Genomic DNA, 56,428 nt, shown 5'->3' with positions numbered 1-56,428 from the left:
GGGAAACCCGACAGACCATCACGCCCCTCACTCACCATCTGCCACAGGTCTTCCGGACCCGCCACACCACCCGGCAGGCGGCACGCCATACCGACAATGACGATCGGGTCGTCCGGGTCCGTGGCCATCGGTTCGGCGGCGTCCGATTCCGGCGGCGATGCGAGGCCGAGGATCTCGGCGCGCAGGTGCGCCGCCAGGGCCCGCGGGGTCGGGTGGTCGAAGGTGATCGTGGTGGGCAGCCGAAGCCCGGTGTGCTGGACCAGCCGGTTGCGCAGTTCGACCACGGCCAGCGAGGTGAAGCCGAGGTCGCGCAGGGCGCGGTCGGCCGCGATGTCCTCGGGTCCGGAGAGACGGAGCACCTCCGCGGCCTGGGTGCGGACAAGCCCTTCCAGTACGCGCAGTTGTGCGCCCTCTGCCAGTCCGGACAAGCTCGCCCGGCGGGTGACGAGGACCGCGGGATCGGGTTCGGTGAGCCGGAACGACGTCGCGGTCGGCTCCGCCGCGATCCTCAGGCGCGAGGGCAGGCCCGCGAGCCGGTGCCGGACGACCTTCCCGGACGCGGTGCGGGGGATGGAGTCGATCTCGTGGATCTCTTCCGGGACCTTGTACGCGGACAGGTGCTCGCGGCAGTGCGTCAGCAGCGCCTCGGCGTCGAAGCCGGACGGGCCGGGGACCACGTACGCGACCGGGACCTCGCCCAGTGCCTCGTGCGGCTTCGCCGCGACCGCCACGTCGGCCACGCCGTCGAAGGAGCGCAGTGCCGACTCCACCTCGACCGGGTGGATGTTCTCGCCGCCGCGAATGACGAGTTCCTTGATGCGGCCGCAGATGGTGAGGTGGCCTGCCTCGTCCCGGCGGGCCACGTCACCGGTGCGGAACCAGCCGTCGCGCATCGCCTCGGCGGTCGCTTCCGGGTTGTTGTGGTAGCCGACCATGACGTTCGGCCCCTGCACCCACACTTCGCCCTCGTGCCCGGCCGGTACGTCCTCGCAGGTGCGGGGGTCGACGACCCGGACTCCGACGCCCGGTACCGGAAGACCGCAGGAGCCGTCGACGCGGTCTCCGTACGGTGCGTTGATGGCGATCGCCCCGCACGTCTCGGTGCTGCCGTAGGCATCGACCAGCGGTACGGAGAAGGCCTCCTCGAACGACCGGCGCAGACCGGCGGAGGTCACGCCGCCGCCGACGAGTCCGATGCGCAGCTCGGGCAGGGTGAAGCCGCTCTCCCGTACCGCCTCGACCAGGTAGTGGTACGTCGTCGGGACGCCGGCCAGGAACGTCGAGCGGTCCTCGCGGAGTGCGTCGAGCACGTCCTGCGGGGAGTGACCGTCGATGATGCGGGCGGTGGCGCCTGCCACGGTGACCGACAGCACGCAGGCGATGTGGGAAAGGCTGTGGAACAGCGGCAGGGGCCACAACACCCGGTCGTCCGCCGCGAGTTCCGGGACGGGGATGTAGCAGGAGGCGACGGACCACAGACAGTTGCGCTGGGTGGACAGGACGCCCTTCGGGAGGCCCGTCGTGCCCGAGGTGTAGAACAGCCACGCCACGTCGTCCAGCGCCAGGTCGTCCCTGGCCGGGGCGGCCGCCGGGACGGTGGCGAGCTCGTCGTAGGAGTGGCAGCCGGACGGCACCGGCCCGTCTCCGGTCACGAGCAGGGTGGGGCCGGACGTCCCGTCGGCCGACCGGTGCAGCTCGGCCGCGTTCTCGGGGTCGGTGATGACGAACCGGGCGCCGCTGTCACGGAGCATGTGGGCGAGCTCGGCGGGCGTGACCCGCGGGTTGACCGGGACACCGACACCGGCGGCCCGGACGATCGCCAGGTAGCTCTCGACGGTGGAGACGGTGTTGCCGAGCAGGATGGCGACGCGATCGCCGCGCCGGAGGCCGAGATCGGCCAGGTGGCCGGCCAGCCGGGCCGTCCTCGCCTCCAGCTCCCGGTAGCCGACGGCACGGCCGCGGTCCACGAAGGCGGTCTTCTCACCGAACTGTTCTGCGTGCTCGACGAGAACTTCCGGAAGGGGCTTGATGATTTCGCCCTGCACCATGACGCCACACCTTCCGGAATATCCAGAATCGTTTACGAGAGAAGTCCCAAAACTGGGCTTGCCGCCAGGCTAGTTCGAGGCACGGCGGCACAACATCCCTCACCCTGGTAGGGGTCGTTTTCGGGGTCGATCACTACCAGACCTGGGGATGTCCGGCCGGAGGTGCCGGATTACCCTGTGGAAAACCCAGCCACGATGCCGTCCGTGTCATCACCCATGTCGGTCCACGGCAATTCGTTGGCGATATCCAGCACGGTGACGGTGTTTCGGGATGATGCACCCATCAGCGGCATGACTGTCCCGGGCGCCGTCGGATCACATTCCCGCTCAGCCGGGAGACTTAGGAGATTCATGAATTCCCGACAGGCACCGGAATTCCCCGCTTGGCCGCAGTTCGGCGACGACGAGCGGACCGGCCTGATCCGTGCGCTGGAGCAGGGTCAGTGGTGGCGCATGGGCGGCAGTGAAGTGGATTCCTTCGAGCGGGAGTTCGCCGAGTTCCACGGCGCCCCCTACGCGCTGGCCGTCACCAACGGCACCCACGCACTGGAACTCGCCCTCCAGGTGATGGGGATCGGTCCGGGCGACGAGGTCATCGTCCCCGCGTTCACCTTCATCTCGTCGTCGCAGGCGGTGCAGCGCCTGGGCGCGGTCGCGGTTCCCGTGGACGTCGCCCCGGACACGTACTGCATCGACCCGGTGGCGACCGCCGCCGCGATCACCCCCCGGACGCGGGCGATCATGCCCGTGCACATGGCCGGTCAGATCTCGGACATGGATGCCCTGGGGCAGCTCTCCGCCGACACCGGCGTCCCGCTGCTACAGGATGCCGCGCACGCGCACGGCGCGCGGTGGCAGGGCAAGCGGGTCGGCGAGCTGAGCCCGGTGTCCGCTTTCAGCTTCCAGAACGGCAAGCTGATGACCGCGGGCGAGGGCGGCGCCGTGCTGTTCTCGGACGCGGAGATGTACGAGAAGGCCTTCGTCCGCCACAGCTGCGGCCGTCCCCGTACCGACCGCCGGTACTTCCACGAGACGAGCGGCTCCAACTTCCGGCTCAACGAGTTCTCCGCGGCCGTCCTGCGTGCGCAGTTGCGACGCCTGGACTCGCAGATCGAGACCCGCCAGCAGCGCTGGCCCGTCCTCGCGGAGCTGCTCCGCGAGATTCCGGGTGTGGTCCCGCAGTCCGTGGACCCGCGGGCCGACCACAACGCGCACTACATGGCGATGTTCCGGATCCCCGGCATCAGCGAGGAAGGCCGCAACGCGCTGGTCGAGTCGCTCGTCGCCCGGGGGCTGCCGGCCTTCGTCGCCTTCCGTGCGGTCTACCGTACCGACGCCTTCTGGGAGATCGGCGCACCGGAGATGACGGTGGACGAGCTCGCCGCGCTCTGCCCCCACACCGAGGCCATCACGCGGGACTGCGTCTGGCTGCAGCACCGCGTGCTGCTCGGCACCGAGGAGGACATGCACACCACCGCGGCCATCGTGGCCGAGGTGGTGGCCGAAGCCCTGGCCGCCCGATGAGTGTCCGGGTCGCTGTCGTCGGACTCGGCTGGGCGGGCCGCGAGCTGTGGCTCCCCCGGCTGCGGGAGCATCCGGCGTTCGACCTCGTGGCCGTCGTCGACCCCAGTCCCGCCTCGCGGGCCGCCTGCGAACAGGACCTGGGCCCCGGCACGGACACGGCGGTCCACAGCCGGGTGGACGCGCTCGACCGCGGGTCGGTCGACCTCGCCGTGGTCGCGGTGCCCAACCATCTGCATGCCGCGGTGGCGGCCGACCTGCTCGCACGGGGCATTCCGGTCTTCGTGGAGAAGCCGGTCTGCCTGAACTCGGCCGAGGCGGAGCAGCTGGCCCGGGCGGAGTCCGAAGGTGGCGCCGTACTGCTCGCCGGCAGCGCCTCGCGCTACCGCGGCGACGTCGGCGCCCTGCTGGGCCTGGTGCCCTCGCTGGGCCGGATCCGCCATGTGGAGCTGGCCTGGACCCGGGCGCGCGGCGTCCCGAAGGCGGGCGGCTGGTTCACCAGCCGCAGCCAGGCCGGCGGTGGCGTACTGCTTGACCTCGGCTGGCATCTGCTGGACGTGCTCGACGGAGTCCTCGGGCCTGTCCCGATGGCCCAGGTGACGGGTACGACCTCCGACGACTTCGTCAACGACCCCTCGTGGGGCGCCGCATGGCGGCAGGACAGCCCACAGGCTGCTCTCCGCGGTGACGTGGAGGACACGGCCCGTGGATTCCTGGTGTCGGAACGCGGTACCTCGGTCGCACTGCGCGCCAGTTGGGCCTCGCACGCGGCACGGGATCTCACGCTGATCCAGGTCGAGGGCAGCGCGGGCACCGCCACGCTGCGGTGCGTCTTCGGTTTCAGCCCCAACCGGGAGCCCGTGCCGACGCTCACGCTGACGCGTGCGGGCCACACCGAGGACATCGTGCTGCCGGTCGAGCCGATCGGCGTCGAGTACGGCCGCCAGCTCGACGATCTGCCACGGCTGCTCGGCGATCCCGCGCACCGCGGCAGGGCCGTCGCGGACATCCGCAGGAACATCCGGATCACCGAGCGCTTCTACGAGTCCGCCCGTCCGACGGACGCCCCTTCCCCCCTCCTCCCCCTAGGAATGTCATGACAACCAACCCGGTCGAACCGTCCGACACGACCACGGCAACGCTGTCGCCGGTCAGGCACGCCGTGATCTTCGATCTGGACGGCGTCATCGTCGACAGCCTTGCCGTCATGAACGAGGCCTTCACGCTCGCCTACGCCGAGGTGGTCGGTGACGGGCCCGCCCCGTTCGAGGAGTATCAGCGGCACCAGGGCCGCTATTTCACCGACATCATGCAGATCATGGGGCTCCCGCTGGAGATGGAGGAGCCCTTCGTCCGTGAGAGCTACCGGCTCGCGCCGCAGGTGCAGGTCTTCGACGGTATGGCGGATCTGCTGACGACCCTGCGCGCCCGTGGCCTGCGGCTCGCCGTGGCGACGGGCAAGGCAGGGGCACGGGCCCGTTCGCTGCTCGACGTACTCGGTCTGCTGCCGCACTTCGACCATGTGATCGGGTCGGACGAGATCCCCCACCCGAAGCCCGCGCCGGACATCGTGCTCCACGCGCTGCGACTGCTGGACGTACCGGCCGAGCACGCGATCATGGTGGGCGACGCTCCGACCGACATGGCCAGCGCGCGGGGCGCCGGCGTCGCCACGGCCGCCGCCGTCTGGGCGACCATCGACGAGGAGGAGCTGCTCGCCTGTGGTCCCGACGTGATCCTGCGCGGACCGGCCGACCTGCTGGCGGTCTGTCCGGCCGTGCCCGCCCTCTGAGAGAGCCGGGAGATCCGAGAGAACCTCAGAGAGAACCGAGGAGACGGGCAGTGCATCGCACGGTGGGGACGGTGAGCCATCTCGGTATCGACATCGGGGGCACGAAGGTCGCCCTCCGCGTCGAGACCGAGGGCGAGGACGCCTACGAGGTGTCCTTCCCCTGGAACGAACGCCACAGCGCCGCGGGAGATCTCGCGCAGCTCGCCGACGCGGTCGGCGGGCTGCGCGCCCGTACGGGCGCCCGCACCGGCCAGGGGTTCCGGGCGGTGGGTGTCGCCATGCCGGCCACCGTCGCCTCTTCCGGCCGGGTCGTGGCGTGGCCGAACAGGCCGGAGTGGGCCGGGGTCGATCTGGGCGCGTCGCTGCGGGAGCTGTTTCCCGAGGCGCTGGTCGGCTGGGCCGACGACGGTGACCTCGGTGCGCTCGCCGAGGCGGGCGAGGCGGGCTGTGACCACCTGCTCTACCTGGGGGTGGGCACCGGTGTCGGGGGCGGTTTCGTCGACCGCGGCGCGAGCCACCCCGGGCCCGGTCGCGGGTCCTTCGAGATCGGGCACCTGATCGTCGACCGGGACGGCGCCCCGTGTGTGTGCGGGCGCCTGGGTTGCCTTCAGGCCGTCGCGTCGGGCCCGGCCACACTGCGACGGGCGGCACGGCTGCGGGGCTCGGAGGTCACCTTCGAGGCGTTGCGGGAGGGGATGCTCCGAGGTGCGCCGTGGGCCGCTGCCGCCGTGGACGAGTCGAGCCGGGCGCTGGCCGCCGCGGTGGTCGGCGTACACGAGCTGCTGCATCCGCAGCTCACCCTGATCGGCGGCGGCTTCGCCGACGGGCTTCCCGGGTTCGTCGATTCGGTCGCCGGCCAGGTGGTCCGGCTGGCCCGCCCGGGCGGGCCGACGTCACCGGTCGGGCCGGCCGTCCTGGGCGGCCTGTCGTCGCTGCGGGGCGCGTGCTCGCTGGCCCGTTCGCTCTGACGGACGGGCGGACGGCGGACACGGAAAGGCCCGGTCGGGTGGGACGGCGGTGAAGCCGTCCCACCCGACCGGGCCTTCTGCCTGCCACCGGTCAGGCCACGTCGGGTCAGAGCTCCTTCATCCGGGCGAACAGCTCGTCGAGCCGGCCGAACACCCGGGAGCCCTCAAGGTGGTTGGTGTAGTTGCGGGACTCGATGATCTGTCCGTCCCGGACGCGCAGGACGTAGACGCACGGGAGGGCCAGCGCCTTGTCCCCGATCGTGCCGCGGTACGTGAACTCGGCGACGACCACCTCCGCGTCGGTCGACTCGTGGATGACGACGTCCTCCGCCCGGTAGTCCCGCAGACCGGCGGCGGCGGACTTTCCGGGGCCCTCGGCGAAGTGCTTGCGCAGCTCGGCGCGGGTCAGCAGGGGGGTGTCACCGAGCGGCGCCATCGGGTGCTCCACGCGCGTGTGCTCGGCGTAGAGCGAGGCGAGTTCCTCCGCCTGGGAGGCGTCGCCCGCGACAAGCTTGGTGACACCGTCGATGACACGGTTGAACACCTCGCGCGGGGTGAGCGTTTGGGACATGGAGACCTCCAAGGGTCGGTGCAGGGGTACATGGGTGAACGGACGAGTCGATGACGACTGAGGACTGCGGCTTGCTGGTCCGCGGGGTGCGGGGTGCGGGGCGGAGGGTCAGATCCCGAGCCGGGATCTGGGGGCCACGGCCGCACCCGTGAGCCGGGCCCGCAGGTCGTCGACGAGCGTCGCCGCCTCCGCGGCTCCGTTCGCCGCTCCGAAGACGTGGTAGTCGGGGCGTACCAGCAGGGACGTCCCGTCACAGCGCTCCAGGTACGGGAGGTACACACCGTCGAGGTCGGCCACGGTCGCCGCCCCGCCCCCGTCAAACGGCCCGCCGTCGGCGTCCCCCGGCACCAGCCGGACCACCTGGGCGCCCAGGCCGGCCAGGAAGGCGAGCCGGTCGGCGCCGAGCGCCGTTTCCGGGTTCTCGGTGGTGAGCAGTGCGAAACCGCCTCCGACCACGTCGTCGAAGAGCCCGGTACGGCCTCGGTGCCGGACCCGGCCCTGCGGTACGACCTCACCGGCCGGCGGCGCGGTCACTCCGGTGAACCGCTGGTAGAGCAGCCCGCCGGAGAGCGGCGGCGCGGGCTCGGGCCGCGTGCTCGTACGGGTCTGGGCGTTGGCGAGCATCGCGGCGTCCCGGTCGGCGGCCGCGGCCGGATCGGACACGCAGATGACCTTGCCGAGCTTGACCGAGGAGCGGATCGACTCCTCCACCTGCTTGCGGCGCTCCGTGGTGTAGCTGTCGAGCACCGAGGTGTCGGCCAGGCCGCGCAGTACGAGGTCGAGCTTCCACGCCAGGTTGGCGACGTCCCGGATCCCGGAACACATGCCCTGCCCCGCGAAGGGCGGCATCAGGTGCGCGGCGTCACCGGCCAGCAGCACCCGGCCCACCCGCCACCGGTCCGCCCAGCGGGCCTGGAAGGTGTAGGTGGCGGTGCGCAGCAGCTTCGCGTTGGCCGGTGTCACGTCGAAGGGCGCGAGCAGCCGCCACGCCGTCTCGGGCCGCTCCAGTTCGGTGTTGCTCTCGCCCGGCAGGCGCATGAACTCCCAGCGTCGGTGCCCGGGACCGCTGGCGACCAGGGTCGTCGGGCGCGCCGGGTCGCAGATCTGCACGTTGCTGGGGGTGAAGGTGCGCGGCTCGGCGAGTTCGACGTCGCAGAGCAGCCAGTCGTAGGAGAAGCCGAGATCGGTGACGGGGACGCCGAGCCGTTCGCGTACGAAGCTTCGGGCGCCGTCGCAGCCGACGACCCACCGTGCGCCGAGGGTGCGTGTCGCGCCGTTCCGCGCGGTGGCGGTCACCTCGACGCGGTCCCCGCTGTCGACGATGTCGACGACGCGCTCCCCGCGCCGTATCTCCACGCCGGGGAGCGAGGACAGCCGGGTGGCCAGGCGGGCTTCGAGGGCCGGCTGGTGCATCGTGTTCGCGTCGGGCCAGCCGTACGGGCCGACGGGCGCGAAGTCGATGTCCAGCAGGGCCTGGCCGGCCGCGTTCTGCCACCGGTAGCCGTTGGCCGGTTCGGTGAACTCGCCCACCTGGGGGCCGATGCCGGTGGCCGCGATGAGCCGGGCGGTCTCGCCGTCGAAGCTGGTGGCGCGCGGGAGAAGGTACGGCTCGGCGCGCTGTTCGAGCACCGTCACCCGCCACCCGTGCTGGGCGAGCAGGATGGCCAGCACGCCGCCGACCGGCCCGTATCCGACGACCACGATGTCCGTGTCGGTGTCCTTGTCCGGGCCTGTGCCCGTGCCGGTCGCCGCGTCGGCGGGCGTGGCTGCGTCCGGGCGGAGGCCGCCCGACGGTCCGGTGAGCATGCTGGCTGGCCTCCGCTTGGATGGTGTCGTCGTGTCGCGCGACACCGTTGGGTTGAGGGGACTCGGGCGCGCCCCCGTTGACATCCGGAACACCGGGTCAGTGGCTGTGCCGCGGCATCGCCCGGAGGCAGTCCAGGACAGTCGACTCATCGACATTCCTGACCAGTTCCGCCCCGTTCGGTCCGTCCAGGACGAAGGACAGCCCGGAGGTCGCCTTCTTGTCCCGCCGCATCAGGTCGACGAGTCGCTCCGTGTCCACCCCGTCCGGCAGGCGCGTCGGCAGACCGTAGTGCTCCACCACGTCCAGATGCTCCGCCACCCGGTCCTGGCCGATGCGCCCCAGCGCTCCGGCGAGACGTCCGGCGAACACCGTTCCGATGGCGACCGCCTCGCCGTGGCGCAGCACGAAGTCGGTCCCCCGCTCAAGCGCGTGGCCCAGCGTGTGGCCGTAGTTGAGGATGTGGCGCAGGCCGGTGTCGCGCTCGTCGGCGGCGACGATCTCGGCCTTGCGGGCCACGCTGGCGGCGATCTGTTCACGCAGCGGCAGGTCCCGCAGGTCTCCGGCGCCGATGAAGTGGCAGCGGGCGATCTCGCCGAAGCCGTTCAGCCGTTCGCGAGGGGGCAGGGTGTCGAGGTAGTCGGTGTCGCAGAGCACCGCCTTCGGCTGCCAGTACGCGCCGATGAGGTTCTTGCCGGTGGGGAGGTTGACGCCGGTCTTCCCGCCGATGCTCGCGTCCACCTGCGCGAGCAGGGACGTCGGAAGGTGGATGACGGGCGTGCCCCGGTGGTAGAGGGAGGCGGCGAGGCCGACCAGGTCGGTGGTGGTGCCGCCGCCGCAGGAGATGACGATGTCGTCCCTGGTCAGCCCGGACTCCGCGAACGACCGGCAGAGTGCCTCGACAGCGGCCAGGTTCTTGTTCGCCTCGCCGTCGGCGACCTCCACCAGATGTACGGGGACGCCGGGGTCGGGTACCGACCCGGGCCCGCGCGCGGTCACGACCACTGCCCGGCGTGCCCCCGCCCCTGCCACGGTGTCGGCCAGCAGCATGCGTACGCCCGGCCCGATGTGGACGGCGTACGAGCGCTCACCGAGCTCGACGTCGATCCGCACGGCGTTCAACGGGCCGTGGCGGTCGTGGCCGTGGCGGTGCCCTCCGCCAGCTGCCGCGCGATCAGGGCGATGACCTCCGCGCCGCGGTCGCTGAGGAAGAAGTGCCCGCCGGGGAAGACATGGACATCCGTCGCGCCCGTGGTGTGCTCGCGCCACTCCGCGGCCTCACCGGGTGTGACCCGCGGGTCGCTGTCCCCCGTCAGTACGGTGACCGGGCAGCCGAGCATCGCCTCGGTGTCGTACCGGTAGCTCTCGACGGCGCGGTAGTCGCTGCGGATCGCCGGCATGATCATGTCGAGGACGTCCGGATCGGCGAGCATGCCCTCGTCCGTGCCGTGCAGGGCCTTCAGTTCGTTCAGGATCCCGGTGTCCGACCACAGACGGACGTCCTCGTCGCGGCGGCAGGAGGGGGCCCGCCGACCGGACACGAAGAGCCGTTCCGGCCCTTCCAGACCCGCGCGTTCCATCCGCAGGGCCAGCTCGTGAGCGAGTACCGCGCCCATGCTGTGGCCGAACAGGGCCAACGGCCGGTCCATGTACTCCTGGAGCGCGGCGAAGATCTGGTCCGCCAGCTCCGGAATGGATTCGATACCCGGCTCGGCGAGCCGGTCCTGACGGCCGGGGTACTGGATCGCGAGCACCTCGACCGCGGGCGAAAGCGCCTTGGACACCGGGAAGTAGAAGGTCGACGACCCGCCCGCGTGCGGCAGGCACACCAGACGCAGCGGGCTGTCCGGTGCCGGGTGATAGCGGCGAACCCACAGGTCCTTGCGCGCCGATGATTGCGGCATGGCCGGCGACTCTCCTTTTTCAACGGGCTGCGCAGGGAATTTTCGACAGCGTTCCCCTTCAGCCCTGGGACGTTCCCGTGGCTATAGGCCGAGGTTAGGGAACACGGAGTCCGTACGGCATCCCTCAGCCTGACAGTTCACCGCCGTGCCCGATTCCACGACTGTCAACATGGGCGATGCCGTTCGCGCGGCGGAACGCGCACGATTGCGCGTACGTGCGAATGCGGCGCAGGCAGCCTGACGCACCTCGCCGCAATGCGCTTCCGATACAAGAGGTGGCCCTTGAGCGCAATTCTTCTTCTGAACGGTCCCAATCTCGGGATTCTCGGTGAACGCGAACCCGATGTGTACGGCACGGACACGTTGGCGGACATCGCGGCCTCGGTCGGCGACGAGCTGGCCGGGCGGGGGTGGAAGGTCCACTCGGTGCAGCACGAGTCCGAGGGCGATCTCGTCCGGGCCGTGCACGAGCACCGGGCGAACACCGTGGGCGCCATCGTCAATCCGGGTGCCCTGATGATCGCCGGCTGGAGTCTGCGCGACGCGCTCGCCGCGTACCCACGCCCCTGGATCGAGGTGCACCTCAGCAATGTGTGGGCGCGCGAGCAGTTCCGGCACGAGTCGGTGATGGCCCCCTTGGCCAGCGGTGTGGTGGTCGGGATGGGAGCGTTCGGCTACCGGCTGGCCGCCCGGGCGCTGATGCATCTCAATCCCGTCGAGAACATCGATGACATGGAGCGGAGTTCATGAACAACGAGGCGGTCACCGCACTGTCCGAGGACCTTTCCGGCGACGTCGTCCTGCCGGGCGACGACGCCTACGAGCAGGTCCGCCACGTGTTCTCCCGCAAGGGCGCACCGGCGGCCGTCGTCCGCTGTCATGACACGGCCGACGTGCGCCGGGCCGTCCTGTTCGCGCGCGAGCAGGAGCTGGAGGTGTCGGTCCGCAGCGGCAAGCACAGCCTGGCGGGGTTCGGCACCAGCCAGGGCGGCATCGTCATCGACCTGTCGCCGATGAACGGCATCGAGATCGTCGACGAGGCGCGGCACCGGGTACGGGTCTCCCCGGGTGCGGTCTGGAGTGAGGTGGCCGACTTCCTGGAGGGGCACGGCCTCGCCTTCTCCTCCGGTGACACGGCGTCGGTGGGCGTGGGCGGGCTCCTGCTCGGCGGCGGCATCGGCTGGACGGCGCGCGCCGACGGGCTGGCGCTGGACAACGTGGTTGGCGCCGAACTCGTCACCGCCGACGGACGGTTGCTGCGGGCGAGCGCCGAGGACAATCCCGAGCTCTTCTGGGCGCTGCGCGGCGGAGGCGGAAACTTCGGGATCGTCACGTCCTTCGAGATCACCGCGCGCCCGCTGGAGCGGGTGCAGTACGGCTCCGTCGTCTACCCCGGCACCGAGGCCGCCACCGTGCTCAAGGGGTGGGCGCGCCACATGCGCCGGGCGCCCGACGACCTGATGTCCCATGTGACGCTCTTCCCCACGCGCGGTGACACCCCGGCCCCGATCACGGTGCTCTTCTGCTACGCCGGGGAGAACGGCGACGAGGCGATCGCGCCGCTGCTGGAGCTGGGGACGGTGGAGAGCAAGAACATCGACGTGGTTCCGGCCACGAAGGTGCTCGCGCCGTCCGGCGGGCTGCCGCCGGGCTGGGAGCCGACGGTGCGCAGCCGGTTCGTGCCCGACTGCAGCGACGCGTTCATCGATGCCGCTCTCACGGGGGCAGGCGCGTTCCGGACGCTGTTCCTGGAGTTCCGCAGCCTGGGCGGTGCCGTGAACCGCGTGCCGGCGGATGCGACGGCCTTCGCCCATCGCGATTCCGAGGTGCTGATGAACACGATCAACATGGGCACGCGGGAGGAGAACGCCGCCGCCGCTCCGGCGCTCGCCGGCTTCTGGACGTCTCTGGCCCCGTATGTACAGGGCGCGTACAGCAATTTCCTCAGCGAAGCGGACGCGGAGGACATCGCTGCCGCCTACCCGCCTGCGACGTACGCCAGGCTGCAGACGGTGAAGCGCGCCTACGACCCGGAGAACGTGTTCTCCCGCAACCCCAATGTGAAGCCCTCGGCACTGGTCTGACAGCCGGACCGCACATCGGAGCCCACGGCGGACCGACCGGCCGGAGGAATGGGACGCCATGTCACATTCCTTCGCCGGCGGCGCCTTCGACGTCCAGGAACCGCCATTCCCTGGCCAGTTCGACGCGTGAGCACACACCGACCTTGCGGAAGATCTTCCGCAGGTGGAAGGCCACGGTGTGGCGGGACAGGAACAGCTGGTCGGCCGCCTGGCCGTTGGTGAAACCCTGCGCGGCGAGCTTCGCCACCGCGTACTCGGTGTCCGTCAGGCTCGCCACTCCACTGCGCGGCCGGCCCGGGTCCCTGGGGTGCGGGCTCGCGTCGATCGAGCGCAGACGGCTCCTGACGCGCGAGGAGTCCCGCAGGGATCCCGCCTTCAGGTAGATCCCCATCGCCTCCTCGAACTTCTGGGCCGCCTCGGGACGGCAGGACTCCGTACGGGCCACCAGCACAGCGAGGTCCTCGATGGCCGAGGCCCGTGCCCAGGGATCGGCGTGCAGCTCCGCGGCCATCTGCAGCTTCGCGGTGTCGCCCTCGAACAGTCCGGCGGCGTGCAGGGCGGCCGCTTCGACGGAGTGCACCCCCGGGTTCCGCTCCGCGAGCCGGCGCGCTTCCCGGACTCCCTCCGCGGCCAGAGCCTTGTCGCCGAAGCCCAGCACGAGCCGTACGAGCCAGGGGGCCGCGGCCGGTTCGGCGATGAACAGCTGCCGGGTGACCGAGCCCGAGATCAGGAGTTCGGCGGCGAGCGGCGCCGTCTTCTCCCGGCCCCGGTCGACCTCGGCGACCTGGACCACGGCCCAGGCCGACTGGCCCGCCGGCAGCATCTCCCGGCCGAACACGGCGTCTTCCTGGAGCTGACGGGCGTAGCGGATCGCGGTCGCCAGGTCTCCCTGGCGCAGGGCTGCCGACGCGAGGACGAAGTGGCCGAGCGGGTTCCAGGCCCGCAGACCGGCCTCCTCCGCCGCGACCAGTCCCAGCCTGGCCAGGTCCATCGCTGCCGCGAGGTCTCCGGCGGCCGCGGTCACCTGCGCCCTGACCAGCATGGAGACGGCGGACATGCCGTCCTCGCTCATCGCGGGGGAACCGTCGGACGCGTCAAGTATCCGGCGCGCCTGCTCGAAGTCGCGTATCTGGGAGAGGAGCAGCACCAGCCGCATGTCCGCGTGGAACACGCACAGGTCGGTGCCCGCGTCGCACGCTCCCCGGGTGGCTGTCCTCGCGAGGGTGATGCCGTCCTGGAGCCGGCCGCTGCGCCACGCGTCGTCGGAGAGTGCCAGCAGACGCGCCGTGTCACATGAACCGGACATACAGCGTGAGGGGAACGCCGTACTCCGGTCGATCACTGCGGTGGATTCCACGAAACGATCAAAACTCACTTCTCGGTCAAGCCTTTCAACTGGCGCCACACCTGCTGGCACTGCGCGAACCCACGTCCCGTCAAGGCCGGGTCGCACAGGGCGCCTCGCACTTCAACGACAGGGCTCCTGAGGCCCGGTAGCACCGTTCGAGCAAGGCAGCCGCCTGCCGCTCCGGGTCCGGGTGCGAGCCCTCCAGGAGGAAAAAGATGAGGTCGATCCGGTCCGGTGTCTGCGCTCGGGCCAGGACGTGCTCCAGGCCTTCCTGGTGCGTGGCGTGCGCCCACAGGCTGTCGGCTAACTCAGCGGCATCACCCGGCCCGACGACCACCCCGGGCCTCGCGGTCAGGGCGGCGTAGACGACGTGCATCCCCTCAGCCCCAGGACAGGTCGTTCTGAACCTCCATGGCCGGAAGCTGCATTCCATCCGTCGCCTGGGTTCCTCCACCCAGGACCTCCTGAGCCGACTGCGTACCCAGGAGGGCGACGAGCGAGGCCGCGAGCACTGCCACGGCAAGAGCGAGACGAGTCGAGAGAGACATGAAGTAAAACCTTTCCCCAAGCATCGGCAACGATTTAGCAAATTGCGAAGGCCGGGATCTTCAGAGGTTCTCGGTGCCCGGCTTCGAAGATCACTCTGCCCGGCCCGGGGCAGCTGCGGAAGGGCATGGGGGCGGCATCAAGCGGCCTGGCAGGATGCGGACACCCGGCCACTGTCTCGAACCATGCGCCCGCCACCTGACTTTGAACTGGTCATCGGCGTCTGCCATGATCCATACCGCATGAGACCCCTCGGGGGGAACCACATTTCAAGGAAGGCACGAGCGTGCTAGAGACTCTCGGTCTATCCGTGGAGGCCGGCTCCGTCTATCGGGCGATGCTGGATCAGCCGGAATCCGGCGTGGACCAATTGACACTTGCAACTTTGCTGAGCAGCGGTCAAGTGCGTGCCGCACTGGACGAACTCGCCGGCCTCATGCTCGTACGCGCCTCTCGCGACCACCCCGGGGTCCTGTGTGCTGTCAGCCCTCAGGTCGGCCTCGCCGACATACTCCGGCGGCAGGAAGCGGAACTGGCCCAGCGGCAGGCCCAACTCGCCGCTTCCCGGGCCGCCGTCACCCAGCTCTTCGCAGCCCACACCGACGGTGCCGGGCCCCACGGGGACCACGGGGAACGCCTCCTGGGCCTGGACGCGATACAGACCCGCCTCGAAATCATGGGCCGCACCATGACCACCGAGTGCATGGGTGTCCACCCCGGCCACGCGCAGCGGTCCGAGGACCTGGTGGCCAGCCGGCCGCCCAACACCGAGGCACTGGCCAGGGGCGTGACGTTCCGGACTCTCTACCAGGACTGTGTACGCAGCGACGCCGCGACCATCGACCACGCCAACTGGCTGCTCGACCGGGGCGGCGAGGTCCGCACGGCACCGGTGATCCCGCAGCGCATGGTCATCACGGACCGGAGCCGCGCCCTGGTCCCGCTCGACCCCTCCGACAGCCGCAAGGGCGCGCTGTACGTCACCGAACCCGGCATCGTCATGGCCCTGGTCGACCTGTTCGAGCAGGCCTGGGCCATCGCGGTCCCCCTCGGCGCCACGCGCACCCGGGACCCCGAGACCGGCCTGAGCGCCACCGAACGCGAGCTCCTGCGCCTCCTGGCCTCCGGCCTGACCGACGAGGCCGCCAGCAACCGCCTCGGAGTCTCCGTGCGCACGGTCCGCCGCCACATGGCATCCATCATGGAACGCCTGGGAGCCGCCAGCCGCTTCGAAGCCGGCCTCAAGGCAGCCCAACGCTGCTGGCTGTGACCCTGCGGGCGCGTCCAGTCCCACGGGTCCAGGGAAGAGCGCGCGGCCCTGTGGGGCGCCCAGTCCCAGAAGTTCACCGATTGCTCAGAAACGATCAGGCGTTCCTGGCGATCACACAATTTCGGTCACAAACTGCTTCCGTCAGCCCCCGCCAAAGGGTTCACTAGGTGTGACGCATGGTGACGTGAGCGGCCCCGGCGGCTCGCGCACACGGCTCGATGCCCAGGCGCCCCGACGGAGGGAAGTGGACTGCGATGACCGTCTTACCTCCCACGGTGACCCTCTGGCCAGGACTGATGTATCCGGAGCACCCCCGCGCCGACGAGCCGGCACCGATGCGTGAATTCGATCAATTCCCCGTTCGTATCGTTCATCCGCATCGTCTCGACGAGGGGCACCAATGAGCCAGATCGTGTTGCCGGCGTTTCATATGCCGTTCCAGAGCGCAGGGTGCAATCCAGGCATGGAGCAAACGAGGAAGTCCGCCTGGGAGTGGGCGGAATCCAATGATCTCCTGTTGTCTCCGGTAGCCAGGAAGAAGATGCTGCGGACACGGCCGGAACTCTGGATATCCCTCATCTTCCCGTCCGCGTCGCAGAAACATCTCGATCTCTTCTGCCAATGGCTCTTCTGGGCGTTCCTGGTGGACGACGAGTTCGACGACGGCCCGGCGGGACGTGATCCGCAGATGTGCGAGGAGGCGATCGCCCGGCTCGTGGACGTGCTGGACGGAGCCGTACCGCACGGACCGATGGAGCGCGCACTCGACGGGCTGCGGTGGCGAACCTGCCAGGACCGCTCGCAGCGCTGGATCCGGCAGTTCCGCCGGGACACGGTCGCCTGGCTGTGGACCTACTACGCGGAGGCCGTCGAGCGGGCGGCGGGTCAGGTGCCGACGCGGGCCGACTTCGTGAAGCACCGCCGGGACTCGGTGGCGATGCAGCCCTTCCTCGACCTGCACGAGATCACGGCGGGAATCGATCTCCCGGAGTCCGCCCGCAGTCTTCCCGCGTATATCGCACTGCGCAACGCGGTGACCGATCATTCGGGTCTCTGCAACGACATCTGCTCCTTCGAGAAGGAGGCTCTGCTCGGTTACGAGCACAACGCCGTCCGGCTCATTCAGCGGGACCGCAGATGCACGCTCCAGCAAGCGGTCGACGAGGCAGGAATTCAGCTCGCCCGCATCGTCGAACGCGTACAGCGGGCCGAAAAGGAACTTGCCGAGGAAATATACGCGGCGGGTATCGACGGCGGGACCAGGGCCGCCCTGGAGCGCTGCATCCAGGACTACCGCGGGCTCGTCCGCGGTGACTTCGACTACCACGCGCGCGCGGAGCGGTACACGCGCCCCGATCTGCTGGAGTTCGACGAACGGGAAGTGATGTCGGGGTACTTCGCCGCCTGACGGCCCGCGTCCGGCGGCCCCCCGGCCCTGGGGCCGGGGGCCCTCCAGACGGTCAGGCCTTGTTCTGCGCGGCCCAGAACTCGTCGAAGGTGAGCAGGCCGTCACCGTTCGCGTCGTTCGAGTTGATGATCGCCTGCGCCACCGTCTCGGTGACGAACGGGTCGCCGAGCTGCGCCATCGCGCTCTTGTACTCGCTGGCCGTGATGAGGCCGTCCCCGTTCTGGTCGAACCGGTCGAATGCCTTGCGTGCCGACTCGATGTCCGCCACTGTTCCGCCCCTTCGTAATGCGTCACTGACGGGGTCAGATTATCGGGCGTATTCGGTGGCCCGAGCGGCGGCCGTTAATCGATCATGGAGGCGGCGCCCGTCACGGGACGGCTCGCATGGGTACGGTCCGTACTGGCGGCCACGCCCGGCGATCCACTGGCCGCGAAGATGCATCCGTACTTCCTGAGCACCCTGATGGCCCGCGGCGGGCGGCATGAACACGATCGATCTGCTGACGGTCGCCGATGCGCTACTGACGCCACTCTCGGACGCGCCCGTTCCAGATAGAGGTGATCAATGAATTACGCGACCATCCCCATGGTTATGCACCGAAAGCCAGGCGGGTGACCCATCACACCTACGATTTATTGACGAGATGGGTGCGTACGGGGGCCTTTGCCCGACTTGCGACTTTGGCGCCGGGGGCACCGGTCTGCCATAGTCGGTGACACGACCCCCATTGACCCGGGCCAGGTCGTCCAGAGCGGCCGTGAACACACCCCCCATTTCACGGCCCCCCCATAGAGGCCCCCGACGCGCCGCACAACGGCTGACCGGGGGCTTCTGTGTATCCGGAAGCGGTGGCGGGGCAGGGGTACCGCGGGGTCAGCGGTCGGAGATGCGCATCTCGAACCAGGTGGTCTTGCCACGCGGTAAGAGATCCACGCCCCAGCGGTCGGAGAGCTTGTCGACGAGGAAGAGCCCTCGCCCGCTGATGTCCATCTCCCTGACGGGCATCAGACAGGGCAGCCCGCGCGAGGGGTCGCGCACCTCGATCCTGATCCAGCCCCGGCGGCGCAGCATCCGCAGACCGAAGACGCGGGCACCGGTATGGCGCACCGCGTTGCCGACCAGTTCCGAGACGAGCAGGACCGCGTGCTCGGCGATCAGCGGGGAGAGCGCCCACTGCCGCAGCACCACGCCCGAGGTGAGCCGGCGGGCGGTCGCCGCGGACTCGGGAAGCGAGGGCAACCGGACCTCGTCCTCCGTCGGATTACCGAACAACTCCAGTGCTTTGAACGCCTGTTCGTCCTCAATGGTCGATGTCCAGCGTGCCGCGGTCGCGCTGCTGCGCGGTCGCGGCTGTTCCACACCCTCCAGGCCCGCCATGCCCACCATCATGGCCGCACGAAGCGGGTTCCGGGGCCGTTCCAGGGGAATCCCTCCCCCGGAACCGACCATTCCGAAACCCCGGGTAGGCATATGCCAGAGGCAGAACGCGCCCTCGCACAGCCCCTCCGACCTGCGGAAACACCCTCCGGGGCGGGATGTGCCACACCGTGCCGGCTGCTGCGCCTTAAGGTTCCCTTAAGGCGCAGCTAATCCGCCCGCACGGATGAACATCCGCCGGTCTGTACCCAACTGGCGTTCGGTCAGAGGAACTTGGCCTTGCCCGGCCCCTCCTCCACGAAGCTGCGCATTCCGCGCTCGCGGTCCTCGGTGGCGAACAGACCTGCGAACCAGTTCCGCTCGATCGTGAGCCCGGTGTCGATGTCCGTCTCCAGGCCCGCGTCCACGGACTCCTTGGCCGCGCGCAGCGCCAGCGCGGGCCCCTGGGCCAGCCGCGCGGCCCAGGCGTGCGCCTGCTCGTACACCTCGGCCGCGGGGACCACCCGGTCCACCAGACCGATCGTCAGGGCTTCCGCCGCCTTCACATGACGGCCCGTGAAGATGAGGTCCTTGGCGCGGGACGGACCGACCAGCCGGGCGAGACGCTGGGTGCCGCCCGCGCCCGGGATCAGGCCGAGCAGGATCTCCGGCTGACCCAGCTTCGCGTTGTCCGCGGCGATCCGGAAGTCGGCGCAGAGCGCCAGCTCGCAGCCACCGCCGAGCGCGTATCCGGTGACGGCGGCGACGACGGGCTTGGGGATGCGCGCGACGGCGGTGAAGGAGTCCTGGAGCGCCTTGGACCGCACGACCATGGCCGCGTGGTCCATCGCCTGCATCTCCTTGATGTCCGCGCCGGCCGCGAACACCTTCTCTCCGCCGTAGAGGATCACGGCCCGCACGTCGTCACGGCGGCCGGCCTCCTCGGCCAGCTCGCGCAGACGGTCCTGGGTGGCGACGTCCAGGGCGTTCATCGGCGGGCGGTCCAGCCGGATCGTGCCTACGTTGTCGCTTACTTCGAGGGTTACGGTCATGGGAGGCAGGTTAACCGCGGCTAACGGCGGCGGGGCCGGTGCTGTTGGTCACAGCACCGGCCCCGCTCCTTCGGACGCAGGGAACCTACGCGGTCCACTCCGACCACGGCATGTTCCAGCCGTTGAGGCCGTTGTCCGGCTGGATCGTCTTGTCGTGGGAGTTCTTCACGATGACCACGTCACCGATGAGCGACCTGTCGAAGAACCAGGCGGCCGGGGTCTGGCCGTCGTAACCGCCGCGCACATCGCGCAGACCGACACAGCCGTGGCTCGTGTTGGTCGTGCCGAAGATGCCCGACCCGCCCCAGTAGTTGCCGTGGATGAAGGTGCCCGAGGTGGACAGGCGCATCGCGTGCGGCACGTCCTTGATGTCGTACTCGCCGCCGAAGCCGACGGTGTCACCGTTCATCCGGGTCACCTTGAGCTTCTCGCTGATGACCATCTGACCGTTGTACGTGGTCGTCGCCGGGGCGCCCGCGGAGATCGGGATGTCCTTGATCTGCTTCCCGTCCCTGACCACCTTCATCCGGTGCGAGCTCGCGTCGACCGTGGAGACCTGGCTGCGGCCGACGGTGAACGACACCGTCTTGGCCTGCTTGCCGTAGACCCCCGGCCGTCCCTCGACGCCGTCGAGGTCGAGCCGCACGGTCACCTTGGTGCCCGCGGCCCAGTACTTCTCCGGGCGGAAGTCGAGCCGGTCGTTGCCGAACCAGTGGCCCGCCACCTCCACGGGCGGCTCCGCCGTCACCCGGATCGCGTTCTCCACGGCGTCCGGGTCGGTGATCCCCCGGGTGAAGTGGATCGACACCGGCATGCCGACGCCGACGGTCGAACCGTCCTCCGGCGTGTACTGCCCGATGAAGGTGTTCTGCGGGACCAGCGTGGTGAACGTGGTGTCCTTCGCCGACTCACGCCCCTCGGCGTCCTTGGCGACCGCGTGGACCGCGTACTTCGTCGCCGCGGCCAGGTGCCGGTCCGGGACCCAGCTCGCGCCGTCCGCTGCGATCTTGCCCTCGACCTCGTTCCCCTTGGGGTCGGCGACCTTCACCGCGCTCAGCTTGCCCTTGGCCGCCGAGACCTTCAGTGCTCCGCTCGTCGCCACGGAGTCCGCGCCGTCCTCGGGAGCGATGGTCACCACCGCCTGCGAGGCGCTGGTGTCGACGGACTTGGGCCCGTCACCCTTCCTGGCCTTGCTCCCGCTCTCGGCCGTGTTCCCGCCACAGGCCGTGACCAGCAACAGCAGCGCCCCCAGTACCAGAGCCAGGAGTCCGGACGCTCCGCGCCCACGCCGCCCGCTGCCCGCTCCGGCCGATGCCCCCCATATGGGCTGCCCGTTCAATGTGGTTGTCTCCCCTCGCACGGCCCGGCGACCCGCCGGAACCCGCACCCCCGCGCGCTGAACATGCGCGCCCGGCGCAAGATAATCACACCGGAAGCAGGGATTGCTCCCCTGCGAATGTCACCGTTCAGTCCCAACATGTCCGGGGACATCCGCAGGTGGCGCGGGGTGCGGCGGGGCCGGGGGCCAGGCGAGGCGTCAGCGCAGTGCGGAGCCCGCCTTCCACGCCTTCCAGCCGAGGTTCCAGCCGCTGAGACCGTTGTCGGGCGCGACCTGCTTGTCGCGGGAGTTGACCACCTCGACGACGTCTCCGACGAGGGTCCGGTCGAAGAACCAGCCGCCCGGGGCGTTCCCGCTGCCGCCCTTCTCGTCCCGCAGGCCGATGCAGCCGTGACTGGTGTTGAGGGAGCCGAAGGTGTCGTCCGGGGCCCAGTAGTTGCCGTGCAGGAAGGTGCCGGACTCGGTCAGCCGGATGGCGTGCGGGACGTCCTTGATGTCGTACTCGCCGCCGAAGCCGACCGTGCGGCCGTCCATCCGGGTCACCTCGTGCAGCTCGCTGACCACCATCTTCCCGTTGTAGGTGGTCGTCTTCGGGGCGCCCGCCGTGATCGGCACCGTACTGATCAGCTCGCCCTCACGGCGTACCTCCATGGTGTGCTCGGCCGCGTCGACCAGGGACACCTGGGAACGGCCGACCGTGAAGCGGACCGTCTTGCGCTGGCTCCCGAACACCCCGGGCGCGCCCTCCACGTCGCGCAGCCCCACGTCGACGGTGACCTCGGTGCCCGGCTTCCAGTACGCCGCGGGGCGGAAGTCGAGCCGGTCCTTGCCGAACCAGTGGCCCACCACCTCCACCGCCGGATCCGCGGTGACCCGGATGGCCTTCTCGACGGCCGCCCGGTTGCGGATGGGGCGGTTGAAGCCGAAGGAAACGATCATGCCGGTGCCGACCGTGGAACGGTTCTCCGGCTTGAAGTAGCCGATGAAGCGGTGTTCGGGGACCACCGTGGTGAAGGTGGTGTTGCGGGCCGATCGACGGCCTTCGCCATCCACGGCCACCGCCTCGACGCTGTACTTCGAGGCGAGACCGAGCCGGCCGGTACCGCCCACGGGCGCCCAGGAGAGCCCGTCCCGCGAGATCCGGCCGGAGACCTCCTCCCGCTGCGCGTCCTCGATCCGGGTCACCCGCACCCGTTCCAGCCGCCCGTCGGGGACCTTCACCTCGATCCGGCTCCGCGGGCCGACGTCCTCGGCGCCGTCCTGCGGGGAGATACGGATCGCGTCGAGGGGCGCGCGGGGCTTGCCCTCGCCGATGACCGGCAATCCGTCGGTGCAGCCGGTCAGTACGGCCAGCACGGTGAGCAGTCCTGCCCATGTCGGCACGGCGGCCGAACCGGCCCGTGTCCTTTTCGTTACGTGGTTCACGCACCCCCAACGACCAGGGCCGCTCGGGGGAAACGTGAGTGGGGGGCCCGCCCTGGGCAGAACAGAGGGAAGGACCACATCGGGAAGGCCGCGGCCGGGATGCCGTGAGCTCCCTCGCCGGTGCCGGTCCGAACGAGCCGCGGGAGGCTGAGAGGTGTCGAGCGCAGCCGAGCAGAAGGCAGTACAGGAGCCGGTCGGGAAGGCGGTGGAGGCGGATTCCGGGGGCCCGGGGGCCGACGGGGTCCTGGAGGTCCGGGGCCCTGGGGAAGCCCTCGCCGCCGGGACGGACGGCCACCGCGCCGGGGCCGTCGCCGCTCGCGGCGCACCGCCCGCACCACCCGTATGGCCGGGGGCACCCATGCCGCTCGGCGCGCGCTTCCGGGTGGGCCCGGACGGGGTGGCGGGGACGAACTTCGCGCTCTGGGCGGGCGGGGCGGAGTCCGTCGATCTGTGTCTCTTCGACGAGCGGGGCAACGAGACACGGTGCCCTCTGACCGAGCTGACCCACGAGATCTGGCACGGCTTCGTGCCGGGCGTCGGGCCCGGCACGCGCTACGGCTACCGGGTGCACGGCCGCTGGGACCCGTGGACCGGCGCCCGCTGGAACGCGGCGAAGCTGCTCCTGGACCCCTACGCACGGGCGGTGGACGGCTCGTTCACCCTGCCGTCCGAGGTGTACGGCCATGTGCGCGACTGGCCGCAGCAGCATGTCGCGGACACGGTGCGCGACGACCGGGACTCGGCCCCCTTCGTCCCCAAGGGTGTCGTCGTCCATGACGACGACGACTGGGTGGAGGACCGGCGGCCGAAGACGCCCTGGGCGGATTCCGTCATCTACGAACTGCACGTGCGCGGCTTCACCAAGCTCCACCCGGACATCCCCCCGGAGCTGCGCGGTACGTACGCCGGCCTCGCGCATCCGGCGGCCATCGGCCATCTGAAGCGGCTCGGTGTGACGGCGGTCGAGCTGCTGCCGGTCCACCAGTTCGCGCACGAGGACCATCTGCTGCGGCGCGGGCTGCACAACTACTGGGGCTACAACTCCATCGGCTACTTCGCCCCGCACGCCGACTACTCGGCGAGCGGCACCTCGGGCCAGCAGGTCGGCGAGTTCAAGCGCATGGTGCGCGCCCTGCACGACGCCGGGATCGAGGTCATCCTCGACGTGGTCTACAACCACACGGCGGAGGCGGGCGAGCTGGGCCCGATGCTGTCGCTGCGCGGCATCGACAACCGCGGTTACTACCGGCTCCAGGCCGACGCCCGCCGCTACGCGGACTACACGGGCTGCGGCAACACCCTGCACGTGGTGCAGCCGCAGGTCCTGCGGCTGATCACCGACTCGCTGCGTTACTGGGTGACGGAGATGGGCGTCGACGGCTTCCGATTCGACCTGGCGGCCGCGCTCGCCCGCTCGATGCACGACGTCGACATGCTGTCCCCGTTCCTCGCGGTGATCGCCCAGGACCCGGTGCTGCGCCGCGTCAAACTGATCGCCGAGCCGTGGGACGTCGGCAACGGCGGCTACCAGGTGGGCGCGTTCCCGCCGCTCTGGACCGAGTGGAACGACCGCTACCGCGATGCCGTCCGCGACTTCTGGCGCGGCGCCCTGCCCGATGTGCGGGACCTCGGCTACCGGCTGACCGGCTCCAGCGATCTGTACGCCTGGGGCGGCCGGCGGCCGTACGCCTCGGTCAACTTCGTCACGGCGCACGACGGCTTCACCCTGCGCGACCTGGTCAGTTACGAGCAGAAGCACAACGAGGCGAACGGCGAGGGCAACCGCGACGGGACGCACGACAACCGCGCCTGGAACGGCGGCGCCGAGGGCGAGACGGACGATCCCGGCATCAACGAGCTGCGCCGCCGCCAGCTGCGCAATCTCCTCACCACGCTGCTCCTGTCGACCGGCGTGCCGATGCTGGTGGCGGGTGACGAGATGGGACGTACCCAAGGGGGCAACAACAACGCCTACTGCCAGGACAACGAGGTCAGCTGGCTGGACTGGTCGCTGCTGGACCAGCCGCAGTGGCGCGGGCTGACCGAGCTGACCGCCCGGGTGCTGGCCCTGCGCCACACCCATCCGGTGCTGCGGCGCCGGGCGTTCTTCTCGGGCCGGGCCCAGGCGCCGGACGGCCTGCGCGACCTGGCGTGGTTCACCCGTGAGGGCAAGGAGATGACGGAGCAGGACTGGTACGCGCCCGCGGCGACGCTCGGCCTGTATCTGTCGGGGCGGGACATCCCGGGCCGGGACGCACGCGGCGAACAGGTGACGGACGACAGCTTCCTGACGATTCTCCACGCGGGCGACCGGCCGACCGGTTTCAGGCTCCCGGGACCGCCCTGGGCGTCCACGTACGAACTGGTGCTGGACACCTCGCTGGAGGACCAGTCGGCCGCCCCGGGGACCCTGCACCCGGGCGGCACGACCCTGACCGTTCCGGCGCGGGCGGTGCTGCTGCTGCGGGTGAGGGCGTGACAGGTGAGGGCCGGACGCGGCGGAAAAAGGACATGAGAGATGTCAGTGGTGAACCGTAGGCTCGCTCCTGATGCCCGAAACACTTGCAGAGCACACGGACCGGTCCGCCGTGCGCTCGTTGCTGCGTCTGTGGCCCTACGTCCGTCCCGTCCGCGTACGCCTGTTCAGCGCGGCGTTCGTGGCGATCCTGGCCTCGTGCCTCGGGCTCGTGATCCCGCTCGTACTGAAGTGGATGGTGGACGGTCCGGTCGCTGACCGCGACCCCGGCGGCGTATGGCTGGGGGCGCTGTACCTGCTGCTCCTCGGGATAGCCGAGGCGGGGCTGTTCGGTCTGCGGAGGTGGCTCGTGGCGCGGCCTCTCGCGGGGGTCGAGGCATCGATGCGCGCCGACCTCTACCGGCATCTGCAACGGCTGCCCGTGGCCTTCCACGACCGCTGGCCGTCGGGGCAGCTGCTCTCGCGCGGGACCACGGATCTGATGCTGCTGCGGATGTTCCTGGCCTTCCCGCTGACCTTCCTGGTGGTCAACACGACCACGATCCTGGTCGGTTTCGTCATCCTGTTCGACCAGGAGTGGTCCCTCGGTCTGGTGCTGCTCGCGCCCGCCGTCCCCCTGGTGGTCCTGTGCTCGCTGTTCGAGACGAAGTACTCCGTGGTGGCACGCAAGGCGCAGGACCAGGTGGGTGATCTGACGACGGTCGTCGAGGAGAGCGTGCTCGGCATCCGGATCGTCAAGGGGTTCGGCCGGCACCGCAGCCAGGCCCTGGCCTTCCGCGAGCTCTCGCAGCGGCTGCGCGGTACGGAACTGGGCAAAGCCCGCCTGCTGGCCGGGATCTGGGCCCTCATCACCGCCATTCCCGAGCTGGCGATCGGTGCGGCGCTGGTGCTCGGCACGGTTCAGGTGGCCGACGGAGCGCTGTCGGCGGGCACACTCGTGGCCTTCCTGTCGACGGCCCTGGCGCTGCGCTGGCCGGTGGAGTCGATCGGCTTCCTGCTGGCGATGAGCCAGGAGTCGGCGACGGCGACCGAGCGGTATTTCGAGGTCATGGACGTGGCCGAGGAGCGCGGCGCCGACGGCGACGGCCGTGGTCGCGAGGCCGACGAGCCCGGCATGGTCTTCGAAGGCGTCGAGTTCCGCTATCCCGACGCCGATCCCGCTTCCCCGCCGGTGCTCGCGCGCATCGACCTGCGTATCCGCCCCGGCGAGACGATGGCCCTGGTGGGCGCCACCGGCTCGGGGAAGACGACGCTCACGGCGCTCGTTCCCCGGCTGCACGAGGTCACCGCCGGCCGGATCATGCTGGACGGCGAGGACATCGCCGGTATGGCACGGCCACGGCTGCGCGAGCTGGTGTCGGTGGCGTTCGAGGAGCCGACCCTCTTCTCGGCGACCGTCGGCGAGAACGTGCTGATGGGCGCCGAGGGGGCGGGCGAGGAGGAGCTGCGGCGGGCCCTCGCCGTCGCGCAGGCGGAGTTCGTGTACGACCTTCCGCACGGCCTGGACACCCAGGTCGGCGAGCAGGGGCTCAGCCTCTCCGGTGGTCAGCGGCAGCGTCTCGCGCTGGCCCGCGCCGTCGTCGGCCGTCCCCGCTTCCTGGTGCTGGACGACCCGCTCTCCGCCCTGGACGTCCACACGGAGACGCTCGTCGAGGCGGCGCTGCGGCAGGTGCTGGAGCGGACGACCGCGGTGGTCGTGGCGCACCGGCCGTCCACCGTGATGCTCGCGGACCGGGTGGCGCTGCTCTCCGAGGGCCGGATCAGTGCCGTCGGCACGCACCAGGAGCTGCTGCGCGGCAACGCCGAGTACGCCTGGCTGATGTCGGGTGCGGCGGAGCCGGGAATCCCCGAGGACACCCCGGCCGCCCCCGAGGACACCCCTGCCGAGGAGGGCAGCACCCGATGACCAGTGCCACGACCGACGGACCCGCGCTCGCCGACGACGAGCTGTCTCCCGAGGAGCCGGAGCGGGCCGGGGCCGCCGGTGATCCGTTCGACCGGGACGCCCTGCCCGCACCGCGTGGCGCGACCCGGGCGCTGCTCGTCTCGCTGCTGCGTCCGCTGCGCGGCCGGGTCTGGGTGGCCGCGCTGCTCCTGGTGTTCCAGCAGGCCGCGGTACAGGCGGGGCCGCTCCTGGTGGCGTACGCCATCGACAGCGGCGTGCCCGCGTTCCGGGACAGCGACTACGGGCCGCTGATCGCGGTGGCCGTCGGATACGCGCTCTGTTCGCTCGGTGCGGGAATCCTCCAGTACGCGTTCATCCGGGGCGCCGCGCGGATCAACCAGGACGTCCTGCTCGATCTGCGCGGCCGGATCTTCCGTCACGCGCAGGCGCTGAGCGTGGACTTCCACGAGCGCTACACCTCCGGCCGGCTGATCTCGCGCTCCACCACGGACGTGGAGTCGCTGCGCGAGCTGCTGAGCGAGGGACTCCAGGAACTGATCGGCGTGATCCTGTCGTTCGTGTCCATCTCCGTGCTGCTCCTCTGGCTGGACCCGGCCATGGGCTCGATCGCAGTGCTGTCCTTCGTACCGCTGTATCTGCTGGTGCGCCTCTACCAGCGGCGGGCGGCGAAGGCGTTCGCCGCCCGGTCCACCGCGATCGCCTCGGTCATCGTCAAGTTCGCGGAGACGATGAACGGCATCCGGCCGGTCCAGGCGTTCCGCAGGGAGCGGAGCAACGACGCGGACTTCGCGGCGCTCAACCACCGTCACGAGCGGTCGAACGGCGACGCGATGCTGGAGATGGCGCGCTATGTCATCGGCTCCCGGCTGGTCGCCAACACGGCGGTGGCGGCGATGGTGCTGTGGGGCGCCTACCGGGTGGCGTCCGGGACGCTCGCGCTCGGGGTGCTGGCCGCGGCCGTGCTGTATCTGCGGCGGCTCTACGACCCGATCGACCGGCTCGGGATGTTCCTGAACTCCTACCAGTCCGCCGCCGCGTCGCTGGACAAGATCGCGGGCCTGCTGGCGCAGAAGCCCACGGTCCCCGAGCCGGCCGACCCGAAGGAGCTCCCGGCCCTGACCGGTGAACACCCGGGCCGCGCGGTGACCTTCGAGGGCGTGCGCTTCACCTACCGCACGGGCGGGGAGGTCCTGCCGCGCTTCGATCTCACGGTGCCGGCCGGGCAGACCGTCGCCGTCGTCGGTTCGACGGGTGCGGGGAAGTCGACGCTGGCGAAGCTGCTGGCCCGTTTCTACGATCCGACCGATGGCCGGGTCCTGCTGGACGGCACCGATCTGCGGGACCTCGCGACGGCCGAGCTGCGGCGGGGCGTGGTGATGGTGACCCAGGAGGCGTTCCTGTTCTCCGGGACGGTCGCCGAGAACATCGCGATCGGCCGCCCGGACGCGACGCCCGAGGAGATCGAGCGCGCGGCGAAGGCCATCGGCGCGCACGACTTCATCAGCAGTCTTCCCGACGGCTACGACACGGACGTACGGAAGCGGGGCGGCCGGATCTCCGCGGGTCAGCGCCAGCTCGTCGCGTTCGCCCGTGCCCTGCTCGCCGATCCGGCGGTGCTGATCCTCGACGAGGCGACGAGTTCCCTGGACATCCCGGGGGAACGGGCGGTCCAGCGGGCGATGGACACGGTGCTGCACGGCCGTACGGCGGTGGTGATCGCGCACCGGCTGTCGACGGTGGAGATCGCGGACCGGGTGCTGGTGATGGAGCACGGCCGGATCGTGGAGGACGGGTCCCCGGCCGAACTCATCGGCGGCACGGGCCGGTTCGCCGGGCTGCACAAGGCCTGGCGGGAGAGCCTGGCCTGACCCGGGCCGGGCCCGGGCAGAAGCCTTCCGGGACGGCGCGGAACGAGCCACACTCCGCGCCGTCTCAACGGGTGGTCACCGGCCGGAAACACATGGGTCGTTCGAACACGGCGCGTGTGCGCCGAACCCCCGTTCACCCTGCGATTACCGGCTCCGCCGAACTCCGGACGTCATCACGGCAATGATCGGGGAAACGTCCGCTTAACGAACATGGCCCATCGGGCAACGGACGATTTCCGGCCAACTTCTTGACGCGGTCCTGACAGGTGCACACATCTGCTGACACTCTTCACCCCGTTCTGCGCACCTCTTGCTCTGCCCGGATGGCTCACCCGGCCGCCCGAACACCCCCCTCGCAGAAGGAGTCAGCGTGAGATCCACGCACAGCCGTCGCGCCACCGCGACCGGCGCTCTGATAGCCGCGGCAGCGATGCTCGCCGTAGGAATCCAGACCGGCACCGCCACCGCCACCCCCGGCAGTGGACCCATCGCCGCCCCGGCCGCCGCCAAGGCGGACCCGGGTTCGCTCCCCGCGCAGCTCTCGCCCTCGCAGCGCGCCGAACTGCTCCGCGAGGCCAACTCCACCAAGGCGGCCACGGCCAAGCAGCTCGGCCTCGGCCCGAAGGAGAAGCTCGTCGTCCGCGATGTCGTCCAGGACCGCGACGGCACCACGCACACCCGTTACGAGCGCACCTTCGACGGGCTTCCCGTCCTCGGCGGCGACCTCGTCGTGCAGGAGACCAAGGCGGGGAAGACCGAGAGCGTCTCCAAGGCGTCCAAGGTCACCACCGCCCAGCTGAAGGCCGTCGGCACCACCGCCGACGTGGCCCCGGCCACCGCCGAGAAGCAGGCGCTGGGCGCGGCGAAGACCGAGGGTTCGAAGGCGGCCGAGGCCAGCAAGGCCCCGCGCAAGGTGGTCTGGCTGGCGAGCGGCACCCCGCAGCTCGCCTACGAGACCGTCGTCGGCGGATTCCAGCACGACGGCACCCCGAACGAGCTGCACGTGGTCACCGACGCCTCCAGCGGCGCCAAGCTCTACGAGTGGCAGGCCGTCGAGAACGGCACGGGCAATACCCAGTACAACGGCCAGGTGACACTCGGCACCGCGCCCTCGTACACGCTGACCGACACCACGCGCGGCAACGGCAAGACGTACAACCTCAACCGCGGCACCTCGGGCACCGGAACCCTCTTCTCGGGCCCCGACGACATCTGGGGCAACGGCACTCCGCAGAACCTGGAGACCGCGGGCGCCGACGCGCACTACGGCGCGGCGGAGACCTGGGACTACTTCAAGACCGTGCACGGCCGCACGGGCATCCGCGGTGACGGCGTCGCCGCGTACTCCCGGGTCCACTACGGCAACAACTACATCAACGCCTTCTGGCAGGACAGCTGCTTCTGCATGACGTACGGCGACGGCGCGGGCAACGTCAAGCCCCTGACCTCGCTCGACGTCGCCGCCCACGAGATGTCGCACGGCGTCACCGCCGCCACGGCCAACCTGGTCTACAGCGGTGAGTCCGGCGGCCTCAACGAGGCGACCTCCGACATCTTCGCCGCGGGCGTGGAGTTCTTCTCCAACACCAGCGCGGACCCGGGCGACTACCTCGTCGGCGAGAAGATCGACATCAACGGCGACGGCACCCCGCTGCGCTACATGGACAAGCCGAGCAAGGACGGCGGCTCCAAGGACGCCTGGTACTCGGGCATCGGCTCGATCGACGTCCACTACTCCTCGGGCCCGGCGAACCACTGGTTCTACCTGCTCTCCGAGGGCAGCGGCGCCAAGACCGTCAACGGCGTCTCCTACAACTCGCCGACCTCCGACGGTCTGCCCGTGACCGGCATCGGCCGGGACAAGGCCCTGCAGATCTGGTTCAAGGCGCTCACCACCAAGTTCACCTCCACCACGAACTACGCGGGGGCCCGCACCGGCACCCTCGCCGTGGCCGGTGAGCTGTACGGCACGACCAGCGCCGAGTACAAGGCCGTGGCCGACGCCTGGGCCGGCATCAACGTGGGCTCGCGTCCCGGTGGCGGCGGCGGTGGCACCGTCTTCGAGAACACCACCGCCGTGGCGATCCCGGACAACGGCGCGGCCGTCACCAGCACGGTCAACGTCACCGGTGTCACGGGCAACGCGCCCAGCACCCTCCAGGTCGGCGTGGACATCACGCACACCTGGCGCGGTGACCTCGTCATCGACCTCGTCGCCCCCGACGGCACGGCCTACCGCCTGAAGAACTCCTCGTCGAGCGATTCCGCGGACAACGTGGTCACGACGTACACGGTCAACGCCTCGTCCGAGGTGGCGAACGGCGCCTGGAAGCTCAAGGTCCAGGACGTCGCCGCACAGGACACCGGCCGGATCAACAGCTTCAAGCTGACCTTCTGAGGTCCATCGGCTTCTGAGGTCCCCTGACCTCCGAGGTCCAGATACGGAACGGCCCGGGCGGAGTTCACTCTCCTCCCGGGCCGTTCGCCATGCCCTGCCGGTGACGGGCCGCCGTCAGCGCAGCAGTACGCCCGCGCCCTCCACCGCCCCTTCCGCCGGCAGCGCGACCAGGCCGAGCTCCGCGCCGGAGGCCAGCAGCCGGTGGGACGGAAGGACGCGCACGGTGTAGCCGTACGGTCCCGTCCGGTCCAGCGCGAGCGGACCCTCGTACAGCCAGCGGTCCTCCAGGTCGTGACCACCGGCCGGCTTCAGTGGGAAGGCCTGGGCGTCCGCGATCGCGTCACCGGAATCGACCCGCCCGGCGACCACCTGGACCTCGACGTCGTCCGGCTCCAGCCCGCCCAGGGCGATCCGCACCCGGAGCGACAGCGTGGACCCCAGCTCCGCCGAGCCACCCGTGACCTCGGCGGCCGAGGCCTCCACGTGGTCGACGGCGACGCCGGGCCAGGCGGCCCGGACCCGGGTCTTCCAGGCCGCGAGTTCCCGCGCCGCCGCCGGGTCGAGGGAGCGCCGGGCCAGCGCGGCGGGGGCGTAGAGCCGCTCCACGTACTCCCGCACCATGCGCCCCGCGAGCACCTTGGGTCCGAGGGTGACCAGGGTGCTGCGGACCATTTCGATCCAGCGCTCCGGCAGCCCCTCGGCGTCCCGGTCGTAGAAGCGCGGCGCGACCCGGTCCTCGATCAGCGCGTAGAGGGCGTTCGCCTCCAGCTCGTCGCGCCGGTCCTCGTCCGTGGCGGAGCCGTCGGCGGTGGGGATCGCCCAGCCGAAGTCCGGCTCGTACCACTCGTCCCACCAGCCGTCACGGACCGACAGGTTGAGGCAGCCGTTGAGCGCCGCCTTCATCCCGCTGGTGCCGCACGCCTCCAGCGGGCGCAGCGGGTTGTTGAGCCAGACGTCGCAGCCCGGGTAGAGCTTCTGTGCCATGCCCATGCCGTAGTCCGGCAGGAAGACGATGCGGTGGCGCACCCGCGGGTCGTCCGCGAAGCGCACCAGCTCCTGCACGAGCCGCTTGCCGCTGTCGTCGGCCGGATGTGCCTTGCCCGCGACGACGATCTGGATGGGGTGCTCCGGGTGGAGCAGCAGCTCCGTCAGCCGGTCGCGGTCGCGGAGCATGAGCGTGAGGCGCTTGTACGAGGGCACGCGGCGGGCGAACCCGATGGTCAGCACGTCCGGGTCCAGCACTCCGTCGATCCAGCCGAGTTCGGCCGTACCGGCGCCGCGCCGTCGCCAGGAGGCGTAGAGCCGCTTGCGCACCTCCGTCACCAGTTGTTCGCGCAGGACCCGGCGCAGGTCCCAGATCTCCTGGTCCGGGATGCCGGCCACGGCGTCCCATCGCCTGAGTGTGCCGGTGGGACGGCCGAGCGACTCGCTGTCGAGGCCGCCTTCCACCGGCCCGCCCGCGAGCGCGTCCTCGGCGCGGCCTGCTCCGGCCTGCCGGGCGCCCAGCCGGAAGACCTCGGGGGCCACCCAGGTGGGGGCGTGCACCCCGTTGGTCACCGAGGTGATCGGCACCTCGGAGGGGTCGAATCCCGGCCACAGCCCGGAGAACATCTCCCGGCTGACCGCCCCGTGCAGGGTGGAGACCCCGTTGGCGCGCTGGGCGAGCCGCAGCCCCATGACCGCCATGTTGAAGAGGCCGGGTTCGCCGCCCTCGTAGGTCTCCATGCCGAGCCGCAGGATCCGCTCGACGGCGACTCCGGGCAGCTCGCCGTCGTCCCCGAAGTGCCGGGCCACCAGCTGGCGGTCGAAACGGTCTATCCCGGCGGGTACCGGGGTGTGGGTGGTGAAGACCGTGCCGGCCCGCACCGTTTCCAGGGCGGCGTCGAAGTCCAGCCCGGTCTCGGAGAGTTCCCGGATGCGTTCCAGGCCGAGGAATCCCGCGTGTCCCTCGTTGGTGTGGAACACCTCCGGGGCGGCGGTCCCGGTCAGCCGGCAGTAGGTCCGCACGGCGCGGACCCCGCCGATGCCGAGCAGCATCTCCTGGAGCAGACGGTGGTCGCTGCCACCGCCGTACAGCCGGTCGGTGACATCGCGCTCGCCCGCCGCGTTCTCCTCCACGTCGGAGTCGAGCAGCAGCAGCGGTACGCGGCCGACCTGCGCCTGCCAGATGCACGCGTGGAGCGAGCGGCCGCCGGGCAGCGCCAGCACGACCCGGCTGGGAGTGCCGTCGGCCTCCCGCACCAGGGTGAGCGGCAGTTCGTTCGGGTCGAGGACGGGATAGTGCTCCTGCTGCCAGCCGTCGCGCGACAGGGTCTGGCGGAAGTAGCCGTGCCGGTAGAGCAGACCCACTCCGATGAGCGGTACGCCCAGGTCACTGGCGGACTTGAGGTGGTCGCCGGCGAGGATGCCGAGTCCGCCGGAGTACTGCGGCAGGGCCGCGGTCACTCCGAACTCGGGTGAGAAGTAGGCCACGGCGGCGGGGAGTTCCGTACCGCCGGCCAGCTGGTCCTGATACCACCTCGGGCCGTTCAGGTACTCCTGGAGGTCGTCGGACACCTCGGTCAGCCGGTGCAGGAACTGCTGGTCCCCGGCCAGCTCGGCGAGGCGTCCGGCGGACACGGCGCCGAGCAGACGGACGGGGTCGGCGTCCGCGGGCCGCCAGCCCTCGGGGTCGACGGCCTGGAAGAGCTCACGGGTCTCGTTGTGCCAGGACCAGCGCAGGTTGCGCGCCAGATCCTGGAGCGGTTGCAGGGAATCGGGGAGGACAGGACGCACGGTGAATCGACGAATGGCCTTCACGTATTCCACCTTTACAGGGGACGTACGAATCCGAGGGGACGCACCACGGTGTGCGCCCTCTCCGTCACTCTCGAAGGTAGCGGCACGCCGCCGGGCCCGGCCACGGCGTGCGACCGGCTCACCGGGTCCGGCGGTCACCTCCCGCCCGCACCCCCGCGCCCCGGCTCCGCCCCGCGCCCACCTCTCCGGCACCTCCTGAGGCACTCAGGCCCATCCGTACGGCCCCGGCTCACGCACCTCACCCCACCCATTGGCCCAACGCGTATGAATTCACCCCATGCGATATGGCCGATTCCGCACCCTCATGCGGCCTTGTGGCGCTTCGGGGCACAAGGAAGGCTTCCGAGTGGCGGCCGGGAATCGGAGAGCCGTCACGGGGCACCCGGCAGCTACGACCGAGTAGTTAACACACCGCCGGATTGCCCACCCGAGAACGGTGGGCAGGCTTTCCCGGTACACAGCCCGGCAGTCCGTATCCGCGCACCGAAAAGCGCGTGGATACCCCGCGCACCACCCATTCGAGTGCCATTCGAGTGAACGCGGACAGGAGCGGCCATGCCCACAGCCAGCCAGTCGACAGCAGAGCGGCTACAAAGGACAAACCCCGACAAGCGCGGCACACCCGTACAGCCCTCCACAGCACCGCCGTGCCCCGTGCCTCCCGAGCTCCAGCCCCCAGGTGATTCCATGATCGGTCGCATTCCCGTCCTCGACGTCCGTCCGCTCGTCGACTGCGGCAGAAGGCCGGCGAAAGCCGTTGCCGGTGAGACCTTCCAGGTCACCGCCACCGTCTTCCGCGAAGGCCATGACGCGGTGGCCGCCAACGTCGTGCTGTGCGACCCCAGCGGACGCCCGGGGCCGTGGACGCCGATGCGTGAACTGGCGCCCGGCACGGACCGCTGGGGAGCCGACGTCACCCCGACGGCCGAAGGCAACTGGACCTACACGGTGGAGGCGTGGAGCGATCCGGTGGCCACCTGGCGGCACGCCGCCCAGATCAAGATCCCCGCAGGTATCGACACCGAACTGGTCCTGGCCGAGGGCGCCGCGCTCCACGAGCGCGCCGCCGAGGGCGTGCCCAAGGAGGACGGCCGGGAGGCGGTGCTCGCCGCCGCCGACGCCCTGCGCGACACCACCCGCCCGGCGGCCGCCCGGCTCGCCGAGGCGCTCGCCCCCGCGGCCGACGAGGCGCTCTCCCGCCACCCGCTGCGCGAACTGGTCACCGCCTCCCGCCCGCTGCCGCTGACCGTGGAGCGCCGCCGGGCCCTCTACGGCTCCTGGTACGAGCTGTTCCCGCGCTCCGAGGGTGCGAGGACGGAGCAGATCAAGCCGCCGAAGGGCACGAAGAAGGGCCGGGCGGCCAAGACCGCGAAGCCGCAGCCGCCCGCCACCCGGATCATCAGCGGCACGTTCCGCACCGCGGCCGAGCGGCTGCCCGCCGTCGCGGCGATGGGCTTCGACGTCGTCTACCTGCCGCCGATCCACCCCATCGGCACCACCCACCGCAAGGGCGCGAACAACAGCCTCACCCCCGGCCCCGACGACCCGGGCGTGCCCTGGGCCATCGGCTCCGCCGAGGGCGGCCACGACGCCGTCCACCCGGAGCTCGGCACCCTCGACGACTTCGACCACTTCGTCGAGACCGCCCGCACCCTGCGCATGGAGATCGCCCTGGACTTCGCGCTCCAGTGCTCCCCCGACCACCCCTGGGTGACCGAGCACCCGGAGTGGTTCCACCACCGCCCCGACGGCTCCATCGCCTACGCGGAGAACCCGCCCAAGAAGTACCAGGACATCTACCCGATCGCCTTCGACACGGATCTGCGCGGGCTGGTCACGGAGTCCGTCCGCGTCCTGCGGTTCTGGATGGACCACGGCGTACGCATCTTCCGCGTCGACAATCCGCACACCAAGCCGGTGGTCTTCTGGGAGAAGGTGATCGGCGAGATCAACCGCACCGACCCGGACGTGATCTTCCTCGCCGAGGCGTTCACCCGCCCCGCGATGATGCGCACGCTCGCCGCGGTGGGCTTCCAGCAGTCGTACACGTACTTCACCTGGCGTAACACCAAGCAGGAACTCACCGAGTACGTCACGGAGCTTTCGGGCGACTCCGCCTCGTACATGCGCCCCAACTTCTTCGTGAACACCCCCGACATTCTTCCCGGCTACCTCCAGGACGGCGGCCGCCCCGCCTTCGAGGCGCGGGCCGTCCTGGGCGCGACCCTGTCCCCGTCCTGGGGCGTGTACGCGGGATTCGAGCTGTGCGAGAACACCCCGGTGCGTCCCGGGAGCGAGGAGTACCTGCACTCGGAGAAGTACGAGATCAAGCCGAGGGACTGGGAGTCGGCTGAGCGCGAGGGCCGTTCGCTGGCGCCTCTGATCACCTCGCTCAACCGGATCAGACGACGCCATCCCGCGCTCCAGCAACTGCGCGACGTGCACTTCCACTCCGTCGACAACGAGGCGCTGATCGCGTACAGCAAGCGTTCGGGTTCGAACATCGTTCTGGTGGTCGTCAACCTCGACCCCCACCACACCCAGGAGGCCACGGTCTCGTTGGACATGCCACAGCTCTGCCTCGACTGGCATGAGCGCGTGCCGGTGCGCGATGAGCTCACCGGCGACACCTATCACTGGGGCAGGACCTTCTATGTGCGTCTGGAGCCGGGTGTGACACCCGCGCACATCGTCGTTCTGCGACCGTCCCCGCCGACCGGAGGGTCACCCACACCATGATCGTCAACGAGCCCGTCCACGACACGTTCGAGGACACTCCCGCCAAGGACCGCGATCCCGACTGGTTCAAGCGCGCGGTCTTCTACGAGGTCCTCGTCCGGTCCTTCCAGGACTCCAACGGCGATGGCATCGGCGACCTCAAGGGCATCACCTCCAAACTCGACTATCTGCAGTGGCTGGGAGTCGACTGCCTCTGGCTGCCGCCGTTCTTCAAGTCACCGCTCCGCGATGGCGGTTACGACGTCTCCGACTACACCGCCGTCCTGCCGGAGTTCGGTGACCTCGCCGACTTCGTCGAGTTCGTCGACGCCGCGCACCAGCGCGGCATGCGCGTGATCATCGACTTCGTCATGAACCACACGAGCGATCAGCACGACTGGTTCCAGCAGTCCCGCACCGACCCCGACGGGCCGTACGGCGACTACTACGTCTGGGCGGACGACGACAAGCAGTTCCAGGACGCCCGGATCATCTTCGTCGACACCGAGACGTCCAACTGGACCTTCGACCCGGTGCGCAAGCAGTACTACTGGCACCGGTTCTTCTCGCACCAGCCCGACCTCAACTACGAGAACCCGGCGGTGCAGGAAGAGATCATCTCGGCGCTGCGCTTCTGGCTCGACCTGGGCATCGACGGCTTCCGCCTGGACGCCGTGCCGTATCTCTACCAGCGCGAGGGCACCAACTGCGAGAACCTGCCGGAGGCCCATGCCTTCCTCAAGCGGGTCCGCAAGGAGATCGACGCCAACTACCCGGACACCGTGCTGCTGGCCGAGGCCAACCAGTGGCCGGAAGACGTCGTCGACTACTTCGGCGACTTCCAGAGCGACGGCGACGAGTGCCACATGGCATTCCACTTCCCGGTGATGCCCCGCATCTTCATGGCCGTACGGCGCGAGAGCCGCTACCCGGTCTCCGAAATCCTGGCGAAGACCCCGGCGATCCCGAAGAACTGCCAGTGGGGGATCTTCCTGCGCAACCACGACGAGCTCACGCTCGAAATGGTCACGGACGAAGAGCGCGACTACATGTACGCGGAGTACGCCAAGGACCCGCGTATGCGGGCCAACATCGGCATCCGCCGCCGGCTGGCGCCCCTCCTGGACAACGACCGCAACCAGATCGAGCTGTTCACGGCGCTGCTGCTGTCCCTGCCCGGCTCCCCGATCCTCTACTACGGGGACGAGATCGGGATGGGCGACAACATCTGGCTCGGCGACCGCGACGCCGTACGCACCCCGATGCAGTGGACCCCCGACAGGAACGCCGGGTTCTCCTCCAGTGATCCGGGGCGGCTGTACCTCCCCACGATCATGGACCCGGTCTACGGCTACCAGGTCACCAACGTCGAGGCGTCGATGGCCTCGCCGTCCTCGCTGCTGCACTGGACGCGGCGGATGATCGAGATCCGCAAGCAGAACCACGCGTTCGGCACGGGCTCCTACACGGAACTGCCGTCCTCGAACCCGGCCGTTCTGGCCTTCATCCGGGAGGCCCCGCCGAACGGCGACGGCACCGACGATCTGGTGCTCTGCGTCCACAACTTCTCCCGGTTCGCGCAACCGACGGAGCTGGACCTGCGGGCGTACAACGGCCGTCACCCGGTGGAGCTGATCGGCGGGGTGCGCTTCCCGGCCATCGGCCAGTGGCCTTACCTGCTCACCCTCGCGGGGCACGGCTTCTACTGGTTCCGGCTGCGCAAGGACCCACCCGTCGTCTGACGGCGCACGACCTCTCGCGGGGCGGTTTCCGCCGCCCCGCAGGGGGCACTCTCCCCCATATCGAGCTCTTCCGGGCTCCTCCGGCCCCTTCGGGGCCAAAGATCGAGTCCGTACGGACCATCCTCTCCCGACACGTCCCGCACAGCCGGACAGCCATTGCCGCAATCCGGGACACTCTTCGCATCCTGTGGTGTGCCCGGGGAAAGGACGCGATGCCATGTCGGAGGCTGCATCCACTCGAGTCGCCACATCGAAGAGTAAAAAGAAGAGCACAACAATGAGCGCCCAGCCGCCACCGCAGACCAGCTCGGAGGCGGGTGCGGCGGACAGCACCGCCCCAAGCGCGCCGGGGCAGACGTCCGGGAGCGCGACGACGCGCATGCCGGCCGGTCCGGTCGTCGGCGCGGAACTGCTGCCCTCCCTCGCTCCCCTGCTCCATGCCTGGCTTCCGGGCCAGCGCTGGTTCGCGGGCAAGGGCCAGCCGGTCACGCGCTTCACGCTCGTGTCGGCCACCGAGATACTGCCGGTGAGCTCTGCCGGTCCGGGTCCCGGGCTGCTCCATCTGCTCGTCAGGGCCCACCAGCCCGGGCCGGCGAACGCGCCGGGCGACTGCTACCAACTCCTGCTCGGCGTACGGGCCAGCCTCCCCACCCTGCTGGCCGGCGCCCGCATCGGCCGGGTCCAGGAAGGGCCGCTGGCCGGCCTCACGGTGTACGAGGGTCTGCACGACCCACGGGTCGCCGAACTCCTGCTGGAACGGTTCCGCCGCCCCGGCGCCCTCGGTCCGGTCCGCTTCGAACAGGCCGCCGCGATCCCCGCCGGACTCGCTCCCCGGCTCCTGGACACCGAGCAGTCCAACTCCTCGCTCGTGTACGGCGACGCCTACATCCTCAAGATCTTCCGCCGGGTCTTCCCCGGCACCAACCCTGATCTGGAGCTGCCGCTCGCCCTCACCCGCGAAGGCTGCCGACGGGTGCCCGCCCCGGTCGCCTGGTTCGAGGCCACCGCACCCCACCCGGTGACGCTCGGCGTGCTCCAGCCGTTCCTGCGCGGTGCGCGGGACGGCTGGCAGCTCGCCCTCGGCGCGCTCGCCGAGGGCCGGGACTTCGTACCGGAGGCCCACGCCCTGGGCGTGGCCACCGCCGAGGTCCACACCGCGCTCGCCGCCGCGCTGCCGACGCCCGTACTGCGCCACTCGCAGACCCGGCAGCTCGTCGACGGGATGACGGAACGGCTGGAGGCCGCCGCCCGGGCCGTGCCGGCACTCGTGCCGTACGTGCCGGGGCTGCGCACCGCCTTCGACGCCGTCGCCGCGCTCGGTCACGAGGGCAGTGGCTGGGCGGCCCAGCGGGTCCACGGCGATCTCCATCTCGGCCAGACGCTGCGCGCCGACGACGGTTTCTGGTCACTGATCGACTTCGAGGGGGAGCCCGCCCGGCCCCTCCCGGAACGCCGCCGTCCACAGCCGCCTGTGCGTGATGTCGCGGGCATGCTCCGCTCCTTCGACTACGCGGCCCGCTCGCACCGCCCGTGGAACGCGGAGTGGGCGGCCCGCTGCCGCGCCGCGTACTGCGAGGGATACGCGCAGGCCGCGGGGTCCGATCCGCGCGGTGAGCCGGAACTGCTGCGTGCCTACGAGACCGACAAGGCGGTGTACGAGGTGCTGTACGAGGCACGGAACCGGCCCGACTGGCTGCCGGTGCCGATGGCCGCGATCCAGCGTCTGGCCACGGCGAACGACTGAACCACCCCGCTTCTCCCCTCTCCCCCTCCACTCCCCTTCGCTTCTCCCCTCCGAGGAGGCAGTCTCTGTGACCGCCCGCAAGCCGTCCCGCAAAACGTCGGATCCCATCGAGGCCCCACCCGTCCAGCAGCCGGTGACCACCGAGGTCTCCGCCCCGACCGCACCCGCCGTACCCGCTGCGCCTGCGGCTCCCGCTGCCCCTGCGGCTCCCGCGACGAAGAGGGCGCCCGCGACGAAGGACGCGTCCGCGGCGAAGGACGCGTCCGCGGCCACCAAGGCCGCCGCGCCGCCGGCCAAGCGGACCCGGGCCAAGCGGGCCGCCACCACGCCGCCCCGCCCCCGGCGCGGGGGCGGCAGCAAGGCCGTCCTGCCCGCCGTCGCACTGGACGGCGGCGACCGGGGCCGGCTGCTCTCCGGTGAGCACCACGCCCCGCACGACCTGCTGGGCGCGCACCGGACCCGGGGCGGGGTGGAGTTCCGCGCGCTGCGCCCCTTCGCCCGTTCGGTGACCGTGATCGCCGAAGGGCTGCGGGCGGAACTGCACGAGGACGGCGACGGATTCTTCGCCGGGGTCCTGCCGATCTCCGACGTACCCGAGTACCGGCTCTCGGTCGTCTACGAGGACAACGAGATCGAGGTCCACGACCCGTACCGCTTCCTGCCCGCGCTCGGCGAACTCGACCTGCATCTGATCGGCGAGGGACGGCACGAGGAGCTGTGGACCGCTCTCGGCGCCCGGCCGATGGAGCACCAGGGCGTGGCCGGCACCCGCTTCACCGTGTGGGCGCCGAACGCGCGAGGGGTGCGGGTCACCGGTGACTTCAACTACTGGGACGGCACGGGCTTCCCGATGCGCTCGCTGGGCTCCTCGGGCGTGTGGGAGCTGTTCGTCCCCGCGGTCGGCGAGGGCGCCCTGTACAAGTTCGACATCTGCCGCCCCGACGGTTCGCACACGCTGCGCGCCGACCCGATGGCCCGGCAGGCGGAGGTTCCTCCGGCCAACGCCTCGGTGGTCACCGACTCGCACCACGAGTGGCAGGACGCGGACTGGATGGCGCACCGGGGCGACCGCCCGGTCCACGAGGCACCGTTCTCCGTGTACGAGGTCCATCTCCCGTCCTGGCGACCAGGATTGACCTATCGCCAGCTCGCCACGCAGCTGCCTGCCTACGTGCGCGATCTGGGCTTCACGCACGTCGAGCTGATGCCCGTGTCCGAGCACCCCTTCGGCGGTTCCTGGGGCTACCAGGTCACGGGCTTCTACGCCCCGACCTCACGCATGGGCGGTCCGGACGACTTCCGTCACCTCGTCGACGCCCTGCACCAGGCGGGCATCGGGGTCATCGTCGACTGGGTGCCCGCGCACTTCCCGCGTGACGACTGGGCGCTCGCCGAGTTCGACGGCCGCCCGCTCTACGAGCACTCGGACCCGTCCCGGGCCGCGCACCCCGACTGGGGCACGCTGGAGTTCGACTACGGCCGCAAGGAGGTCCGCAACTTCCTGGTCTCCAACGCCACCTACTGGTGCGAGGAGTTCCACATCGACGGCCTGCGGGTCGACGCGGTGGCCTCGATGCTCTACCTCGACTACTCCCGCGAGGACGGGCAGTGGTCGCCGAACGAGCACGGCGGCCGGGAGAACCTGGACGCCGTCGCCTTCCTCCAGGAGATGAACGCGACCGTCTACCGGCGCAACCCCGGCGTCGTCACGATCGCCGAGGAGTCCACCGCCTGGGACGGCGTCACGCGCGCCACGCACCATGTCGGCCACGGCGGCTTCGGCGGGCTGGGTTTCGGACTGAAGTGGAACATGGGCTGGATGCACGACTCGCTCGACTACGTGTCGAAGGAGCCGGTGCACCGCAAGTACCACCACAACGAGATGACCTTCTCGATGGTGTACGCGTACAGCGAGAACTACGTCCTGCCGATCTCGCACGACGAGGTGGTGCACGGGAAGCAGGCACTGGTCACCAAGATGCCGGGCGACTGGTGGCAGCAGCGCGCCAACCACCGGGCCTACCTCGGCTTCATGTGGGCCCACCCGGGCAAGCAACTCCTCTTCATGGGCCAGGAGTTCGCCCAGGGAGCGGAGTGGTCCGAGGGACACGGACCGGACTGGTGGCTGCTCGACCCCTCGTACGCGGCCTCGGACGACCACCGTGGCGTACGCACCCTGGTGAGCGATCTCAACGCGGTGTACGGGGCGGTGCCCGCCCTCTGGCAGCGCGACACCGTGCCGGAGGGCTTCGCCTGGGTCGACGGGAACGCCTTCGAGGACAACGTGTTCGCGTTCCTGCGTTACGACGCCGACGGCGCGCCGCTCCTGGCGATCTCGCACTTCTCCCCGGTGGTACGCCACGACTACCGCGTCGGCGTACCGGAGGGCTTCGAGAGGTGGGTGGAGATCATGAACACGGACGCGGCCCGGTACGGCGGTGGCGACGTGCGCAACGAGGAGCCGCTGAAGCCGGAGGCGGTGGCCATGCACGGCAGGGAGACCAGCGTGCTCCTGACCCTGCCGCCGCTGGCCACGGTGTACTTCCGCCCGGCCTGACCGGTTGATCCCACGCCCGGGAGGGGGCCCGCACCGGTCCGCCGGTGCGGGCCCCTCTCACGCGCCGCCCAGGGCCTCCACGGTGCTTGCCCAGGAGTCACGGCCGTGCCCCTTCGCGATCGCCCGCTCCGAGACCGCCTTCACCTGACGAAGCTGGGCAAGGCACTGGACCGGGAGGAGGACAGACACTCCGACCAGGCACCGGACACCACGGGCGGCCACCACCACAGCTGCGGCTCCGGCGGCGGCTGCGGGGGCGGGAACCACTGATCCGGGTGGCCGGCCGGCATGCCGGCACGAGGCTCAGGCCGCCGTGAACACGTCCTCCAGTTCCTGGAGGAGCTTGCGCTTGGGGCGGGCACCGACCATGGACTTCACCGGTTCGCCCGCGTGGAAGACCATCAGGGTCGGCATCGACAGCACCGCGTACCGGGACGTGATGCCCGGGTTGGCGTCCACGTCGAGCTGGACGACCTTGATCCGGTCGCTCTCCTCAGCCGCCACGGCGCTGAGCACCGGGGCGAGCTGGCGGCAGGGGCCGCACCAGTCGGCGGTGAACTCCACCAGGACCGGGAGGCCCGCTCCCAGGACCTCCTCGTCGAAGGTCGCGTCGGTGACCTCGGCCACACCCTCTGCGTGAATCATTCGTCATCCTCCCAGTTCGCAACGTGGTTCGGGTCCGCCGGGCAGTTCTGCCGACGCCTCCAGTTCGGCGCGGGCCAGCTGCGTACCCACCTCCGCCCTGACCGTCTGCAACTGCTCGATGAGCGTGTCGAGTTCGCCGAGTTTGCGGCGGTAGACGGCGAGGGAGGCGGGGCATGCGTCACCGGCCGGGTGGCCGGCGCGCAGGCATTCGACGAACGGCCGGGTCTCCTCCAGGTCGAACCCGAAGTCCTGAAGGGTCCGGATCTGCTGGAGCATCCGCAGATCGTCCTCGTCGTACGTGCGGTAGCCGTTCACCGCCCGCCGTGCGTGCAGCAGCCCGCGTGACTCGTAGTAGCGCAGAGTCCGCGTGGTCGTCCCGGCCCGCTCGGCCAGCTCCCCGATTCGCATACTCCGACGGTAATCCTTGACGTGGACGTCAAGGCAAGGCCCCGGTGCTCACGCCCGGCCCCGTCGTGACCGCATACCTTCACCGGGTTTCGCGGCCTTCGGCCGGTGGCCGGACACAGCTGTGGCCGGTACGGGAGTCCCGTACCGGCCACGCGGGGACTACTTGCCTGCCGCTGCCCGCCTCCGGACGGCGTAGAAGATCCCGCCGCCCGCGATCAGCGCCGCCGCCGCGGCACCGGCCACCGGGAGGGTGGAGTCGGAGCCGGTCGCCGCCAGGCCGCCGCCCGTCGTCGTCCGCGGGTCGGAGCCACCGGTGGCGGCGGAGCCACCGGACGTGGACGAGGACGAGGAGGCCGAGCCGCCGCCGGAGGCCGAGTCCGAGCCGCCGGACGAGGTTCCGCCGGAGGCGGCCGTACCGCCGCTGGTGGAGGACCCTCCGGCGGCGGAGGAACCGCCGGACGAGGAACCGCCCGTGGTGCCCGAGCCGGCATTGATCACGATCTCGGCGGTGTCATTGGCCGGGTTCTTGTCGAAGGGCCTGGCCGGCCCGGAGAAGGAGACCTTTCCGGTCGCGCCCTCGATGACCTTGTCGATCCGGAGTACGAAGGGGTACGCCTCGCCGCCCTTCTCGTCCACCCAGGACTGCGAGGTCCCGCAGCGGTAGTGCGTCTTGGTGACCGGGTGGCAGAAGCCGTGCGCCTTCACCACCGACGTACCCGCCGGAATCCGGATGTCGACGACGGCCGCTCCCTGGCCCCGCTCGCGGTAGACCCAGGCCGGGCCCTTGTTGACGAACGCCACGTCGGCGGTGACCTTGTCGCCCGCCTTGCCCTTGAGCTGGGCGCCGGTCAGCGAGAAGTCGGCCGTGTTCTGCGCGGTGGCGTCGGTGATGCTGTACATCTCGGGGTGGTTCGTCAGGTCCGCCTCGGTCGCCGGGGCCTTCTCGACCAGCTTCAGCGGGGCGCCCGTGCCCGCCACGGGATCCGTCTGGCCACCCTCCGTCGGCCCGCTCTGCTCGGTCCGGACCGTCATGTAGATGGTGTCGTAGAGCGCGTTGTCCAGCGCCTTCAGTCCGATCGGATGCTCCGGCACGTACACGACGCCGGGCTTCAGCGGCTGCTCGACAAGGCACACCGCGACATGCGACTCCGGGCTTTCGTCGACGGAGAACGCCGTGTAGTACTCGCAGTTGGAATAGGAGTCCGCCGAGGCGAGACCCGACGTGACGGAGTAACTGACCCAGACCTTCCCGACCTCCTCGGTGCTCTTGTTCAGCACCGAGAACGGCAGGTCGAAGCCGCTGCCGGGGCGCAGCCCCGAGACCGGGGCGAGCGTCCCGATCCCGAGGTCGGGCTCCTCCTCGGCTGCCGCGGGCACGGACCCGAGCCCGGTCAGCGCGACGGCGGCGAGAACACCGACCGCGGCGCGCGAAAGGCGGCGGCCGGGAAGGGCGTGAGTCATAGAGGTTCCCTCGTTATGGCGTGCGATGGAAGAGATGCCGTCTCCGGCACAACACGTACGTGAACAGGAGACTCGTTCGACCATCGCAGGGTTGTACGCCCCTCCGCCCCCGTCAGACCTTCGCCGGCAGCTCGCCGCCCTCACGGGGCTCGGGGACCACGCTCTCCACCGGCGCGTCGTCGGTGAGCGTCTTCTCGTCGAACGGGACCCGGCCGGCGAGGACCTCACCGACCCGCTCCTTGTCGATCTCCTTGGTCCAGGTGCCGACGAGGACCGTGGCGACCGCGTTGCCCGCGAAGTTCGTCAGGGCGCGGGCCTCGCTCATGAAGCGGTCGATGCCGACGATCAGTCCGACGCCGTCGACCAGTTCGGGCCGGTGGGACTGGAGGCCGCCCGCGAGGGTGGCGAGTCCGGCGCCGGTGACGCCCGCGGCGCCCTTCGACGCGATCACCATGAAGACCAGGAGCGAGATCTGCTCGCTCGCGGTCAGCGGGTCGCCCATCGCATTGGCGATGAAGAGCGAGGACATCGTGAGGTAGATCGCGGTGCCGTCGAGGTTGAAGGAGTAGCCGGTCGGCACGGTGATGCCGACGACGGGCTTGCTGATACCCAGGTGCTCCATCTTCGCGATGAGCCGGGGCAGGGCCGACTCCGACGAGGAGGTGGACAGGATCAGCAGGAACTCGCGGCCCAGGTACTTCAGCAGCGACAGCAGATTGACCCCGGCGACGAGCCGCAGGATCGTGCCGAGCACCACGAAGACGAAGAGCGCGCAGGTGATGTAGAAGCCGATCATGATGATCGCCAGGGACTTCAGCGCGTCGAGGCCGGTCTCGCCGACCACCGCGGCCATCGCGCCGAACGCGCCGACCGGGGCGGCCCACATGATCATGGCGAGGATGCGGAAGACGAGCCGCTGGATGTGGCCGATACCGCGCAGGACCGGTTCGCCGGCCGCCCCCATGGCCTGGAGCGCGAAGCCCGCGAGCAGGGCGACGAGCAGCGTCTGGAGGACCTCGCCGCCGGTGAAGGCGGAGACCATCGTGGTCGGGATGATGCCGAGCAGGAAGTCCACGGTCGACTCGCTGGCGCCCGCCGCCTGCTGCTCACCGGCGGTGCGGGCCGCCTCGGTGAGGTGCAGGCCGGAGCCGGGCTCCAGGATGTTGCCGACGACCAGGCCGATGGCGAGGGCGACCGTCGACATCACCAGGAAGTAGCCGAGGGCGAGGCCGCCGACGGCACCGACCTTGGCGGCCCTGCGTACGGAGCCGACGCCCAGCACGATCGTGCAGAAGATGATCGGCGAGATCATCATCTTGATGAGGTTCACGAAGCCGGTACCGATGGGCTTGAGCTCCACGGCGACCCCGGGGGCCACGAAGCCCACCAGAATGCCGAGAACCACGGCTCCGATCACGGCCAGGTAGAGATAATGGGTCCGGTCCCGCCTTGCGGCTGCAGCTGCCACGGGGGCCTCCTCGGCTGATGTCGCGGTCGCTCCCCCGTCCCTGGGGGCCTCGGCGACTATCCATCTCCCTGTGACGGCCGTCACCCTTGCGTTCATATCGTTCACGGTCGGGTTCAAGCCACCCACCGTCGGCGGAGCGGGCGAGGCAGACTGGGCGGCATGCGTCTCCCCCGTACCCGCCCCCGCAGCCTGGCCGGCCAGCTCTTCGCCATGCAGGTCGTGCTGGTGGCCGCTGTCGTCGCCGGGTGCGCGTTCTTCGCGTACGCCTCCGGGAGCGCCCAGGCGGAGGAGACCGCCACCCGGCAGGTACGGGCCGCCGCGGTGGCGGTGGCCGGTTCCCCCTCGGTACGGGAGGCGATCCGTACACCGGACCCCTCCGCCGCACTCCAGCCGTACGCGGAACAGGTACGCCGGGAGACCGGCATCGCCTTCGTCACGATCATGAATCCGCGGGGGGTGCGCTGGACACATCCGGACACCGGCCGGATCGGCGAGATCTTCCTCGGGCACACCGCGCAGGCGCTGCGCGGCGAGACGTTCACCGAGACGTACACCGGCACGCTCGGGCCCTCGATACGGGTGGTGACACCGGTCAGGGACGGCGGCCGGATCACCGGGCTCGTCAGCGCAGGCATCACCGTCGAGCGGGTCTCCACGCAGGTGCGCGAGCAGCTGGGCGCGCTGGGTCTCGCGGCGGGCGGAGCGCTGGCGCTCGGCGGACTCGGTACGTACGTGATCAACGCCCGGCTGCGGCGCCACACGCACGGCATGAACGCGGGTGAGCTGAGCCGGCTGCACGACTATCACGAGGCCACGCTGCACGCGCTCCGCGAGGGCCTGCTGATGCTCGACGGGCGACGGCGGATCGCGCTGATCAACGACGCGGGCCGGGAGCTGCTCGGCCTGGAGCCGGGTGCGGTCGGCCGGACCGTCGCCGAGCTGGCGCTGCCCGCCCCGCTGACCGGGGCGCTGCTCGCCTCCGAGCCACGGGTCGACGAGGTGCATCTGGCGGCGGACCGGGTGATCGTGGTCAACACCCGTCCGGTGGTGGGCGGGGAGCAGCGGGGCACCGTGGTGACCCTGCGGGACCACACCGAACTCCAGGCTCTCTCCGGGGAGTTGGACTCCGAGCGCGGATTCACCCAGGCCCTGCGCTCCCAGGCGCACGAGGCCGCGAACCGGCTGCACACCGTGGTGTCGCTGATCGAACTGGGCCGCGTCGAGGAGGCGGTGGACTTCGCCACGGCGGAACTGGAGCTGGCCCAGGAGCTCACCGACCGGGTCGTGGGCGCGGTCGCGGAACCGGTGCTGGCGGCGCTGCTGCTCGGCAAGGCGGCGCAGGCGAACGAGCGGGGCGTGGAGCTGGTGCTCGCCGCCGACAGCCTGATCGACGACGGGGCGCTGCCCGCCACGCTGGCGCAGCGCGATCTGGTGACCATCCTCGGCAATCTGATCGACAACGCGGTGGACGCGGCCTCGGAGGCGGCGACGGGCGGCCCCGGCGTGATGGGCGCCGTGCCCGTCCCCTCCCCGCGCACCGGTTCACGGGCCCGGGTCACGGTGACGGCGCTCGCCGGGGACGGCGAACTGCTGCTGCGGGTCGCCGACACCGGGGCGGGCATCGGTCCGGACGACGCCGACGAGGTCTTCCGGCGCGGCTGGTCGACGCACGGCGCCGGACGCGGACTCGGTCTCGCGCTCGTACGGCAGGCCGCGCACCGCAACGGCGGGACGGTCACGCTGGACCGGGGTACGGACGGCGGCGCCGAGTTCACGGTGCGGCTGCCGCTGCGGGCGCGTACGGGCGAGGAGGTCACCGCGTGATCCGGGTCCTGGTCGTCGAGGACGACCCGGTGGCGGCGGACGCCCATCAGCTGTACGTGGGGCGGGTGCCGGGCTTCGAGGTGGCGGCAGTGGCGCACTCGCGGGCTCAGGCGGTGCGGGCGCTGGAGCGAACCCCGGTGGATCTGCTGCTCCTGGATCTCTACCTGCCGGACGGACACGGTCTTCAGCTGCTGCGCTCGCTGCGGGCCGCCGGTCACGCGGCCGATGTCATCGCCGTGACGTCGGCGCGTGATCTCGCGGTGGTGCGGGAAGGGGTGTCGCTCGGCGTCGTCCAGTACGTACTGAAGCCGTTCACCTATCCCACGCTCCGGGACCGGCTGGTGCGGTACGCGGAGTTCCGCGCGGCGGCGGGTGAGGCGAGCGGCCAGGAGGAGGTGGACCGGGCGCTCGGCGCGCTGCGGGTCACGCATCCGTCCGCGCTCCCCAAGGGGCTGAGCGGGCCGACCCTGGAAGCGGTGACCCGGGCCCTGCGGGCCGCAGGGGAAGGGCTGACCGCAGCGGCGGCCGGTGAGGCACTCGGCATGTCCCGGATCACGGCCCGCCGCTATCTGGAACATCTGGTGACCGTGGGCCGGGCGGCGCGCAGGCCGCATTACGGACAGGTCGGGCGCCCGGAGCTGCACTACCGCTGGGTTCCGGAAGGCCACTGACGGCGCCCAGGGGGACCCGGTTCGTCCTAGTAGCTTCCTACGAAGGATGATCTGGGCGGAACCGACCGTAGCCAGTGGGTCCGGGGACTCTTACGGTGGGGCCGTGCACCCCACTCCGCCCTTCAACGCCCCCGCCGCGCGCCGACTTCGCGAGGCTCTGGGGATGGCGCCCGGTCATGTCGCGTACGGTCTCGCCGCCCAGTACGGCCTCCGGCTCCCGCCGGAGACGGTGATCGCCTGGGAGCGCGGTACGGCGACGCCGACCGACCGCGAGCTGACCGCGCTCGCCGGTGTGCTGTGGTGCGCGCCGGGCGAGCTGCTCACCGCCGCGTCCACCCTGCGGGAGCACCGGCTGAGCCGGGGCCTCTCGGTGGAGGAGCTGGCCGGGCGGACGGGGCTCAGCGGTGCCTCGTACCAGCGGATGGAGGAGTCGGGCCGCTGGCGCGGCAACGAACGGCAGTCCGCGGCGCTCTGCGAGGCGCTGGAGCTGACGGCCGCGCAGTTCCTGACCGCGAGCGGCCGGAACGAGGAGCTGTCCGAGCTGCTGACCAGCGCGGTGACGACGCGCTGGCAGGCGTACGTACGCCCGGTGGCCAAGCTCGTACCGCTGGACCGGGGCCTGATCCAGAACGTGCTGGAGCAGCTGCACGCCGACTACCAGTCGCTGATGGTCTCGACCCTGAGCTGGGGCGGCGCCGACACGCAGCGCCCGGCGGCGACGGGAGACGCGGGCCGCGCCTTCCTGGCCCGGATCGTCGAGCACTTCTGGCGCGCGACAGGCGTGTAGCAGCCGTCACGGCCGTACGCACCGCCGGAGCCGCGCCGGGACCGTCCGGGGGGACGGTCCGGGATGCGGCCAGGCGCTGCTCCGGGGAAGGAATCCGGCCGGAAGTCCGTACGGGGAATGCGGGCGGGCCGGCGCCCGGGGCGCGCGTCCAGGTCAGAAGACCGACTCGGCCTCGTACATCCGGTCCGCCGGCACCGTCTTCAGCCGGGTGATCGCGTCGGCGAGCGGGACCATGACGATCTCGTTGCCCCGCAGCGCCGTCATCCTGCCGAACTCGCCGCGGTGGACGGCCTCCACCGCGTTCCAGCCGAAGCGCGTCGCGAGCACCCGGTCGTACGCGGTCGGGGTCCCGCCGCGCTGCACGTGTCCGAGGATGACCGGCCGGGCCTCCTTGCCGAGCCTGCGCTCCAGCTCGATGGCGAGGCGGTTGCCGATGCCGGTGAAGCGCTCGTGGCCGAACTGGTCGATCTCGCCCTTGGCGTACGGCATCGAGCCCTCGGCCGGGTGCGCGCCCTCCGCGACACAGATCACCGCGAACTTCTTGCCGCGCGCGAAGCGTTCCTCGACCATCTTGACCAGGTCGTCGACCTGGAAGGGCCGCTCGGGCAGGCAGATCCCGTGCGCACCGCCCGCCATGCCGGACTCCAGCGCGATCCAGCCCGCGTGCCGGCCCATCACCTCGACGACCATGACCCGCTGGTGCGATTCGGCGGTCGTCTTGAGGCGGTCTATGGCTTCGGTGGCGACGCCCACCGCGGTGTCGAACCCGAAGGTCCGGTCGGTCGCGGAGATGTCGTTGTCGATGGTCTTGGGCACACCGACGACGGGCATTCCGGCGTCCGCCAGCATCCGGGCGGCGGTCAGGGTGCCCTCGCCGCCGATCGGGATGAGCGCGTCGATACCGTAACGGCGGCTCAGCTCGTCGCAGTTCTCGGCGGCTTCCCGCAGCCGGTCGCGCTCCAGGCGGGCCGAACCGAGAATGGTGCCGCCACGGGCCAGGATGCCGCTGACGGCGTTGAGATCGAGCGGCCTGAAGTGGCCGTCGAGCAGCCCCTTGAACCCGTCCTCGAAGCCGATGACTTCATCGCCGTGACCCACCACGGCGCGGTGCACGACCGACCGGATCACTGCGTTCAGGCCAGGGCAGTCGCCGCCTGCGGTGAGAATTCCGATGCGCATCGTGCTGTGTCTCCTGCTCGCTAGTGTCGTGCATTCGGGGGGCTCCTCGAAGGGACCCCCGTACCGTGAGCCACGGCAATTGTCCCACGCCGGCTCCGGCGCCCGCGCTTTCGGCTGCTCCTGCGGAAGAACCGGGCGGGGGGTGGGAAGGACACGGGGCCGGGCTCCCCGGTGGGCGGAGGACCATCGGCGGGGCCCTCGTGACGGGCCCGGGAACGGTCCCCTGGGCAGGCCCTCTCCGGCGGGCGCCCACGGCGCCCCCGCAGGTATCGTCAAGAGCAATGCAAGCCAATGACACCCCCATCGGGGCAGCAGCACCCCCACCGGACGAGACGGCCGATCAGGACGGGAGAGCACGCGTGGCGCGCAGCGTGTACGTGACGGGAATCGACCGGGGGGACGGCCGCCAGGTCGTCGACCTGGGAGTCATGGAACTACTGACGCGCCAGGTGGACCGGGTCGGAGTCTTCCGGCCGCTGGTGCACGACGGTCCCGACCGGCTGTTCGAGCTGCTGCGGGCCCGTTACCGGCTCACCCAGAGCCCCGCGAGCGTCTACGGCCTCGACTATCACGAGGCGGCCGCGGTCCAGGCGGAGAAGGGCACCGACGAACTGGTCTCCCTGCTCGTCGAGCGCTTCCACCAGGTGGCCCGTGACTACGAAGTGGTGCTGGTCCTCGGCACCGACTTCGCCGCCACCCAGCTCCCGGACGAGCTGGCGCTCAACGCCCGCCTGGCCAACGAGTTCGGCGCCTCGGTGATCGCGGTGGTCGGCGGCAAGGGCCAGACCTCCGAGTCCGTACGCGCCGAGACGCGCAACGCCTACCGCGCGTACGCGGGCCTCGGCTGCGACGTCCTCGCGATGATCGTGAACCGGGTGGCACCCGAGGACCGCGAGAAGCTCGCCGAGCGGCTGACGGCCCGGCTGCCGGTCCCCTGTTCGGTCCTGCCGGACGACGCGGCGCTCTCCGCGCCCACCGTCGCCCAGATCACCGCGGCGCTCGGCGGCACCGTGCTGCTCGGCGACGACGCGGGCCTGTCCCGGGACGCCCTGGACTTCGTCTTCGGCGGCGCCATGCTGCCGAACGTGCTGAACGCGCTGACTCCCGGCTGCATGGTGGTCACCCCCGGGGACCGGGCGGACCTGGTGATCGGCGCGCTGGCCGCGCACAGCGCGGGCACGCCGCCCATCGCGGGGCTGCTGCTGACGCTGGACGAACGGCCGGGCGAGGAGATCCTGCGGCTGGCCGCCCGGCTCGCGCCGGGCACCCCGGTCGTCGCCGTGGCCGGCGGGTCCTTCCCCACCGCGGCGGAGCTCTTCACCCTGGAGGGCAAGCTGAACGCGGCGACGCCCCGCAAGGCGGAGACCGCGCTCGGCCTCTTCGAACGCCATGTGGACACCGCCGACCTGCTGGGCCGGATCTCCGTGGCCCGCAGCGGCCGGGTCACGCCGATGATGTTCGAGCACGACCTGCTGGAGCAGGCCCGCGCCAAGCGGCGCCGGGTCGTTCTGCCCGAGGGCACCGAGGAGCGGGTGCTGCGCGCCGCCGACGTGCTGCTGCGGCGCGACGTCTGCGACCTGACGCTCCTCGGCGACGTCGACGTGATCCGCAAGAAGACCGCGGACCTCGGCATCGATCTCGCCGGGACCCAGCTGATCGACCCGCAGACCTCCGAACTGCGTCAGTCCTTCGCCGAGCGGTACGCGCAGCTGCGCGCGCACCGCGGGGTGACGGTGGAGCTCGCGTACGACGTCGTGTCGGACGTGAACTACTTCGGCACGCTGATGGTCCAGGAGGGCCTGGCCGACGGCATGGTCTCCGGGTCGGTGCACTCGACCGCGGCGACGATCCGCCCGGCCTTCGAGATCATCAAGACGAAGCCGGACGCCTCCATCGTCTCGTCCGTCTTCTTCATGTGCCTGGCCGACAAGGTCCTGGTGTACGGCGACTGCGCGGTCAACCCGGACCCGGACGCCGAACAGCTCGCGGACATCGCCGTGCAGTCGGCCGCCACCGCCGCCAGGTTCGGCGTGGACCCCCGCATCGCGATGCTGTCGTACTCGACGGGCACCTCGGGGACGGGTGCGGACGTCGAGAAGGTGCGGGAGGCGACGGAGCGGGTACGCGCGTCACGGCCGGATCTGCGGATCGAGGGACCGATCCAGTACGACGCGGCGGTCGAGCCGTCCGTCGCGGCGACGAAACTGCCCGGTTCGGAGGTGGCGGGGCAGGCGACTGTACTGATCTTCCCGGACCTCAACACCGGCAACAACACCTACAAGGCCGTGCAGCGCTCGGCGGGCGCGGTGGCCGTCGGCCCGGTGCTCCAGGGGCTGCGCAAGCCGGTCAACGACCTGTCCCGCGGCGCGCTCGTCCAGGACATCGTCACCACGGTCGCCATCACCGCGATCCAGGCACAGGGCGAGGAGCTCACCGGATGACCACCCCGATCAGTGAAGAGACGACCACCGCGGCCCCCGCGCGCCCCCATCGCGTCCTCGTACTCAACTCCGGCTCCTCGTCGGTGAAGTACCAGCTCCTCGACATGCGCGACCACTCCCGGCTCGCGGTCGGCCTGATCGAGCGGATCGGCGAGGAGACCTCCCGGCTCACCCACACCCTCCTGGAGGGCGGCGGCGCGGAGCCACGCGAGCGCACCGGCCGGATCGCGGACCACGACGAGGCACTGAAGGCGGCCGCCGAGGAGCTGACGGCCGACGGTCTCGGTCTCGACTCCCCCGAACTGGCGGCGATCGGTCACCGGGTGGTGCACGGCGGGCTGCGGTTCACCGAACCCACCGTGATCACGGACGAGGTGCTGGAGGAGATCGAGCGGCTCGTCCCGGTGGCCCCGCTCCACAACCCGGCGAACATCACCGGGATCCGCACGGCGCGTGCGCTGCGCCCGGACCTGCCGCAGGTCGCGGTCTTCGACACGGCGTTCCACACGACGATGCCGGAGAGCGCGGCGCGGTACGCGATCGACGTCGAGACGGCCGACGCGCACCGCATCCGCCGCTACGGCTTCCACGGCACGTCGCACGCGTACGTCTCGCGGAAGACCGCCGAGCTGCTGGGCCGACCGCCGGAGGACGTCAACGTGATCGTCCTGCACCTGGGCAACGGTGCTTCGGCGTCCGCGGTGGCGGGCGGCCGGTGCGTGGACACCTCGATGGGACTGACCCCCTTGGAAGGGCTGGTCATGGGTACGCGTTCGGGAGACATCGATCCGGCCGTCACCTTCCACCTGAAGCGGGTGGCGGGAATGTCCACGGACGAGATCGATGCCCTGCTGAACAAGAAGAGCGGTCTCGTCGGTCTCTGCGGTGACAACGACATGCGGGAGATCCGCCGCCGGGTCGACGAGGGCGACGAGCGGGCCGCGCTCGCGTTCGACATCTACATCCACCGGCTGAAGAAGTACATCGGCGCCTATTCGGCGGTCCTCGGGCGGGTGGACGCGGTGGTCTTCACGGCGGGCGTCGGGGAGAACTCGGCTCCGGTGCGGGAGGCTGCCATCGCCGGTCTGGCGGAACTCGGGCTGGCGGTGGACGCGGACCTCAACGCCGTGCGCTCCCGCGAACCCCGGCTGATCTCGCCGGATTACGCGCGGGTCGCGGTCGCCGTGGTGCCGACGGACGAGGAGCTGGAGATCGCCGACCAGACGTTCGCGCTCGTCGGACAGGTCGACAACTGAGCACCCCCGCGCCCCTTTGTATCTTCCACCAGACGGAATATTCCGCAGCGAAACAAACCGATAGGATCCGCCTCATGCGCCGTTCCAAAATCGTCTGCACCCTCGGTCCCGCCGTCGACTCCCATGAGCAGCTCGTCGCTCTGATCGAGGCCGGCATGAGCGTGGCCCGTTTCAATTTCAGTCACGGCACCCATGAGGAGCACCAGGGCCGATACGACCGGGTCCGCAAGGCCGCCGCCGAGACCGGCCGCGCGGTCGGTGTGCTCGCCGACCTCCAGGGACCGAAGATCCGGCTGGCGAAGTTCGCCGAGGGCCCCGTCGAGCTGGTCCGCGGGGACGAGTTCACGATCACCTCCGAGGACGTCCCCGGCGACAAGTCGATCTGCGGCACGACCTACAAGGGGCTGCCCGGCGACGTCGCCAAGGGCGACCCGATCCTGATCAACGACGGCAACGTCGAGCTCAAGGTCGTCGCGGTCGAGGGCCCCCGGGTCCGGACCATCGTCATCGAGGGCGGTGTCATCTCCGACCACAAGGGCATCAACCTGCCCGGCGCGGCCGTGAACGTGCCCGCCCTGTCCGAGAAGGACGTCGACGACCTGCGGTTCGCCCTCCGGATGGGCTGCGACCTGGTGGCCCTGTCCTTCGTACGGGACGCCGAGGACGTGAAGGACGTCCACAAGGTGATGGACGAGGAGGGCCGCAGGGTCCCCGTCATCGCCAAGGTGGAGAAGCCGCAGGCCGTCGAGCACATGGAGGGCGTCGTCGCCGCCTTCGACGGTGTGATGGTGGCCCGTGGCGACCTGGCCGTCGAGTACCCGCTCGAAAAGGTCCCGATGGTGCAGAAGCGCCTCATCGAGCTGTGCCGCCGCAACGCCAAGCCGGTGATCGTGGCGACCCAGATGATGGAGTCGATGATCACCAACTCGCGCCCGACGCGCGCCGAGGCGTCCGACGTCGCCAACGCGATCCTGGACGGGGCCGACGCGGTCATGCTGTCCGCCGAGTCCAGCGTGGGCGCGTACCCGATCGAGACGGTCAAGACGATGTCGAAGATCGTCGTCGCCGCCGAGGAGGAGCTCCTCTCCAAGGGCCTCCAGCCGCTGGTCCCGGGCAAGAAGCCCCGTACGCAGGGCGGTTCGGTCGCCCGCGCGGCCTGCGAGATCGCGGACTTCCTGGACGGCAAGGCACTGGTCGCCTTCACCAAGTCCGGTGACACGGCCCGCCGTCTCTCCCGCTATCGCACCGCGCAGCCGATCCTGGCCTTCACCACGGAGGAGGCCACCCGCAACCAGCTCGCCCTGAGCTGGGGCGTCGAGTCCTACGTCGTCCCGCACGTGAACAACACGGACGCGATGGTCGACCTCGTGGACGCGGAGCTGTTGAAGCTGAACCGCTACAACGACGGCGACACGATGGTCATCACGGCCGGCTCGCCCCCCGGCGTCCCCGGCACCACCAACATGGTCCGGGTCCACCACCTGGGCGGCGGCGAGCGCGACTGACGCGCACGAACTGTGGCCCGCACCCCCGGCTCAACGGGGGTGCGGGCCACAGTCGTTGTGCGGCTCCCGAACGGGTCCGTGCCGGCTAGCCGTTGCCGCCGGTGAAGAAGTTCTGCAGGCCGGGCACCGTGAGCGAGC

General features: G+C 70.6%; 43 protein-coding genes (1 of these 43 only partly in view). 23 read left to right on the top strand and 20 right to left on the bottom strand.

Annotated features, from left to right (window positions below):
• Positions 1–2,048 (bottom strand): AMP-binding protein (locus AC07FA_RS15740; RefSeq protein ID WP_479075919.1); only part of this gene is annotated, 2,048 nt, incomplete at its 3' end.
• A gap of 351 nt (positions 2,049–2,399) precedes the next feature.
• Between AC07FA_RS15740 and AC07FA_RS15735 the strand changes: the two genes are divergently transcribed.
• From AC07FA_RS15735 to AC07FA_RS15720, 4 genes are read left to right on the top strand one after another with little or no spacing between them, the layout of a single operon-like run.
• Positions 2,400–3,572 carry a DegT/DnrJ/EryC1/StrS family aminotransferase gene (locus AC07FA_RS15735; protein WP_479075917.1) on the top strand — a complete coding sequence of 391 codons (1,173 nt, stop codon included), beginning with the start codon at positions 2,400–2,402 and terminating at the stop codon, positions 3,570–3,572.
• The gene (locus AC07FA_RS15730; RefSeq protein ID WP_479075915.1) at positions 3,569–4,669 is read left to right on the top strand and encodes a Gfo/Idh/MocA family protein; all 1,101 of its coding nucleotides are present in this window, start codon (positions 3,569–3,571) and stop codon (positions 4,667–4,669) included. Before AC07FA_RS15735 ends, AC07FA_RS15730 begins: the two co-directional genes overlap by 4 nt.
• Complete coding sequence (locus tag AC07FA_RS15725; RefSeq protein ID WP_479075914.1) at positions 4,666–5,361, top strand: HAD-IA family hydrolase; 696 nt, start codon at positions 4,666–4,668, stop codon at positions 5,359–5,361. The genes AC07FA_RS15730 and AC07FA_RS15725 overlap by 4 nt, the downstream gene beginning before the upstream one ends.
• Before the next feature lie 50 nt (positions 5,362–5,411).
• On the top strand, positions 5,412–6,329 hold the full coding sequence (locus tag AC07FA_RS15720) for an ROK family protein (protein WP_479075912.1): 918 nt from the start codon (positions 5,412–5,414) through the stop codon (positions 6,327–6,329).
• Positions 6,330–6,435: 106 nt separating this feature from the next.
• Here the strand turns inward: AC07FA_RS15720 and AC07FA_RS15715 are convergent, their stop codons facing one another.
• The 4 genes from AC07FA_RS15715 to AC07FA_RS15700 all read right to left on the bottom strand — a co-directional run bounded on the left by AC07FA_RS15715 (position 6,436) and on the right by AC07FA_RS15700 (position 10,608).
• Positions 6,436–6,900: a nuclear transport factor 2 family protein gene (locus AC07FA_RS15715; protein WP_479075911.1), complete on the bottom strand. Its 465-nt coding sequence runs from the start codon at positions 6,898–6,900 to the stop codon at positions 6,436–6,438.
• Between the two features lie 108 nt (positions 6,901–7,008).
• Positions 7,009–8,706, bottom strand: a complete 1,698-nt coding sequence (gene mhpA, locus AC07FA_RS15710) for a bifunctional 3-(3-hydroxy-phenyl)propionate/3-hydroxycinnamic acid hydroxylase MhpA (RefSeq protein WP_479075909.1) — start codon at positions 8,704–8,706, stop codon at positions 7,009–7,011.
• 97 nt (positions 8,707–8,803) lie between these two features.
• Positions 8,804–9,817, bottom strand: a complete 1,014-nt coding sequence (locus tag AC07FA_RS15705; RefSeq protein ID WP_479075908.1) for a 3-dehydroquinate synthase family protein — start codon at positions 9,815–9,817, stop codon at positions 8,804–8,806.
• Between the two features lie 5 nt (positions 9,818–9,822).
• Positions 9,823–10,608 (bottom strand): thioesterase II family protein, encoded by a 786-nt coding sequence (locus tag AC07FA_RS15700; RefSeq protein WP_479075907.1) that lies wholly within the window; start codon positions 10,606–10,608, stop codon positions 9,823–9,825.
• A gap of 282 nt (positions 10,609–10,890) precedes the next feature.
• Here AC07FA_RS15700 and AC07FA_RS15695 point away from each other — a divergent pair, with 282 nt between their 5' ends.
• Both AC07FA_RS15695 and AC07FA_RS15690 read left to right on the top strand, forming a co-directional pair.
• Positions 10,891–11,358, top strand: coding sequence for a type II 3-dehydroquinate dehydratase (locus AC07FA_RS15695; RefSeq protein ID WP_479075905.1), 468 nt, complete (start codon positions 10,891–10,893; stop codon positions 11,356–11,358).
• The gene (locus AC07FA_RS15690; protein ID WP_479075903.1) at positions 11,355–12,692 is read left to right on the top strand and encodes an FAD-binding oxidoreductase; all 1,338 of its coding nucleotides are present in this window, start codon (positions 11,355–11,357) and stop codon (positions 12,690–12,692) included. The genes AC07FA_RS15695 and AC07FA_RS15690 overlap by 4 nt, the downstream gene beginning before the upstream one ends.
• Before the next feature lie 61 nt (positions 12,693–12,753).
• Here the strand turns inward: AC07FA_RS15690 and AC07FA_RS15685 are convergent, their stop codons facing one another.
• The 3 genes from AC07FA_RS15685 to AC07FA_RS15675 all read right to left on the bottom strand — a co-directional run bounded on the left by AC07FA_RS15685 (position 12,754) and on the right by AC07FA_RS15675 (position 14,588).
• Positions 12,754–13,998, bottom strand: coding sequence for a helix-turn-helix transcriptional regulator (locus AC07FA_RS15685; protein WP_479075901.1), 1,245 nt, complete (start codon positions 13,996–13,998; stop codon positions 12,754–12,756).
• A 130-nt stretch (positions 13,999–14,128) separates the two neighbouring features.
• Positions 14,129–14,416, bottom strand: coding sequence for a hypothetical protein (locus AC07FA_RS15680; protein WP_479075900.1), 288 nt, complete (start codon positions 14,414–14,416; stop codon positions 14,129–14,131).
• 4 nt (positions 14,417–14,420) lie between these two features.
• Positions 14,421–14,588, bottom strand: a complete 168-nt coding sequence (locus AC07FA_RS15675) for a hypothetical protein (protein WP_479075898.1) — start codon at positions 14,586–14,588, stop codon at positions 14,421–14,423.
• A gap of 401 nt (positions 14,589–14,989) precedes the next feature.
• Between AC07FA_RS15675 and AC07FA_RS15670 the strand changes: the two genes are divergently transcribed.
• Both AC07FA_RS15670 and AC07FA_RS15665 read left to right on the top strand, forming a co-directional pair.
• Positions 14,990–15,856, top strand: coding sequence for a LuxR C-terminal-related transcriptional regulator (locus AC07FA_RS15670; RefSeq protein ID WP_479075897.1), 867 nt, complete (start codon positions 14,990–14,992; stop codon positions 15,854–15,856).
• 463 nt (positions 15,857–16,319) lie between these two features.
• Complete coding sequence (locus AC07FA_RS15665; RefSeq protein ID WP_479075895.1) at positions 16,320–17,264, top strand: terpene synthase family protein; 945 nt, start codon at positions 16,320–16,322, stop codon at positions 17,262–17,264.
• A 52-nt stretch (positions 17,265–17,316) separates the two neighbouring features.
• Here AC07FA_RS15665 and AC07FA_RS15660 read toward each other — a convergent pair whose 3' ends face one another.
• The 5 genes from AC07FA_RS15660 to AC07FA_RS15640 form a co-directional block, all read right to left on the bottom strand.
• The gene (locus AC07FA_RS15660; protein WP_382727670.1) at positions 17,317–17,532 is read right to left on the bottom strand and encodes an EF-hand domain-containing protein; all 216 of its coding nucleotides are present in this window, start codon (positions 17,530–17,532) and stop codon (positions 17,317–17,319) included.
• 606 nt (positions 17,533–18,138) lie between these two features.
• On the bottom strand, positions 18,139–18,654 hold the full coding sequence (locus AC07FA_RS15655; RefSeq protein WP_479075893.1) for an ATP-binding protein: 516 nt from the start codon (positions 18,652–18,654) through the stop codon (positions 18,139–18,141).
• 251 nt (positions 18,655–18,905) lie between these two features.
• Positions 18,906–19,673 carry an enoyl-CoA hydratase/isomerase family protein gene (locus AC07FA_RS15650; protein WP_479075892.1) on the bottom strand — a complete coding sequence of 256 codons (768 nt, stop codon included), beginning with the start codon at positions 19,671–19,673 and terminating at the stop codon, positions 18,906–18,908.
• An 85-nt stretch (positions 19,674–19,758) separates the two neighbouring features.
• Positions 19,759–21,012 carry a L,D-transpeptidase gene (locus tag AC07FA_RS15645; RefSeq protein WP_479075890.1) on the bottom strand — a complete coding sequence of 418 codons (1,254 nt, stop codon included), beginning with the start codon at positions 21,010–21,012 and terminating at the stop codon, positions 19,759–19,761.
• 198 nt (positions 21,013–21,210) lie between these two features.
• A complete protein-coding gene (locus AC07FA_RS15640; protein WP_479075888.1) occupies positions 21,211–22,437 on the bottom strand; it encodes a L,D-transpeptidase in 1,227 nt (408 codons plus the stop codon).
• 154 nt (positions 22,438–22,591) lie between these two features.
• On the opposite strand from AC07FA_RS15640, the gene glgX reads away from it, so the two are divergent.
• The 4 genes from glgX to AC07FA_RS15620 all read left to right on the top strand — a co-directional run bounded on the left by glgX (position 22,592) and on the right by AC07FA_RS15620 (position 31,085).
• The gene (gene glgX, locus AC07FA_RS15635) at positions 22,592–24,916 is read left to right on the top strand and encodes a glycogen debranching protein GlgX (RefSeq protein ID WP_479075887.1); all 2,325 of its coding nucleotides are present in this window, start codon (positions 22,592–22,594) and stop codon (positions 24,914–24,916) included.
• Between the two features lie 70 nt (positions 24,917–24,986).
• Positions 24,987–26,819, top strand: coding sequence for an ABC transporter ATP-binding protein (locus AC07FA_RS15630; protein ID WP_479075885.1), 1,833 nt, complete (start codon positions 24,987–24,989; stop codon positions 26,817–26,819).
• Complete coding sequence (locus AC07FA_RS15625) at positions 26,816–28,687, top strand: ABC transporter ATP-binding protein (protein WP_479075883.1); 1,872 nt, start codon at positions 26,816–26,818, stop codon at positions 28,685–28,687. The genes AC07FA_RS15630 and AC07FA_RS15625 overlap by 4 nt, the downstream gene beginning before the upstream one ends.
• A 370-nt stretch (positions 28,688–29,057) precedes the next feature.
• Positions 29,058–31,085 carry a M4 family metallopeptidase gene (locus AC07FA_RS15620; RefSeq protein ID WP_479075881.1) on the top strand — a complete coding sequence of 676 codons (2,028 nt, stop codon included), beginning with the start codon at positions 29,058–29,060 and terminating at the stop codon, positions 31,083–31,085.
• A gap of 114 nt (positions 31,086–31,199) precedes the next feature.
• Here AC07FA_RS15620 and glgP read toward each other — a convergent pair whose 3' ends face one another.
• Positions 31,200–33,884: an alpha-glucan family phosphorylase gene (gene glgP, locus AC07FA_RS15615; RefSeq protein ID WP_479075879.1), complete on the bottom strand. Its 2,685-nt coding sequence runs from the start codon at positions 33,882–33,884 to the stop codon at positions 31,200–31,202.
• Between the two features lie 687 nt (positions 33,885–34,571).
• Here glgP and AC07FA_RS15610 point away from each other — a divergent pair.
• The 5 genes from AC07FA_RS15610 (at position 34,572) to AC07FA_RS15590 (ending at position 42,915) form a co-directional block, all read left to right on the top strand.
• Positions 34,572–36,623 carry an alpha-1,4-glucan--maltose-1-phosphate maltosyltransferase gene (locus AC07FA_RS15610; RefSeq protein ID WP_479075878.1) on the top strand — a complete coding sequence of 684 codons (2,052 nt, stop codon included), beginning with the start codon at positions 34,572–34,574 and terminating at the stop codon, positions 36,621–36,623.
• Positions 36,620–38,344, top strand: a complete 1,725-nt coding sequence (gene treS, locus AC07FA_RS15605) for a maltose alpha-D-glucosyltransferase (RefSeq protein WP_479075877.1) — start codon at positions 36,620–36,622, stop codon at positions 38,342–38,344. Before AC07FA_RS15610 ends, treS begins: the two co-directional genes overlap by 4 nt.
• Before the next feature lie 217 nt (positions 38,345–38,561).
• A complete protein-coding gene (locus AC07FA_RS15600; RefSeq protein ID WP_479075875.1) occupies positions 38,562–40,088 on the top strand; it encodes a maltokinase N-terminal cap-like domain-containing protein in 1,527 nt (508 codons plus the stop codon).
• A gap of 67 nt (positions 40,089–40,155) precedes the next feature.
• Entirely contained in the window at positions 40,156–42,645 is a 2,490-nt protein-coding gene (glgB, locus tag AC07FA_RS15595) for a 1,4-alpha-glucan branching enzyme (protein WP_479075873.1), read from the top strand.
• Between the two features lie 105 nt (positions 42,646–42,750).
• Positions 42,751–42,915, top strand: a complete 165-nt coding sequence (locus tag AC07FA_RS15590) for a hypothetical protein (RefSeq protein WP_479075871.1) — start codon at positions 42,751–42,753, stop codon at positions 42,913–42,915.
• 33 nt (positions 42,916–42,948) lie between these two features.
• Here the strand turns inward: AC07FA_RS15590 and trxA are convergent, their stop codons facing one another.
• The 4 genes from trxA to AC07FA_RS15570 form a co-directional block, all read right to left on the bottom strand.
• Positions 42,949–43,290 (bottom strand): thioredoxin, encoded by a 342-nt coding sequence (gene trxA / locus AC07FA_RS15585; RefSeq protein ID WP_479075870.1) that lies wholly within the window; start codon positions 43,288–43,290, stop codon positions 42,949–42,951.
• Between the two features lie 3 nt (positions 43,291–43,293).
• Positions 43,294–43,698, bottom strand: a complete 405-nt coding sequence (locus tag AC07FA_RS15580) for a MerR family transcriptional regulator (protein WP_479075869.1) — start codon at positions 43,696–43,698, stop codon at positions 43,294–43,296.
• A 159-nt stretch (positions 43,699–43,857) separates the two neighbouring features.
• Positions 43,858–45,159 (bottom strand): peptidase, encoded by a 1,302-nt coding sequence (locus AC07FA_RS15575; RefSeq protein WP_479075867.1) that lies wholly within the window; start codon positions 45,157–45,159, stop codon positions 43,858–43,860.
• A 112-nt stretch (positions 45,160–45,271) separates the two neighbouring features.
• A complete protein-coding gene (locus AC07FA_RS15570) occupies positions 45,272–46,627 on the bottom strand; it encodes a cation:dicarboxylate symporter family transporter (protein WP_479075866.1) in 1,356 nt (451 codons plus the stop codon).
• A 159-nt stretch (positions 46,628–46,786) separates the two neighbouring features.
• Here AC07FA_RS15570 and AC07FA_RS15565 point away from each other — a divergent pair, with 159 nt between their 5' ends.
• The 3 genes from AC07FA_RS15565 to AC07FA_RS15555 all read left to right on the top strand — a co-directional run bounded on the left by AC07FA_RS15565 (position 46,787) and on the right by AC07FA_RS15555 (position 49,909).
• A complete protein-coding gene (locus AC07FA_RS15565) occupies positions 46,787–48,451 on the top strand; it encodes a sensor histidine kinase (RefSeq protein ID WP_479075864.1) in 1,665 nt (554 codons plus the stop codon).
• Positions 48,448–49,122, top strand: coding sequence for a response regulator (locus AC07FA_RS15560; RefSeq protein WP_479075863.1), 675 nt, complete (start codon positions 48,448–48,450; stop codon positions 49,120–49,122). Before AC07FA_RS15565 ends, AC07FA_RS15560 begins: the two co-directional genes overlap by 4 nt.
• Before the next feature lie 163 nt (positions 49,123–49,285).
• The gene (locus AC07FA_RS15555) at positions 49,286–49,909 is read left to right on the top strand and encodes a helix-turn-helix domain-containing protein (protein ID WP_479075951.1); all 624 of its coding nucleotides are present in this window, start codon (positions 49,286–49,288) and stop codon (positions 49,907–49,909) included.
• A 153-nt stretch (positions 49,910–50,062) separates the two neighbouring features.
• Here AC07FA_RS15555 and AC07FA_RS15550 read toward each other — a convergent pair whose 3' ends face one another.
• Entirely contained in the window at positions 50,063–51,088 is a 1,026-nt protein-coding gene (locus tag AC07FA_RS15550) for an ATP-dependent 6-phosphofructokinase (protein ID WP_479075862.1), read from the bottom strand.
• Positions 51,089–51,447: 359 nt separating this feature from the next.
• Here AC07FA_RS15550 and pta point away from each other — a divergent pair, with 359 nt between their 5' ends.
• From pta to pyk, 3 genes are all read left to right on the top strand, one after another.
• Entirely contained in the window at positions 51,448–53,529 is a 2,082-nt protein-coding gene (gene pta / locus AC07FA_RS15545) for a phosphate acetyltransferase (RefSeq protein WP_479075860.1), read from the top strand.
• Entirely contained in the window at positions 53,526–54,785 is a 1,260-nt protein-coding gene (locus tag AC07FA_RS15540) for an acetate kinase (RefSeq protein ID WP_479075859.1), read from the top strand. The genes pta and AC07FA_RS15540 overlap by 4 nt, the downstream gene beginning before the upstream one ends.
• A 74-nt stretch (positions 54,786–54,859) precedes the next feature.
• On the top strand, positions 54,860–56,290 hold the full coding sequence (gene pyk, locus AC07FA_RS15535; protein WP_479075857.1) for a pyruvate kinase: 1,431 nt from the start codon (positions 54,860–54,862) through the stop codon (positions 56,288–56,290).
• Between the two features lie 85 nt (positions 56,291–56,375).
• Here pyk and AC07FA_RS15530 read toward each other — a convergent pair whose 3' ends face one another.
• Positions 56,376–56,428: the final stretch of a hypothetical protein gene (locus AC07FA_RS15530; RefSeq protein ID WP_479075855.1), read on the bottom strand. 1,228 nt of this gene lie beyond the right edge of the window; 53 of the gene's 1,281 nt are visible here — the last part of the coding sequence; its start codon lies beyond the right edge, outside the window — the gene reads right to left on this strand; its stop codon occupies positions 56,376–56,378.

Source organism: Streptomyces sp. NPDC045968 (genome assembly GCF_056430475.1).
This window is presented reverse-complemented; position numbering and strand designations above follow the sequence as displayed.

Excerpts from the sequence above, each read along its gene's own strand:
- AC07FA_RS15610 (WP_479075878.1), top strand. The coding sequence starts at position 34,572 with ATGATCGGTCGCATTCCCGTCCTCGACGTCCGTCCGCTCGTCGACTGC.
- treS (WP_479075877.1), top strand. The coding sequence starts at position 36,620 with ATGATCGTCAACGAGCCCGTCCACGACACGTTCGAGGACACTCCCGCC.
- pyk (WP_479075857.1), top strand. The coding sequence starts at position 54,860 with ATGCGCCGTTCCAAAATCGTCTGCACCCTCGGTCCCGCCGTCGACTCC.
- AC07FA_RS15600 (WP_479075875.1), top strand. The coding sequence starts at position 38,562 with ATGTCGGAGGCTGCATCCACTCGAGTCGCCACATCGAAGAGTAAAAAG.
- AC07FA_RS15715 (WP_479075911.1), bottom strand. The coding sequence starts at position 6,900 with ATGTCCCAAACGCTCACCCCGCGCGAGGTGTTCAACCGTGTCATCGAC.
- AC07FA_RS15575 (WP_479075867.1), bottom strand. The coding sequence starts at position 45,159 with ATGACTCACGCCCTTCCCGGCCGCCGCCTTTCGCGCGCCGCGGTCGGT.
- AC07FA_RS15690 (WP_479075903.1), top strand. The coding sequence starts at position 11,355 with ATGAACAACGAGGCGGTCACCGCACTGTCCGAGGACCTTTCCGGCGAC.
- AC07FA_RS15675 (WP_479075898.1), bottom strand. The coding sequence starts at position 14,588 with ATGTCTCTCTCGACTCGTCTCGCTCTTGCCGTGGCAGTGCTCGCGGCC.
- mhpA (WP_479075909.1), bottom strand. The coding sequence starts at position 8,706 with ATGCTCACCGGACCGTCGGGCGGCCTCCGCCCGGACGCAGCCACGCCC.
- AC07FA_RS15550 (WP_479075862.1), bottom strand. The coding sequence starts at position 51,088 with ATGCGCATCGGAATTCTCACCGCAGGCGGCGACTGCCCTGGCCTGAAC.
- AC07FA_RS15625 (WP_479075883.1), top strand. The coding sequence starts at position 26,816 with ATGACCAGTGCCACGACCGACGGACCCGCGCTCGCCGACGACGAGCTG.
- AC07FA_RS15735 (WP_479075917.1), top strand. The coding sequence starts at position 2,400 with ATGAATTCCCGACAGGCACCGGAATTCCCCGCTTGGCCGCAGTTCGGC.
- AC07FA_RS15685 (WP_479075901.1), bottom strand. The coding sequence starts at position 13,998 with ATGTCCGGTTCATGTGACACGGCGCGTCTGCTGGCACTCTCCGACGAC.
- AC07FA_RS15630 (WP_479075885.1), top strand. The coding sequence starts at position 24,987 with ATGCCCGAAACACTTGCAGAGCACACGGACCGGTCCGCCGTGCGCTCG.
- AC07FA_RS15565 (WP_479075864.1), top strand. The coding sequence starts at position 46,787 with ATGCGTCTCCCCCGTACCCGCCCCCGCAGCCTGGCCGGCCAGCTCTTC.
- AC07FA_RS15665 (WP_479075895.1), top strand. The coding sequence starts at position 16,320 with ATGGAGCAAACGAGGAAGTCCGCCTGGGAGTGGGCGGAATCCAATGAT.
- AC07FA_RS15580 (WP_479075869.1), bottom strand. The coding sequence starts at position 43,698 with ATGCGAATCGGGGAGCTGGCCGAGCGGGCCGGGACGACCACGCGGACT.
- AC07FA_RS15725 (WP_479075914.1), top strand. The coding sequence starts at position 4,666 with ATGACAACCAACCCGGTCGAACCGTCCGACACGACCACGGCAACGCTG.
- trxA (WP_479075870.1), bottom strand. The coding sequence starts at position 43,290 with ATGATTCACGCAGAGGGTGTGGCCGAGGTCACCGACGCGACCTTCGAC.
- AC07FA_RS15655 (WP_479075893.1), bottom strand. The coding sequence starts at position 18,654 with ATGATGGTGGGCATGGCGGGCCTGGAGGGTGTGGAACAGCCGCGACCG.
- AC07FA_RS15555 (WP_479075951.1), top strand. The coding sequence starts at position 49,286 with ATGGCGCCCGGTCATGTCGCGTACGGTCTCGCCGCCCAGTACGGCCTC.
- AC07FA_RS15730 (WP_479075915.1), top strand. The coding sequence starts at position 3,569 with ATGAGTGTCCGGGTCGCTGTCGTCGGACTCGGCTGGGCGGGCCGCGAG.
- AC07FA_RS15540 (WP_479075859.1), top strand. The coding sequence starts at position 53,526 with ATGACCACCCCGATCAGTGAAGAGACGACCACCGCGGCCCCCGCGCGC.
- AC07FA_RS15650 (WP_479075892.1), bottom strand. The coding sequence starts at position 19,673 with ATGACCGTAACCCTCGAAGTAAGCGACAACGTAGGCACGATCCGGCTG.
- AC07FA_RS15680 (WP_479075900.1), bottom strand. The coding sequence starts at position 14,416 with ATGCACGTCGTCTACGCCGCCCTGACCGCGAGGCCCGGGGTGGTCGTC.
- AC07FA_RS15700 (WP_479075907.1), bottom strand. The coding sequence starts at position 10,608 with ATGCCGCAATCATCGGCGCGCAAGGACCTGTGGGTTCGCCGCTATCAC.